The following is a 51,415-nucleotide window of genomic DNA, read 5'->3' on the forward strand; positions in this document are numbered from 1 at the left end:
CGCGCCGCCCTCGGGCGGGCCGCCGGCACCGGTCGCGTCGGCGCCCGGCGTCGGCACCTCGGGCACGTCACCGCACGGCAGGTCGCCGGCCTGCGCCTGCGCGACCGCCTCGCTGAGCGTCTCCGGCCCGCCGCCGCCCGCGAGCGCCCGGCCCGCGAAGAACGCGATCGCCGCGACCACGATCGCCACCACCGCGACGATCGCGATCCAGCTGATGCCGCCTTCCTGCACTTCCTCTTCCATCTCGTGTCCTTTCATCGACCCGCATTGCTCGCCGTCGCGACGACCGAGGTCGCGACGACCGTCCCGCTGCTCGCGGTGCGACCCGTGACGACGACCGTGTCGCCCGGGTGGATCTCCTCGGCGTCGGCCACCGCGTTGCGCGAGACCTTCGCCTTCTCGTCCGCGCGCACGCGGATCGTGTTGCCGCTCGCGTCCTGCACGTAGAACGTCGTCCCGTCCACGCTCGCGACCTCGCCGGTCGTCGCGTCGGACTGGGTCTGGCCGCCCTGGCCGCCGCCGGCCGCGCCGCCGAAGCCGCCGGCACCGGGGAACGCGCCCATCCGGCCCGCGCCCGGCGCCGCCGAGTCGCCCTGGGCCTTCTGCACGTGCACCCCGCCCAGGAAGCCCAGCGCGCCGATCGCCACGGCGGCACAGGCGGCGCCCGCGCCGGTCACGAGCCGCCCGCGCGTGCGCACCGGCAGCGGCTCTGAGAGCAAGTCTTCGTCGGTCATGTCACTCCTTACTCGAACCGCAGTGCTTCGATCGGGCGCATGCGAGCCGCGCGCCCTGCGGGATAGGTGCCGAAGAACAGGCCGGAGAGCACGGACGCGCCGAACGCGAGCGCGACGCTGTACGCGGCGATCGCCGGCTCTACGCCCGCGATCTCGAACTGGCTGCCGACGATGCCGACGACCACGCCCGTGACGCCGCCGAACGCGCTGATCACGACCGCCTCGGTGAGGAACTGGGCGAGGATGTCCGCGCGCCGCGCGCCGATCGCCTTGCGGATGCCGATCTCGCGCGTGCGCTCGGTGACCGAGACGAGCATGATGTTCATCACGCCGATCCCGCCGACGAGCATCGAGATCGCGGCGACGGCACCGAGGAGCGTCGTGAAGACGTCGGTGGACGCGGTGGCGACCTCGCGGATCGAGCTCTGGTTGATGACCTGGAAGCTGTCCGCGCTCTGCTTGCGCGTCGTCAGGATCGAGGTCACCTCGGCCTGGGCGGCGTCGAGCACGTCGCCGGACCGCGCCTCGACCGTGATCGAGCTCAAGCCGGACGCGTAGCCGGTGATCGCGTCCTGGACGGCGGTCACCGGCGCGAGCGCGACGTCGTCCTGGTCCTGCGTTCCGTTCGAGCCCTTGGACGCCGTCACTCCCACGACCTGGAAGCTCGTGCCGTTGATGCGCACGCTCTCCCCCACCGGGTCGGCGCCGGAGAACAGGCTCTGCACGACCGTCGGCCCGAGGACGACCACGCGCCGGTGGCGGGACACGTCCTCGGCGGTGAACATCGCGCCGCTCTGCAGCTCGTACGAGCGCGTCTGCGCGTAGGCCGGGACGGTGCCGACGACCGAGCTCGGCTCGTAGCTCTCCTGGCCCGCGAGGAACGTGGTGCCGGTGGCGTTGACGACCGGCGAGACGCGCTTGACGTCCGGCGCGTTGAACTCGTCGGCGAGCGCGTCGGCGTCGCGCTGGGTGAAGGTGACGTCGCCGCCGAACGCGCGCTGCACGAGCAGGACGTTCGAGCCGAGCGAGTTGATCGACGCCTGGACCTCGTTGCGCGAGCCGTTGCCGACCGCGACGAGGATGATCACGGCGCTGACGCCGATCGTCATGCCGAGGATCGTCAGGCCGGAGCGCAGCTTGTTCGCCGCGACGCCGCCGAGCGCGATCCGGAAGATCTCGCGCGCGCTCACGCCGCGAACGCCTGCTGTGCGGTGTCGGAGAGGACGAGCCCGTCGGCGAGCCGGATCGTGCGCTGCGCCCGCGCGGCGACGTCCTCCTCGTGCGTGATCAGCACGATCGTCCGGCCGGCGTTGTGCAGGCGCTCGAACACGTCGAGGACCTCGGCCGTCGAGTGCGAGTCGAGGTTGCCGGTCGGCTCGTCGGCGAGGATCAGCGGCGGGTTGGTGACGAGCGCGCGCGCCACCGCGACGCGCTGCTGCTGGCCGCCGGAGAGCTCGGACGGCTGATGGTGCAGTCGCTCGCCCATGCCGACGGTGCGCAGTGCGGCCGCGGCTCGCGCACGACGGGTCGCGCGCGGCACGCCCGCGTAGGTCAGCGGCAGCTCGACGTTGGCCAGCGCGGTCGTGCGCGGCACGAGGTTGAAGGCCTGGAAGACGAAGCCGATCTTGCGGTTGCGCAGGTCGGCGAGGTCGTCCTCGGGGATGTCGCGCACGTCGACGCCGTCCAGCTCGTACCGGCCCGCGGTGGGCGAGTCCAGGCAGCCGAGGATGTGCATGAGCGTCGACTTGCCGGAGCCCGAGCTGCCCATCACGGCCACGTAGTCGCCCTGGTCGATCCGCAGCGAGACGCCGCGCAGCGCGTGGACGACGACCTCCTCCGTCACCCGGTACTCGCGCGTGACGTCGCGCAGATGGATGACCGGACGCTCGCTCACGGCCCGCCCCGCGCGCCGCCGAACCCGCCGGCCGGAGGTGTGAAGCCACCGCCGCCGCCTGCGCCACCGAAGCCGCCTCGCGCACCACCCGCGCCGCCGCCGAGGCCGCCCGCGCCCCCGAGACCCTGACGCTGCTGCCCGGTGCCCTGCGCGTTGGTCACGGCGCCCTGGATCGCGCTCGTGGAGGTGATCACGACCTTCTCGCCGGCCTCGAGGCCGCTCACGACCTCGGTCATGCTCTCCCCCACGACGCCCGTCTGGACGCGGCGCGTCTCGCGCCGGCCATTGCTGTCGACGGTGACGGAGGAGCCGCGCAGCGCCTGGCTCGGCACCGCGATGCCGGTCGCGCGGTCGACGACGATGTCCGCCGTCGCGCTCATCCCGGCGCGGATGCCGTCCGCGGACTGGTCGAGCGTGACCACGACCGGGTAGCTCACCGAGCCGCTGTCGCTCGAGCTCGAGAGCACGCCGACGCTCGTGACCTTGCCCGCGACCTGCTCGTCGGACGCCGCGTTGACGGCGACCGTGACGGACTGGCCGACCTCGACCTTGCCGATGTCGGCCTCGCTGAGTCCGACCTCCATCTTCAGGCGCGAGAGCGCGGCGAGGGTGATGAAGCTCGTCGCGGTGGAGCTGGTGTCGCTGCCGCCGCCCGCAGCGGCGCCGGTGCTGCCGGAGCCCGCGGTGTCGCCGACCGCGCCGGTGAGCGAGGCCACGGTGCCGGCCATCGGCGCGCGCAGGCGCGTGGCCTCCAGCCCGTCCTCGGCCTCGTCGAGCGCGAGCTCCGCGCTGGCGACCGCGGCCTGGGCGGACTCGACGCTCTGGGCGGAGCCCCCGCCCTGGGTGGAGCCCCCGCCCTGGGTGGCACCGCCCGAGCCGCCACCGCCGGTCTGGGGGGTAGCGGTGGCGGCCGGGGTGCGCGTGGCCTCCGGGGTGCCGGTGGCCGACGGGGTGGCGCTCGCGGACGGCGCGGGCGCGGCGGACGGAGCCGGCGCCGCGGAGGGCGCGGGCGTGGCCTGGGCGACGACCGCGATCGCCGTACCGTCGTCCTCGACGGAGGTAGTCGACGCGGTCGTGGTCGTGGACTCGGCTTCGAGCGCGTCGCTGAGCGCGTCCTGCGCGTCGACGAGGTCGGCCTGCGCCTTCGCGAGCGCGACCCGCGCGCTGCGGTCGTCGACGCGGGCGAGCAGCTCGCCCTTGCTGACGTGCGCCCCCTCGGAGGTATAGATCTTCGTGATCCGGCCGCTCGTGGCGAAGTCGAGCTCGGCCTGGCGGGCCGGCTCGAGGTTGCCGCTGCCGGACACCACGGTCTCGATCACGCCGCGCGCGACCGTGACGGTCCGCTCGGACACCTGCACGCCGGCGCTCTCGCTGCCGATACTCAGCACCGCCGCGACCACCGCCGCCGCGGCCAGCACGGCCAAAATCCCGGTGAGCGCGCCTGGCCGGCGCTTGCCGGAACGACGCCGACGGCGACGCGGCAGCGCCACCTTCGGCCCACGGACCTTCATCGCCGCTCGCGGGCGTTGCTTCGACCTCGTCGCCATGACCGCGAAAACGGTCGCGGGGCAAGCGAAGAGGAGATGAAGAGTTCCCTACGAGTTCACGCTCGACATCTGTTCGGTTGAGCTTCTCTGAGCGGTGGCTTCAATACGCCGCACATGACAGGACGGACCCTGACGCTCACGGTGCTCGCCTTCGCGGCGCTCGCCTCCCCCGCCTCGGCGAACTTCAACCAGTGGTCGCTCGCCGGGCGGATGCCCTCCACGACGACGCAACCCGCGATCGCCGTGCTGCCCGACGGGCAAGCGCTCGTGGCGGGCGGTCAGGCCCCCGGGGCGCTGATGACGGCGGCGCTGTTCGACCCGCGAGCGAACGCCTGGTCACCGGCGGCGCCGATGCGCTCCGCCCGTTCTGCGCCGACCGCGACCACGCTGCCCGGCGGCGGCGTCCTGGTCGCCGGCGGCACGACCGCCGACCTCTACGCGGGCGGCGTGTGGACCGCGGCGGGAACGCTGAACGTGATCCGCTCCCGGCACGCCGCGGTCGCGCTCGCCGACGGCCGTGTGCTCGTCGTCGGCGGTGACGGGACCAGTGCACCGGACAAGGGCGCCGAGGTCTGGACGGGCGCCGCGTGGGCGCTCACCGCGCCGGTCAACGCCGTCCGCGTCCGTCCCGCGATCGCCCGCCTGCGCGACGGCACGGTGCTCGTCGCGGGCGGCACGAGCGGCGGCGCGGCGGTCGCGAGCGCCGAGCTCTACGACCCGGCCGCGAACGCGTGGACGCCGGTGGCCGCGATGGCCGAGGCGCGCGCCGGAGCCGGCGCCGCGCTGCTGCCGGACGGGCGCGTGCTCGTCACCGGCGGCACGACCCGCACGACCGAGATCTTCGACCCGGCGACGCGCGCGTGGACGCGCGGCGCCGACCTCACCAAGGCGCGCTCGAGCTCCGTCCTCGCCGCGCTCAGCGACGGACGCGTGGCGATCGTGGGTGACCTCACCGCCGAGGTCTTCGACCCGGCGCGCGGCACGTGGGCGCTCACCGGCGAGCTCGCGCTCCCGCGCTCCGGCCACGCCGCCATCGGGCTGAGCGACAACACGCTGCTCGTCGCGGGCGGCAACAGCACGTGGGCCTGGGCCGAGCGGTTCATCCCGGCGCCGCTCACGCCGCCGGTCGACACGCCGATCCCGAACTCCCCCGGCACCGTCGACCCCCAGCCTGACCCCCGCGCGGGCAAGCCGACCGGCGCCCGCGGCACGCTGAAGTTCCTGGGCCCGCTGCCCAAGCGCGCGAGCGGCGGTCAGCTCACCGTCAAGCTGCGCTGCGCCGGCGGTCCGTGCGGCGACACGCTCGTCCTGCGCCGGTCCGGCAAGCGCCTGGCGAGCAAGGCCTTCTCGGTCCGCGAAGGCGGCACGGTGATCGTGCGGCTCAAGCTGAAGGCCAAGCTCCCCAAGCGCGCGACGGGCGTCCAGTACGCGCTCACCCGCCAGAAGCTGACGGTCGCGGGGAAGCTCAAGCGGTAGCGGTTCTGTGCGAGGCTTCGGCGAGCATGCTCCAGCACGTCACGCTTGAAGTCGCCCCCGACAAGGTCCGAGACTGCGTCGCCTTCTGGGCGCTGCTCGGCTTCGACGAGATGGACCCGCCGCCGCTGCTGCGCGACCGCTTCACGTGGGTCCAGCGCGAGGGCACGCAGATCCACTTCGTCCCGACCGACGACCCGACGCAGCCCGCCCGCGAGGGCCACGTCGCGATCGTCGCGCCCGACTACCAGGACGTGCTGCGCGCGATGGCCGAGCGCGACGTGCCGATGCGCGAGGGCACGAACGCGTGGAACGCGCCGCGGACGTTCGTGCGCGACCCCGCCGGGCACCAGGTGGAGATCATGTCCGCGCCGCCGCACCCGCCCTGGCCGGGCGAGTGACGGCGGCGCGAACACCGACTACGGGTTGGTCGTGCTGAGCGTGAACGTCAGCGTCTTGCTGTAGCTGCCGGTCCGCAGCGCGTCGGTGCGCTTGATCAGCTGCTTGAACGTGACGTCCACGTTCTCGTTGCTGGTCGGGCCGGACCACGTCGCCTTCGAGAACGCCACCTGCAGCGGCTCGGGCAGGCTGAACGCGCCGTTGGTCAGGAAGCCGGGCTCGGAGACGCTGAGCGTCGCGTCACCCGCGGTGGAGATCACGCTGGCCTTGGTGGTCGCCGTGTACTCCCGGTCGACGCCGGGCGTGAACGCGCCGAACGTCGCCGGGCCGCTCAGGCCGAGCGCGAGCGTCGCGGGCACGGTGCCGCCGATCGTGCCGGGCGTGTCCTTGGCGACCGTCAGGCGCGGCGCGGTGTCCGGCGCGAGGTGGCCCTTGCCGCCGAGCTGCTGCTCGAGCGCGTAGCCGAAGCCGAGCATCTTCGCGTCCTCGAACGCGCGGCCGACGAACTGGATCGAGATCGGGTCGCCGTGCGGGTTGGCGCCGATCGGGAGCACCAGGGTCGGCAGGCCGACGTTGGACGTGAGCACGCCGCTGTTGCGGTCGCTCGACAGCGTCTGCGCGCCGTCGTTGTCGTAGACGTCCGAGCGGAAGCCCGGGTAGACGACGGCGTCGACGTTGTTCGTGTCCATCCAGGTCTTGATCCGCGCCTTGTACTCGTCGCGGTTGAGCATGATCGCCTGGTTGTCGGCGGCCGTCAGGCGGGCGCGCGCGGCGACCGTCTGGCGGTTGTACGGGAGCACCTTCGGCGAGCTCAGGATCTCGCTCGCGGTCTTGTACGGCGGGTTCTCGTGCAGGTCGAAGTACTGCTGCCAGCCCTCCTCCGCGCGGTTGCCGGACAGGGTCGGGCCGCTCGGGCCGCTCGGCGGGTTCGTGGTCAGCTCGACCATCGTCGCGCCCGCGGCCGTGATGTCGGCGAACTTGGCCATGACCGCCTCGACCGTGCCGTCGGCCTGGCCGTAGCTGCCGGCGCTGGTGAACGAGCTCGGGATGTAGCCGATCCGCTTGCCCTTGAGCGCGTCCTTGTCGAGCGCGACCTTCCAGTCGGCGGGGCGCTTGGCGTCCGCGTCGGCGTGGACGGTGGCGATGTCGTCCGGGTCGGTGCCCGTCGTGACGTTCAGGATCCGGGCGATGTCGCTCGTGGTGCGCGCGATCGGGCCCGCGAAGTCCTGCAGCCACGTGAGCGGCATGACGCCGGCGCCGGAGGCGATGCCGTCCGTGCCGCGCAGGGTCACCAGCGAGGCGCCGGTGGACGGCGCGTACAGGGACACGCCGGTCTGCGAACCCATGCCGAAGCCGGCGAGGGACGTCGCGACGGCGACGGCGCTACCACCGCTCGACCCCAGGGAGGTCTTGGACGGCTTGAACGCGTTCCAGACCATGCCGTAGCCGGACTCGCTGTAGGAGCCGGAGTTGGCGAACTCGGACAGGTTGCCCTTGCCGAGGATGATCGCGCCCGCGTCACGCAGGCGCTTGACCTGACCGGCGTCGCGCTTGGGCTGCCAGCCCTCGAACGCGAGGCTGCCGTCCGTGGTCGGCATGTCCTTGGTGTCGTAGAGGTCCTTGATGATCACCGGCACGCCGAGCAGGTCGCTCTTGACGCCCTGCGCGCGGGCGACGTCGGCCGCCTGCGCCTGCGCCAGCGCGTCCTTGGCGACGGTGATGAAGGCGTGGAAGCCGAACTGGCCCTGGTCGTAGGCCGCGATCCGGTCCAGGTACGCGCGCGTGATCTCGACCGAGGTCGTCAGACCGCTCGCCATGTCGTTCGCGAGCTGCGTGATCGACTTGTCGACCACGTCGTAGCCGGACGCCGTCGTCTTGAGCTTCGCGTCGGGCAGCGCGGGGACGGCCGGCAGCGGCGTCGTCGCGCAGTCCTGGGCGAGCGTGAAGTTGGTGACCGTGCACAGCGCGCTCGCGCTGAGGCCGGTGAGGTCGGGCGTGCCCGACAGGGTCGCCGCCGCGGCGCCCACCGCCGACGTCTGCGCGCCGATCGTCGCGGTCGTCTCCGTGCGGCCCGCGACCACGTAGCGCAGGAGCGACTTGGTCTGGCCCGGAGCGAGCGTGATCGTGTTGCGGTAGCCGTAGAAGTTCGACTCCAGGCCGGCCGCGGGCAGCGCCGCGCCGAACGGGTCGCGCTGGAAGTTGCCCGTGCCCTGCTGGGTGCCGGTGACGACCGCGCTCGGGCCGCGCGAGCTGACGCCCGCCGCGTTCGGCGAGTTGATCGAGACCCACGTGTCCGCGTTGTCGATCGCCGCGTCACCCGAGGAGGTCGAAGCGACCTTGCTCTGGTTGTTCGTGGTGTTCAGGCCGGCGGTGCCGCCGAAGCTGACGTCGACCGTGATCGTGCGGCCCGTCGTGTTCGCGAACGTGTCCAGCCAGCGCGTCCAGTTGCCCGGCTTGGAGACCTTGATCGTGCGGCTGATGGCCACGCCGCCGAGGCCGACGGGCGTCGTCGTCGCGAACGAGTCCTCCCCGTCGAACGCGAGCCCGAAGCCGCGCATCAGCTCGCCGTTGAGCCGCCCGGTCGGATCGGTCGCGGGGACGTCGGCGACCTTGACGCGGATGCCGCCGAACCCGTAGAAGGCGTTGTCGCTGATCGCGCGGATGCTGCCGGTGTCCAGGATCGGCGGCGCCGCGTCGTGGATCTGCCAGTTCGCGCCGTTGGCCGTCGTGACCGTGTTGACCGCGCCCGCGGGCGAGGCGGCGACGAGCGCTGCCGCAGCCGCCAGCGGAAGCGCGCTGATAGAGCGTTTCAAAGAGTTCCCTCTCTTCAGTTGGACCCGCCGTCGATCCTGTACGGCGGAGGCGGTCGTCTGTATGGACCGCCGGTCGGAATCAGCCGCGTCTCATCTGGGCAGGCGGGCGGACCGCGCGCGACCCTTGCGGGCCTGGAAGAGCTTGGCTTTGACGACGTAGCGCCGGCCGGCGCGGACGGTGATCGTGCGGCGGCTTCCCTTGTCGTACACGCGCACGGAGCCACGCTTGACCTGGGTCGTGGTGCTGCCGCAGCGGTCGATCGTGCGCCACTGCGCGTTGCGGCCGACGCCGTAGCTGCCGCCGCCGGACACGCGCACGAGGCCCGTGACCGTGGCCGTGAGGCTGCGCACGACGCCCTTCGCCGGCGGGAGGCGGCGGCAGCCGACGTCGGCCGCGGGTGGTGTGACCAGCACCAGCTGGGTCGTGATGGCGCGTGCCCGGAGCGAGGCGCGGCGCAAGCGCGCCTGGCGGATCTGGAAGATCGCGGCCGACAGGCGCGACTGGCTGAGCCGGTGTAGGCGGTCGGTCGCCGCCCGGCCGTCCGCGGCGGTCTCGAGGGCGAGCGTGCCGCGGCGCGCGTCGACGATCGTCCCGATTGGCAGCGCCGCCACGCCCTTCAGCGGCACGAACCCGGAGAGCGGGCCGGCCTGCCGCAGGCCCGGCAGCTTGACGTAGACCGTGCCGGAGACGAGCCGCGCGAGGGCGCGCTCGCCGGCGATCGGCGGCACGTTGCCGAGCGGCAGGGTCTCCTGCGCGTCGGGGATCTGGTCGCCGTCGAGGTCGGGGAGCGCGCTCGGCAGGATCCCGGCGTCGACGACCGGCTTGCCCCCGGGGGTCGACGGGTCCGACGCCGGCTCGCTGACCGTCCACAGATACTCGGCGGGCGACGCGTCGATCGCCCCGTAGAGGTCGACCGCCGCCACGCGGAAGCGGTGCGGCCCTGGGGCGAGGCCGGTGTAGATGACCGGGGGCGTGCAGGGCGAGAACGCGGCGCCGTCGAGGGCACAGCGCCACTCCCTGACGTCGGGGCGGTTGGCGGCGAACGAGAACCGCGCCTCCGTCGCGTCGCTCCGGAGCCCGGGAACGAGCAGGTTCGTGTCCGGCTGCGGACGTGTGGACAGCGCGAGATCGTCGACCCCCACGTTCGCGCCCTCCGCGCGCACGTCGACGTAGGCGATCGACGCGGCACCGTCCGGCGTCGCGAGGCTCACCGGCTTCCAGCTCGACGGATCGCTCACCGTCACGGCCCCCAGCGGCAGGCCCGCCGCCGAGTAGGCCTTCGCGACGAGCTGGCTCGCGGGCAGCACGAGCGCTCGCACCATGACCTGGACCGACGCCTGCGCGGACGGGAACGACAGCCGCAGCGTCGGCCGGCAGGGCGCGAACAGGAACGTCGGCGCGCTGACGGGGACGCTGTCGTCGAACACCGGCTGCCCCGGACAGCCCGGCCCGTGGTCAGCGAGCGTCGCGCTGTACACCCCGGGCGGATCGCCGGCGTCGAACCGCACGACCGTGGGCGCCGGGGACTGCGCGGAGGCCGGCGCGGCGACCACAAGCGCGACCACCAACAGGGCCAGGGTCCACCTCATGTTTGCTAGCTGAACACACAAGGCCATCCGAGCGCAAGCGATCCCGTGCGGCGGTCAGATCCTGAACGATCAGCGCCTCCGGCGATCGAGCCCGTCGAGCAGCACATCGATGGCGCCCAGCAGCCGCCGGCGGTCGCTGCCCGCGGTGATGTCCCGGTGGGCGTCGGGGCGCAGCGGCGCGAGCAGCACGTGCGCGAGCACGTCGGCGTCGAGCGGCGGGTCGAGCTCGGCGAGGAGCATCCGCACGTGCGCGTGCCAGGCGGTGTAGACGCCCCACGTGAAGCGCTCCCCCGCCGGCACCGAGCGCTCCGCCTCCGCGATCAGCTCGCCGTACTCGCGTATGTGGTCGCTGAGCGCCGCGAAGAACGCCGACAGGCGCTCCCGCGGCGGCGCGCCGGGCCCCAGTGGCGGCGCGCCACGCACGAACGCCTCCTGGAAGGCCGACTGGTCGGCGTTCAAGAGCGCGACCGCGAGGTTCGCCCGGTCGCCGAAGCGACGGTAGAGCGTGCCCTTGCCGACGTTCGCCGCGGCCGCGATCTCGTCCATCGTCACGTGCTCGACGCCGCGCTCCGCGAACAGCCGGCCCGCGACCTGGAGGATCCTCTCGTGGTTTCTCGCTGCGTCGGCCCGCACGGGAGGGCCAGCCTAGATCAGTCCTGCTTGACCAGCTGGAGCTGCACCTCGAGCGCGACGTTCCAGCCGACCGCGTCGGCGCCGTTGGGCAGCTTCTGCTGCCAGTCGATCCCGAACTCGCGCCGGTCGATCTGCGCCTTCAGGTCGAAGGCGACGCGTTCACCGCCGCTCGGGTCCTGGCCCGTGGCGAGCTCACCGCGCGCCGTGACGGGACGCGTCTCCCCGTGCATGGTCAGCTCGCCGTCGAGCTCCAGGCCGCCGGCCTCGTCCACGCGCAGCGCGCTGGAGGTGAAGGTGACGCTCGGGTGGCTGGCGGCGTCGAAGAACTGCGACGACAGGAGCGTGGCCTTCAGGTGCGGCTCGCGGATCTGCAGCGAGTCGAGCTCGCCGCTCCCGCTCAGCACGCCGTCCTCGAGCCGGGCGTCGAACGCGCCGAACGCGCTGCGGAAGCCGGCGAGCCCGGCGGCCTTGATCGCGAAGCCCACGTTCGAGTGCACGGGGTCGCTCAGGTAGGCGCCTTCCAGATAAACGGACTGAAGTTCCATTTGATGGAAGCTAGCAGATACGGACTATGAGTCCGTTTACGTAGGCTCACAGGCTCACGATCAGGTCGCGGACGGCGGCCGGCTGGGAGAGGAACGGGTGGTGGCCGGTGTCGAGCTCGACGACGCGGCCCGCGCGGCGCGCGAACTCGCGCTGGCGGTCCGCGGGCGTGCCGCGGTCCTCGGCGCACACGAGGTACGTCGTGTCGATGTGGTGCCAGGCCGCCGTCTCCACCGGCTGCTGGAGCACCGCGACGCTCTGCCGGGCGATCTTCTCGAGCGCCTCGCGCTGCAGCTCCGGGCCGCAGTCCTGCAGGAACGTCCCGACCAGGTCGTCGGCGCGGACGGTGAACGTGCCGCCCTCGGGATCCACCTCGAGGAACGGGGCCGGCGCCTCGCCGCCGAACGTGGACAGGCTCTCCCCGACCTCGGGCAGGTAGCTGGAGATGAGCAGCAGGTGGCGCACGCTGTCGACGCCGGCCGCGGCCTCGGCGGCGATGATGCCGCCGTAGCTGTGGGCGACCACGACGGTCGGCTCGTCGCTCGCCATCAGCACCGCCCGGACCGCGGCGACGTCCGCGCTCAGCCCCGGTCCTTCCGCGCCGACCGGCTCGCCGGACTCGCCGCAGCTCGGCAGGAGCGGAGCCACGCTGGCCACATCCTGCTCGGCGAGCAGCTCCGCGGTCGGGTGCCACCACCACGACCCGTCCTTGACACACGCGCCATGCACGAAGACGACTCTCATGACAAGCGACGGTAGACGAACCGATCGTTACGTGAAAAAGTGGCGCCGTGGGGAGGCATCCGCAACCGGAGATCAAGCAGCGCCTCCTCGACGCCTGCACGGACTACGCGCTCGCGCACGGGCTGCCCGACCGGCTCGGCCCGCTGGCGACCGCCACCGGCGCCTCGAGCCGGATGCTGATCTACCACTTCGACACGCGCGACAACCTGCTCCGCGAGATCCTCGGACAGGCACGGCAGCGCCAGCTCGACGCGTTCACGGACCTGCTGCGCGTGCGCGCCGACGAGCCGTACACGGCGACGTTGAGCCGGGCGTGGTCCGGGATGGCCGGCCCGCTCGGGCGCCCGTATCTGCGCATGTTCGGCCGCCTCCACGACACCGCCGGCGAGCCGCTGTGGCCCGGGTTCCGCAAGGGCGCGACCACCGACTGGCTCGCGCCGCTGGAGGAGGGTCTGCGCACGCTCGGCCGGCCGGAGCTGGCCACGGTCGTGCTCGCGGTCATCCGTGGCCTGCTGATGGACCTCGACGCGACCGGCGACGCCGACCGCACCGACCGCGCGTTCGCCGACTTCCTCACCACGATCACCTGAGCGCCGCGGCCGAACGCACGAGCGCGGCGACCGCCGGAACGCGGCTGCCCGCCGGCCACGCGAGGACGGTCGTGATCTCCGGCGCGTCGACGACGGGCACCGCGACGTGCTCGGGCCACTGCCACGCGCGGCTGGAGGCGGGGATGACGAGCAACGTCCGCCCGAGCGCCACCAGCTGGGCGATCTCCGACTGGGTGCGCACCTCCGGCCCGGGCCCGTCCGGGTAGGAGCCGTCGAGCCGCGGCCAGCGCGCGATCGGCAAGTCCGCGACGGCGCCCGCTTCCGCCAACGTGAGCCGTTCGCGCGCCGCGAGCGGGTGCTGCGCCGGCACGATCGCGACCTGGGGCTCCGTGAGCAGGTCCTCGGTGTCGAAGCCGGCCAGGTCGTCGACCGGCCGATGCATGACGGCCACGTCGGCGCGCCCGTCGCGCAGGAACCGCGCCTGCTCTCCGACTTCGCACAGCAGCACCTCGATCGGCGCCGTCGACGCGTCGAGCAGCCGCTGCAGCAGCGCGTGGGACGCCCCGGCCTTGGTCACGAGCACGAGCGGCCGCTCCGGGTCGGCCGCGCGCTGCGTCCGCCGCGCCGCGGCCGCGATCGCGTCGAGCGCCGGCCGGGCCTCACGCAGCAGCACGCGGCCGGCGTCGGTGAGCGCGACGCCGCGCCGGTCGCGCACGAAGAGCTGGACGCCGAGCCGCTGCTCGAGCTGGCGGATCGCGCGCGAGAGCGGCGGCTGCGCGATCCCGAGCGCGGTGGCGGCGCGCCCGAAGTGGAGCGCCTCGGCGACCGCGACGAAGTACCGCAGCTCACGGGTCTCGAGGTCGTGCACGGACCGAGCCTAGCGCCTGATACCCACCGGGTATCAGGGCGTACCGAGATGGTCTTGGAAACCCGCGCCCGACCCGCCCAGCATGACGTTCGTGAACGAGAAGAAGACCGCGCTGGTCACCGGCGCGAACAAGGGCATCGGCTTCGCCATCGCGCAGGGCCTCGGAGCGATCGGCTTCACGGTCGCGGTCGGCGCGCGCGACGACGCCCGCCGCGCGGCGGCCGTCGAGCGACTGCAGGCCGCGGGCGTCGACGCGTTCGGCGTCGCGCTCGACGTCACCGACGACGACAGCGTCAGCGCGGCTGCCGAGCAGTTGACCGGAGGCCTCGACGTGCTCGTCAACAACGCCGGGATCTCCGGCCGCTTCGACGACGGCGCGCAGGACCCGACGACGCTCGACCTCGACGTCCTCCGCACCGTGCTGGACACGAACGTGTTCGGCGTCGTCCGCGTGACGAACGCGATGCTCCCGCTGCTGCAGCGCGCGAACGCGCCGCGGATCGTCAACGTCTCCAGCAACATGGGCTCGCTGACGCTGCAGACCGGCCCGATCATGGCCGCCTATGCCCCGTCGAAGTCGATGCTCAACAGCCTCACGGCGCAGTACGCCCGCCGGCTCGCCGAGACCGCCGTGATCGTCAACGCCTGCTGCCCGGGCTACGTCGCGACCGACTTCACCGGCTTCAACGCCCCAAGGACCGCCGAGCAGGGCGCCGCGATCGCGATCCGGCTCGCCACGCTGCCGGACGACGGCCCGCGCGGCGGCTTCTTCGACGACGCGGGCGTCGTCCCCTGGTGATCGCGGGTATGAGCGGCCCATGACCCGCCGCCTCCTGCTCGCCGCCGCCGTGGCGCTCCTCGTGGTCGCGGCCCCCGCGGCGGGCCAGACGCCGACCCCCACCGCCCCGGCCGGCGCGTTCGTCGACCTGCACGACGTCGCGCCGACCATCGTCGTCGAGATGCGCTACCGGACGACGCACAACTTCCTCGGTCGCCGCGTGCCCGGCTACCGCGAGAACACCTGCATCCTCACCCGCCAGGCCGCTGAGGCGCTCGCGCGGGTGCAGGAGCGGGTCAGCAAGTCCCGCCTGACGCTGAAGGTCTACGACTGCTACCGCCCGCAGCGCTCCGTCGACGCGTTCGTCGCCTGGGCCAAGGACCTCGACGACACGCGCATGAAGGCCGAGTTCTACCCGCGCGTGCGCAAGAACCGGCTCTTCAAGGACGGCTACATCGCCGCGCAGTCCGGCCACAGCCGCGGCAGCACCGTCGACCTGACCCTCGTCCGCACGCCGCCGCGCAAGCAGGAGCAGTACACCCGCGGCGAGCGGCTGCGCGACTGCACCGCCAAGGCCGGCGTCCGGTTCGGCGACAACTCGCTGGACATGGGCACGGGCTACGACTGCTTCGATCCGCTCTCGCACACCTACAACGCGCGCGTCGGGGACGAGCAGCACCAGAACCGACTCCTGCTCCGCGAGCCGATGTACGACGCCGGCTTCAAGGGCCTCAAGGAGGAGTGGTGGCACTTCACGCTGCGTGACGAGCCGTTCCCGGAGACGTTCTTCGACTTCCCCGTGGAGCGGGCCGCGCTCAGCCGCTGACTTCGTCCAGGTGCTGCAGGAGGTCGTGCGCGGCGAGCTCGACCGCCTTGTGGCGCCACTCCGCGGCCCGGTACACGCAGGCGATCAGGCCGGAGCGGTGGATGCGCCGGAAGTCGCCGTAGACGAACGCGAAGCGGGCCTTGGTCTCGTCGTTCGCGCCTTCGGTGAGCCCGAGGTGCCAGGCCGCGTACTCGTCCCAGGAGTGGCGCTCGAGGTAGGCGTTCTGCGCCTCCGCGTTGGGCTGGACGTCGCCCCACTCGGAATCCAGCACGTACTGGCGGGCGTCGATCAGCTCGCGTGCTCGCGCCACGCCCGCCTCATTCAAGGCATAGGACGCCACGGCTCAGGCCGCCTTGCAGCCCCGCAGCTCGAGGCCCGAGCTCGGGTGGTGGACCGTGCACGTGTAGGTCTTGCCGAGCTCGAACTTGCCCTCGCGCGCCTGGTAGGTGAGCCCGCTCTTCGCGACCACCCAGCGCGTGGTGAGGGTCTCCGGGCGCTGCTCCTGCTCCGGCAGCGGGTGCGCGCCCGAGGAGTCGGTGTTGTACGTGTCGGTGACGGTGAGCGTCAGCGACTCGGGGCGCAGCAGCAGGAGGTACCCCGCCACGAGCAGAGCCGTCAGAACGGCGGCGACGGTGACGAGCTGCAGGCGGCGGGACACCTCCTTGACGCTACACGAGTGCGCGGAAGGCGTCGTCGACCGGGGCGCCGGAGACGTCGGCCGCGAAGTTGGCGAGCGTCGTGTAGGCGATCTGGGTGAGCACCTCGAGCGTCTCCTCGGCGTCGAACGCCGCGGCGACGTGGCCGCGCTCGGCCAGGACGTCCTCGGTGAACGCGCGCAGGCGCTCCAGGCGCTCGTCTTCCAGCGACGCGCCGTCGCGCACCGCGGCGAGCAGACCCTCCGACGCTCCCGCCGCCGCGGCGAACCGCGAGTGGGCGGCGAGCGAGTACGCGCAGTCGTTGACCCGGCTCACGGTGAGGCCGACGACCTCGCGCTCCAACGCCGTGAGCCGGCTGCCGCGCAGCGCGCTCTGCATCCCCACGAAGCCATTGAGTGCGACCGGGGAGCCGGCGATGACCCCGGCGAGGTTCGGGATGAAGCCGACGTTGCGCTCCAGGGCGGCGAGCGCGTCGCGGGAGCCGGCGGGGGCGGACGTGGCGGTGTGGACGGTGAACATGCCCGGCAGCGTCCGCCGCGCGCGGTCGCGGCTCAATTCCCCGCGAGGGAATCGAATCGCGCCCTCCGCCCGCGTACAGTCCGGGCCATGGCCAGCCCCGTCGGCACGCTGATGCGCCACTGGCGGCGCGAGCGCCGGATGAGCCAGCTCGTGCTCGCCACGGAGATGGGCACGACGCAGCGGCACGTGAGCTTCGTGGAGAGCGGTCGCGCGGAGCCGTCGCGCGAGCTGGTGCTGCGCGTCGCCCGCGCGCTCGACGTGCCGCTCCGCGAGCGCAACCAGCTGCTGCTCGCCGCCGGCTACGCGCCGCAGTACCGCGAGACCGGTCTGGACGCGCCCGCGCTGAGCCAGGTCCAGCGCGCGCTGGACCGGATGCTCGCCCAGCAGGAGCCGTACCCGGCGGTCGTCATGGACCACCACTGGGACATCCAGCAGGCGAACGCCGCGGCGACGGCGCTGTTCACCTGCCTGCTCGACGGCCCGCCACCGGAGCCGGCGAACGTGATCCGGCTCATGTTCGGGCCGCTCCGCCCGCACGTCGCGAACTTCGACGCGACCGGCGACGCGCTGCTCGCCCGCGTGTACCGGGAAGCCGTCGGCGGCGTTCCGGACCCCAGGACCCAGGCGCTGCTCGAGGAGATCCGGCCGGATGCCCCGCCCGACTTCGCCCGTCCCGCCTCGCCCGTCGTCCCCGTCCACTTCGTCAAGGACGACCTCGACGTGCGCTATTTCAGCCTCGTCACCACGGTCGGCACGCCGCAGGACGTCACGCTGCAGGAGATCCGCGTCGAGCTGTTCTTCCCGGCCGACAGAGTGTCCTGAATCAGAAGTTCGCGGGCGCCTACCGGACGTCTCGCCGCGCCTGGCGGCCGCCGGCGATCCCGCACGTACCACCAGTATGCGCTGGAATCACCGCCGGACCCAGCCACGACGATCGGGCCCGCTATGCGCACGCGAACTTCCGACTCAGGCCACTAGCGCGCGCCGGTCACGTCGTCGATGACCGAGACCACCAGGCGCTCGCCCTCGTCCAGCAGCGACGCCTTCACCAGCAGCCAGCGCTCACCCATCCGGCACAGCAGCGGCGGCGCGTCCAGCCCGACCAGCAGCCGCCGGTAGGGCAGCTCGTCGAGCGCGAGCGGCGTGCCGTCCGGGCGCACCATCACGACGCGCGAGAAGATGTCCTCGCCGCTGAGCGCGTTGAGCTCCGACGGGCGCTCGACGTCGAACAGCCGCGCCGCGGCCTCGTTCGCGTAGACCAGGCGGCTGTCGGCGTCGCGCACGATCACGGCCTCGCCCAGCACGTCCAGCACGCGCTCGAAGCGGTGGCGGGTGCGGCGCAGCTCCTCGATCAGCTGGGTGCGGGCCAGCGCGGCGGACGCGCGCACGCCGAGCTCGGCCAGGAACCCGACGACCGCCTCCGACGGCCGGGCTCGCGCGGGCAGCAGGCCGAAGTGCAGCAGGCCGAGCAGGCGCTGCCCCTCGCGCAGCGGGATCACGACCCACCAGCGGATGCCGGTCGCGGCCATCGTCGCCGCGTCCTCCGGGCTGGTCGTGAGCCGCTCGATCAGGTCCAGGGTGAGCTCGGAGACGTGCGGCTCGCCGTCCGCCAGAGCGGCGCGCGTGGCGGAGCGCGCGGCGTCGGACCGCGGGCGCAACGTCGCCAGCCAGCGTGAGTGCTCGTCCGAGCCGCCGACACGGCCGGCGAAGCGCTCGGGCGCGCCGTCCGCGGCGATCACGTCGACCGCGCACGCGTCGGCGACCGTGGGCACGAGCAGGTCCACGAGCCGCTCGACCCCCTCCCCCGGCCACGCGCCCTGCGCCATCCGGGTGACGGCGTCCAGCAGCTCGGTCTCGCGCCGCACGTCCGCGCCGCTCTCCGCCCGCTCGGGTCCCAGCACGCCCGGCGTCGCGAACGTCATCGACAGCTCGGTGCCGCCGCCCTGGGCCTCGCGCAGGTCCACGTGCGCCGCGAGCCGGCCGATCGTCGGCAGCCCGAGCCCGAGCCCGGGCGAGTCCGCCCGCGGCTGCATCCCACGCCCGTTGTCGGACACGACGACGGTCAGCTCGTCCGCGGCGGTGCTGACCGTCACGCGCACGACGCCCGGCTCGCGGTCGAGGAAGCCGTGGATGACCGAGTTGGTGACCGCCTCGGTCACGGCGAGCGTGAGATCGACGACGTCCTCCGCGGACGCGCCGTGCTCCTGCGCGAACGTCCGCACTCGCCCTCGGGACAGCGTGACGCTCTCCGGCTCTGCCGGCAGCTCCCAGTGCGCACGGGCCGCCACCGTTGGCATCGGCGCGGGATTCTAGGAACTCCTAGTCGAGCAATGCGCCGCTGCTCACGTTCACGGTCGCCCCCGTCATCGTGCGACCGCGGTCGGAAGCGACGAACGCGGCCACGTGCCCGACGTCCTCGAGCGTCGCCGCGCGACCCAGCAGCGTCGACGCGACCAGGCTCTCCGCGATCTCCGCCTTGCCGTCGAACGCGTCCGGGATCGACTCGGGAACGCCGCCGGAGCGCAGCGTGACGGTGCGGATGCCGTGCGCGCCCAGCTCCACCGCGAGCTGCCGGCGCATCGCCTCGACCGCCGCGAACCCAGTCTGCAGCGCCCCGAGCTGGAACCCGCGCGGCGGGTCGCCGTCACCACCGAAGAACAGGATCACGCCGCCGGTGTCCTGCGTGATCATCTGGCGCGCAGCCGCTCGCGCGGTGAGAAACGTCTGTCAACGACGACGACGGCGTGCCGCCGCGAAACTCATCGCGGCGGCGTGACCAGGAGGCAGCGCCCGGAGTAGCCGCAGATCGTGAGGCTGAACGAGTGCAGGTCGTCGACCGTGCCCAGCTCCTCGCCCGTGAACATGTCCGTCAGCAGCGCGCCGCCGGGCAGGTGCTCGGAGCGCACCGAGCCGGCGATCTCCTCGGCCGAGAAGTTCAGCGCCGTGATCTGCAGCTGCCCGCCGTCGAGCTCGTGGACCATCACCAGCTCGGCCTTGTTGGACACGTCGGGGATGTCGATCTGCTTGGCGGTCGCGATCCCGTGCTGGCCCCGCACGTCGAGGATCCGCCGCAGGCCGGAGGCGAACGACGCCGGGTCAGCGAGCTGCTCGGGCAGCGAGCCGTACAGGGAGCGGCCGGCCGGCATGTGGCCCTCGCTCGACGGGTCGGGGACGCCGCGCAGGTCGTGCCCGCCGCGGTTGAGCCAGCGCGTGTCGCCGTCGGCGATCAGGTCCGCGACCGCCGCCGCGTCGACCGTCAGCATCCCGGAGAGATCCCAGCCGCTGAGCGCGAACACGCCCGGCTGCATGGCGTTGAACATCACCAGCAGCAGGTGGACGTCCTTGATCCGGTCGCGCTCCTCGGGCGTGATCAGCGCGATGTCGCGGATGCCGAGCGTCGCGGCGATCACCGTCGCCGTCGTGCAGGCGATGCCGTTGGTGGTGAACGTGCGGTTGTAGGGCGCGCGCACGCCGGTGAGCCGCGCGTTGAGCGTCTGGCGCACCTCCTCGGCCAGGTCCTCGCCGCGCACCTGCTCCCCGTGCCACTCGAAGCACTGGTCGCGATGGACCGTCGAGAAGTGCACGAGCTCGTGCGTGAGCTCGTCGTGGTTCTGCAGCGCGTGGACTAGTGACGCGGGGTCGATGCCCATGTCCATCGCGAGCCGCAGCGTCAGCCGCAGGAACTCGGTGTCCTCGGTCACCAGCGCGTGGTGGTACGCGGGCCGGTTGACGAAGTCGTAGGACAGGTCGGCGCCCGACTCGCCCATGCTCTTGATGTCGTCCATCGACAGGTTGAGCTCCTGGAAGGAGAACCCGCCCATCTTGCGGATCATCGAGGCGATGAAGTGGTTCGCGGCCTCCGAGAGCGGATGGCCCTCCGACCACGCCGGCTCCTCCTCCGCGCTCTTCTCCGCACCGAGGAAGCCGTTCGCGTCCAGGCGCAGGCCGCCCGCGCCCAGGTCGGCGAGCGCGTGCAGCGCGTCCCCGATCACCAGTCGCATGCCGCTGAAGGACGGATCGAGCCAGTTGATCGAGGGCTGGCCCTCCTTGAAGTAGTGCAGGTAGACCCAGCGCCGCTCGACGCCGTCGACGCCCAGGACGGCCCGCGTGGCCGACCAGTTGGTCTCTTTGATGCCGGGCTCGAAGAAGATCACGCGCTGCAGGCGGCCGATGATGTAGCCGCGGCGCTCGAGCACCGCCTCGGTGTCGGCGTCCAGGTTGATGCTGTCGCGCCCCTCGGGCACCTCGGGCAGCAGGTCCCAGTCCTCGGGCGCGACCGAGACCATGTGGTAGATGCCCGGGTAGTCCTGGTGGCCCATCTCGGCCAGGCGGAAGTCGGCGCCCTTGCCGGTGTGGCCCGGGACGATGTCGTCGATCACCGTGCCCTCGTACTCGGCCGCGGTGGCGCACAGCATCCGGAACTCTTCCTCGGTGCCGAACTCCGGGTCCACGTTCATCGAGATGCGGTCGAAGTGGCCGTCGATCGAGGGCGTCAGGCGGCGCCCGTTCAGGCCGCCGGCGAGCTTGACCGGCCCGGTGTGCACGGCATCGATGCCGATCCGGCGGAACGCCTCCCACAGCCCGCGGTCGGCGAGCGCGGACAGGTACGACTCGCCCTGGCGCGTGACGAAGCTCAGCGGGTAGGCCGTGAACCACACCGACGCGCGCTCGACCGCCGCGCGCGGGTCCGGGTGCGCGAACGGGTTCTGCCACATGCTGCCCGTGCCGGACAGCTGCGTGGCGAGCCGGTTGGCGTCGTAGAGCATCGACTCCTCGACCAGCCACTCGACGTACTCACGGTTGTCGGCCAGCTCCTCACCGCCGCGACGGTCCGCGAGGCGGCGCCGCAACGAGCGGCGTGCCGACGGGCGGAAGCGCTTCGGACGGGCGGGATAGAACTGCTCGTCGTACGTGATGTCGGGAGCCTGGTGCTCCACCGCATCCGCGTTCTCGTCGGGCTCGTGCTGCAAGGCTGGGTGTTCACCGGTGGTCGACATGGCGTTTCCTCTTGGTTGCCCACCTCCGCCGCGCACCATGCGCGAACCTAAAGCAGCCGGGCCCTTAGTAGGTTGTCACCCCGAGGGGATGAGGCGGTATCGCCCGCCGGGCCAGCATCGTGCGACACGTGCGGCCACAGCGCGTCGAGATCGTGATCGGGGTCAAGACCCTCACGACCATCCTCGTCTTCGGCCTGCTGGTCGTCCTGGCGATCCTGTCGCTCGGCACGCTGCTGTCGATCTTCCTCGCGGCGGTGCTGGCGTTCGGACTCGACCCCGTGGTGACACGGCTCGTGCAGCGCGGCTGGGGGCGCGGAAAGGCCGCGCTGCTGGTGTTCGCGGGCCTGTTCGCGTCGGTGTTCACGCTCGTGCTGGTGACCGTCGGCCCCGTGTGGAACCAGATCGAGGAGTTCCTGCGCGCGCTGCCGGAGATGTGGGAGGACCTGCAGGCGACCGACTGGTTCGCGGACGTCTCGAGCACGGCGGGCTTCGACGACAAGGTGCGCGACTGGTTCGCGGACATCGCGAAGGAGCTCCCGGACGCGGCGACCGCGCTGCTCGGCGCCGCCGGCGGCGTCTTCGGCTCGGTGCTGAGCCTCGTGACGCTGACCTTCCTGTCGCTGTTCCTGCTGATGGAGCGCCCGCAGATCACGAGCTGGCTGTTCGGGTTCGCGCCGCCCGAGGCCGAGCAGCGCTGGAGCCCGGTGGTCGAGGAGTCGATCCGCGCGATCTCCTCCTCGCTGCTGGGCAACCTCGCGATCAGCCTCGTCGCGGGCACGATCGCCGGCGTCTCGGCCTGGCTGCTCGGCCTGCCGTTCCCGGTCGTGCTGGCCGTCATCACCGGCCTGCTGGACCTGATCCCGCAGGTCGGCGCGACGGTCGCGGCGGTGATCCTCGTCGCCGTCGCGCTCACCGTCGGCACCGGCGAGGCGGTGATCATGCTGGTGATCCAGCTGATCTACCAGCAGGTCGAGAACTACATCGTCTACCCGATCGTCTACCGGCGGGCGGTGGAGCTGACGGCGTTCACCACGATCGTGGCCGTGCTGATCGCCTCTTCGCTGCTGGGGATCGTCGGCGCGATCCTGGCCGTGCCGTTCGCGGCCGTGATCAAGATCCTGATCCGCGAGGCGAGCGCGCCACGCCGCAGACGGATGGACGCGCTACGTGACGGCCCCAGCGTCACGCAGAGCGGTGACGTCGTCGATGCCCCAGTCGGCAAGGACGGCGTCGGTGTCGGCGCCGGGCTCGCTCGGGGGACCTGAGACCGCCGCGGGCGTGCGCGAGAAGCGCGGCGCGGGCGCCGGCTGGACCTTCCCGTCGACCGTCACGAAGGCCTCGCGCGCGACGTTGTGCGGATGCTCGGCGGCCTCGGTCAGGCCGAGCACGGGCGTGACGCACGCCTCGGCGCCTTCGAGGAGCGCCGCCCACTCGTCGCGGGTCTTAGTGGCGAAGACCGTCGCGAAGCGCGCCTTGTACTCGGGCCAGCGCGGCTGGTCCCACTGCGGGAACGCGTCCGCGTCGAGCTCGAGCCGCCGCAGCAGCTCGGCGTAGAACTGCGGCTCGAGCGCGCCCACGGCCATCCACTTGCCGTCGCGCGTCGCGTAGACCTCGTAGAACGGCGCGCCCGAGTCGAGCAGGTTCGTGCCTGGCGTGTCGTTCCACAGCCCGGCGGCGCGCATGGCGTGGAACATCGTCGCCAGCAGCGCGCTACCCTCGACCATCGCGGCGTCCACGACCTGGCCCTGCCCGGACGTGCGCGCCTCAAGCACGGCGCTGACGACGCCGAGCGCGAGCAGCATCCCGCCGCCCCCGAAGTCCGCGACGAGGTTGAGCGGGATCGGCGGCTTCTCGCCGGTCCGGCCCATCGCGCCGAGCACGCCCGCGATCGAGAGGTAGTTCAGGTCGTGCCCGGCGACGGCGCTCAGCGGCCCGTCCTGGCCGTACCCGGTCATGCGGCCGTAGACGAGCTTCGGGTTGCGGGCGAGCACGTCGTCGGGGCCGAGGCCCAGCCGCTCCATCACGCCCGGCCGGAAGCCCTCGATCAGCGCGTCGGCGCGTTCGCTCAGCCGCAGGATCAGCTCGCGCCCGCCGCCGCTCTTGAGGTTCACCGCCGCCGACCGCCGCCCGCGGTGCATGAAGTTCCACGCGCCCTCGCCGAGCGGATTGCCCGCCCCGCCCGCGCGGTCGATGCGGATCACGTCCGCGCCCAGGTCGGCGAGCAGCATCGCCGCGAACGGGCCCGGCCCGATGCTCGCGATCTCGATCACCTTGACGCCGTGCAGAGGTCCACTCACGGGCGAACCATCCGGGCAGCCGCTGACGCGGCGCCATCGGGGGTCGCTTTGATCATCGCTTCGCGGATGCTCACGCCCGCATTCTCACCCACGCGAGGCGAAGAGGCGTACGCCCGCGGCCGCGCACCATCCGCGGATGCGCAAGGACGCCCTCGCGGGCGTGGCGACGGCGGCGGTCGTGATCCCGCAGTCGATGGCCTACGCGACGATCGCGGGGCTGCCGGTGGAGGTCGGCCTCTACACGGCGCTCGTGCCGCTGCTCGTCTACGCGCTGCTCGGCACCTCGCGGGCGCTGTCGGTCTCCACCACCTCCACCCTCGCCGCGCTCACCGGCGCCGCGGTCGCCACCGTCCCGCCCGATCAGGCGATGGCGGCGACCACGACCCTGGCCCTGCTCGCCGGCGGGCTGCTGCTCGCCGCGGGCGTCCTCAGGCTCGGCTTCCTCGCCGACTTCATCAGCCACCCCGTGCTCGCGGGCTTCAAGGCGGGCACGGGGCTGCTGATCGCGGCGGGCCAGCTCGGCAAGGTGCTCGGCGTTGAGCAGACGGGCGACAGCTTCTTCGCGAAGACGCGCTCCGCCCTCAGCCACCTCGGCGACATCAGCTGGCCGACCGCCGCGCTCGCCGCCGCCACGGTCGCGGGCCTGTTCGCGCTCAAGCGGACGAAGATCCCGGGCGCGCTGGTCGCGGTCGGCGCCGGCATCGTGGTCGGCGCGGCCGGGCTGCTGGACGTTGCGCTCACCGGCACCGTCCCCGGCGGCCTGCCCACGCCCGCCGCGCCCGACCTCGGGCTGATCGGCCCGCTGCTCCCCGCCGCCGCGGGCATCGCGCTGATGAGCTTCGTCGAGTCGATCGCCGCCGGACGCGCGATCGCGCACTCCGACGAGCCGGAGCCGAACGCCGACCGCGAGCTGATCGCGCTCGGCGCCGCCAACTTCGCCGGCGGCGTCTTCCGCAGCCTCCCGGCCGGCGGCGGGCTGTCGCAGACCGCGGTCAACGACACCGCCGAGACCAAGCGCGCCGGAGCGCTGACCGCGCTCGTCACGCTCGCCACGCTGCTGTTCCTCACGAGCGTGTTCGCCGACCTCCCGCAGGCGACGCTCGGCGCGCTCGTGCTCGTCTCCGCCGTCGGCCTGATCCAGCTCGAGCCGTTCCGTCAGATCGGCGAGATCCATCGCCGCGGCGTCGCCCTCGGGCTGCTGACGATGCTGGGCGTCCTCACGCTCGGCGTGCTCCAGGGCGTGCTCGTCGGCGTGCTGGCGAGCATGCTCAGCCTCGTCCACGCGCTCAACCACCCGCAGGTCACGCGGCTGGAGACCGGCGAGATCAAGGTCGTCGGCCCGCTCTACTTCGCGAACGTCCAGCGTGTGAAGCGACGCGTGCTGGAGCTCGACCCGGAGCCGGTGCTCGACATGTCCGCCGTGCATGGCATCGACGTCACCGCCGCGCTCGTGCTGGAGGAGCTCGCGCCGCGCATGCAGGGCCTGAACCCCCAGCCGCGCGAGCTCCTCCGCCGCGTTCAGTCGCGCGCCAACGCGGCCGCCAACTCGCGCTCGACGTCCAAGTAGACGTCGTCGCCGACGTTGACCTCGACCTCGAGGATGCGGCCACCGCTGAAGGCGAAGCCGGCCGGATACTCCTGGCTCACGGGGTCGCTGGAGTCGCGCCCGATCGTGAGCCCCTCACCGCACAGCGCGAAGTGCCCGGGCTGCGTCTTCCACTCGCTCTCGGCGACGACCTCCTCGTCGATGTAGAGCTTGGCCACGCCGAGCGTCTCGTGGTGGTCGCCATGGGACGCCTTCTCGAACTCCACGCCGACCACGTGCCGGCCGGCCGCGAGCTCCTGCCCGGAGACGAGCTGCTGCTCCGGCGGGATGCCGATGAAGTTGTACGCGTACCAGAGCTTGTGGTCCTTGATGAACAGCGAATGGCCGCCGAAGCGCGCGCCCTGGGCGAAGATCACGCCCTCCGCCCCGCCGTTGCCACCGATCTCGACCTCGGCGAGGATCTTGTACGAGCGCCCACGCGTGTTCGCGGCCACGAACTCCGGCACCTCGGTCGTGCCCGGGTAGTAGCGCCACACGCCGCCCGGCGGGATCATGGCCTCGGGCATCACGGCCACGAGCTCGGCGAGCGTGCGGTCGTCGAGCGGGAGCACGTCGTACTTGCCGGCCTCGACGAACCACAGGTCCACCAGCTGCTTGACCTTCTCGGGATGCTCGGCCGCGAGGTCGCGCGCCTCCGCGCGGTCGACGTCGGTGTTGAAGAGCTGCCAGGTCTCGTCGTCGAAACGGCCCGCGCCGAGGTTCGGGCCGCGCTCGGCCACGACCTTCCAGCCCTCGTGCCACAGGGCCCGGGTGCCGAACATCTCGTAGTACTGGATCCGCTTCATGGTCGCGGCGGCGGCGTCGTCGAACGAGTACCGCATCGACACGCCGGGCAACGCCGACTGCTCGTAGCCCTGGACCACGTCCGGGAACTCGACGCCGCAGCACTCGAGGATCGTCGGGACGATGTCCGTGCAGTGGTGGTACTGGTCGCGCACCTCGCCGCGGGCCTTGATCCCCGCCGGCCAGGAGATCACGAGCGGGTCGCTGACGCCGCCCTGGTACGTGTAGCGCTTGAACATCTTGAACGGCGTCGAGAACGCGACCGCCCAGCCGGTCGGGTAGTGGTTGTACGTCGACGGCGAGCCGAGCTCGTCGAGCTGCGTGAGGTTCTGCGCGATGTCGTCCGGATAGGCGTTGAAGACCTTGTTCTCGTTCACCGACCCGTCCGGTGACCCCTCGCCCGAGGCGCCGTTGTCGGCGGCGTAGACGATCAACGTGTTCTCGAGCTGGCCGGACGCCTCGAGGTAGTCGACGATCCGCCCGACCTGCGCGTCGGTGTACTCGCTGAAGCCCGCGTACACCTCGGCCATGCGGCTGAACAGCCGCTGCTCGTCGGCGGACAGCGTGTCCCACGGGCGCACCTGATCCGTCGCGATCATCTGCCCCTCGGGCAGCGGGTTGATCGGCGTCAGCTCCGTGCCCTCCGGCAGGATCCCGCGCTCGACCATCCGCGGCAGCACCCAGTCGCGGTAGGCCTCGTAGCCGTCGTCGAACTGCCCCTTGTACTTGTCGATGTACTCCTGCGGCGCGTGGTGCGGGGCGTGGTTGGCGCCGGGGCAGAACCACATGTACCAGGGCTTGTCGGGGTGCGACTGCTTGGAGTCGCGGATGAACCCGAGTGCCTTGTCCGCGAGGTCCTTGGAGAGGTGGTAGCCCTCTTCCGGGGTCGCCGGCTGCTCGACGTAGTGGTTGTCCTCGGCGAGCGTCGGATACCACTGGTTGGTCTCACCGCCGAGGAAGCCGTAGAAGCGATCGAACCCGCGCGCGAGCGGCCAGTGCTTCTTGGAGCCGCCCATCGCCCAGTCCTCGAGCGGCACGTTGTGGTTCTTGCCGACCCAGAACGTGTTCCAGCCGTTCTCCCGCAGCACCTCGGCCATCGTCGCGTTCTCCATCGGGATCATCCCGGTGTGCCCCGGGAAGCCCTGCGCGCCCTCGGCGATCTGCGCGAAGCCGTTCTGATGGTGGTTGCGCCCGGTCAGGAAGCACGAGCGCGTCGGCGAGCACAGCGCGGTCGTGTGCCACTGGCTGTAGGTGAGCCCGTTCGCGGCCAGGCGGTCGAGCGTGGGCATGTTGATGCGCCCGCCGTACGCCGACCAGGCCGCGAGCCCGGTGTCGTCATAGAGCACGACGAGCACGTTGGGCGCGCCGGCCGGCGCGGGCTCGTCCCGGAACGCGTCCCAATCCATGACGGAGTCGCGGACATCGAGGTTGATGACACCCTTGAACGGCCTGGCCACGATGCGTTTTCCCTTCGTCTCTTGATGTCCACTGCGGTCTATCGAGCGTCGAGGTGGGCGGGGGTCACCCGCGTGGAGTGACCCGTCATCCGGTGAAGCGCGGCGCGGTCGGGGCGGACACGATCACCGTCGCCTGGGCGAGGTTGTTCGCCAGGTCGGGGTCGTCGCTGGCGCTGGACACGGCGACCTGGTTGACGCGGCGCCCGGGATCGCCCGCGACGGCGTCGACGGTGATCACGGCCTGCCCGCCGGGCCGCAACGTCCCGAGCGAGCAGTTCGCCGGTCGCGTCCCGGTGCAGGTGCCACGCGTCGAGGACAGGCGCAGCTCAGCGGTGTTCGGCGGTTGCAGCTCGCTGACCACCACCTGCAACGCCGGGTCCGGGCCGCGGTTGACGACCGTGATCGTGTACTGGACGGCCTGCCCGGGGCGTGCCGACCGCGGTGCGGCGCGCTTGGTCACCGCCAGGTCCGCGTTCGGGCCGTCGGCGGGGAGCACCTGGCCCTGGTCCGGTGTCGGAATCGGCGGGACCGGCGCCGGCGATGGCGACGTCGTCGGGACCGGCGATGGTGGCGCCGGGGTCGGGGTCGGCGTCGGCGTGGGTTCCGGGGGCGTCGGTCCCACGGTGATGAAGCGGTTGATGAACGTGCAGTCCTTGCGCGGGTCCGCGCGGGTCAACCGCACCTGCGTGCGGCCCTGCGCGTTCGGCACCGGGCTCCCGTCGCACAGCACCGCTTCGAGGCGCCAGAAGCCCTCGTCCGTCACTTGGCGCCCCAGCTCGCGGATGTCGTAGACGCCGAGCGGCAGCGCGGTCGTGTCGTCGCCCGTCGCCGTGACGGGGACGACCTGGCGCTGCACCCGGGCGCGCTGACGGTGGGTCACCGTGTTGTCGCCCCGCGGCGAGATCTGGAAGAACGCCGTGCCGATGTTGCCGATCGCGACCTTGCGGATGCGCAGCGCCCCGGACGGGATGAACTCGTTGGTGAACTCGCACGCGACGCCTTCGCCCGCGCCCACCCTGAAGCGCACGGGCTCCAGCGGGTCGAACGCGCGGCCGTCGCACGACGCCTTCGCCGGCCGCCAGCGGCCCTCGGCGGTCCGTGCGGGTAGGCGTTCGGTCACCGTGTAGGCGCCGGGAGATCCCGCGAGCGGCGCGCCGGCCACCGGGACGCCGATCCGGGTCGTCGCGATCGTCTGGCTCCCGCTGTCAGGCCCGCTGATGTCGAAGCGGAAGCTGCCGACGCCGCCGAGCGTGCGCTTGACCAGCTGCAGCCCCGCGGCGGGCGGGGTCAGCCGATTCGTGTACGTGCACGTGACCGTGTCCAGCGCGCCCAACGTCACCCGCGCCTCACCCGAGGCCACCGACGTCACGGACGTGCTCGCGCCGGTCGCCGACACACACGCGAGGCCGCTCAGCGACCAGCCCACCGGGACCTCCTCGGTGAACGTCCACGGCTGGTTCGGATCAGCGGCCCGGTAGAACGTCTCTTCGGCGGGCCGGCCGTCGGAGGCCGACAGCGTGAAGTGATGGTCCTCCGTGTAGGAGATGTTGCCGGTGAAGCCGAAGTCCTGGGAAGCGGTGGCGTCGGGGTCGTCGACGACCTTGCGGACGATGATCGTCCCGCTCGTCGGCGGCGGCTCGACGTAGTACGCGTAGCAGAGGACGTGCCTGACGCCGTTGGGGTAGGCGATGAACTCGACGTTGTCGCCGTTGAGGTTGTCGACCGCGCACCGCAGCGCCGCGAAGCCGTACTGCTGCGGGTAGACCTTGTCGAGCACCGGGTCGTCGACCGCGCCGCCCTGCAGCCACAACGATTGGTACGCCTGTGAGCGCTGCGCCTGGTCCCCCGTCAACGCCACCGTGACGGCGCCCGGGAGATCGACCCCGACCGGCGCGCCGACGCGGTCGAGCAGCGGCGTCGAGGCCTGCGTGAGGATCGGCGTGGCGTACGGGTTGGTGACCTTCGAGAGCGACCCCCAGGTCCCGTTGACGGCCTGCGTCTGGTAGCCGGTGCCCAGCACGAAACGCCAGTTCACGAGCGGGCGGCACCGCGGCTGGCCCTCGATCTCCTTGGCGGCGGAGATCAGCTCGCCGTTCACGTAGAGCGTGTCCGCGCCGAGGTCCTTCAGGCTCTCCTGGATGTCGTTGCGCGCGAGGTTGGCGCGCACCGCGTCGTAGCTCGGGCACGCCCGCGCGGCGTAGGTCACCAGCCGCTGCTGCTGCGCGCCGGCGGCCGGCGTGAGCACCGCGGCGCCCACGATCGCGACGGCCAGGACTCTCAATGCACCCATATCGGCGTCCCCAGTGGGAGGCGACGCACCAGCGCGGCGACGTCGCGGTTGGCGAGGCGCACGCAGCCGTGCGATGGCCGCCCCGGGATCAGGTCCGGCCGGTCCGTGCCGTGGATCCCGACGACTCCACCGCCGGGCCAGTCCGAGAGCGCCGAGTACGCGCTCGTGCCGATCGCCCACGGTCCGTAGCGGGCGCCGTCACCGCGCAGCTTCTCGCGCACGTAGAAGCGTCCGGCCGGAGTCGGCGTGCCCTGCGCGCCGACGCCCACCCGCGCCGTCCAGACGACGCGGCCGTCCCGGCGCAGCCAAGCGCGCAGGCGCGTCCGGTCGATCTCGAGCGCCGTCCGCACGACCCGCAGGCGCGAGAGGTACGCGCGCGGAACCCAGCCTCTCGAGCCGTTCGGCCGGCGCGGCAGCCGCAGCTCGATCCACCGCCGGCCGTCGGCGCCGACCCGGTCGCGCAACGCGAGATACAGCTCGGGGCGACCGTCCTCGGTGAGCGCGCGCAGGCGCACGACCCGTCGCGCCGCCGTGCTGGGCGCGCTCCGCGCCCAGCCCAGCCGCTCGGGGTACGCCCAGCGGCTCAGCGTGTGCTCGTCCGACAGCCGCTCGGCCTGCGCAGGCTGAGTCCACGCCACCGTGGCCACGACCGCCAATGCCAGCGACGCCCTCCTCATCGCCCGGCGAAGTCTCCGTGGTGGCGGGGTGAGTGAAGATCACCCGCCGGGGGCGACGCCCGGTCCACTCCGACCCCGACACGATGCAAGCCGTGTCGATCGTGACCGGCTCGCGCATCACGCACTGGCTCGGCGGCGAGCTGCGCACCGCCGACGAGGTGCGCGACGCGGTCTATCTGGACGCGCCGCCGAAGCTCACGCGCTTCTGGCTGCTGCTCGTCCTGTCGGCGGTGATCGCGTCCGCCGGCGTGATCGGCAACTCGACCGCGACGGTGATCGGCGCCATGATCATCGCGCCGCTCGCGACCCCGATCCAGGGCATCGCCGTGGCCCTGGCCGGCGGGGAGCTCGCCGCGCTGCTGAAGTCGGCGAGCACGCTGGTGACCGCCGCTGTGGCCGTAGCGGCGCTGGGCGCCGTCGCGAGCTGGGTGCTCCCCGAGGTCGTCCCGGCGGCGTCCAACGGGCAGATCACGAGCCGTGTGTCACCGACCGTCATCGACCTCGTGGCCGCCGCCGCGACGGGCCTGGCGGGTTCGCTCGCGATCGCGCGCCGCGACATCGGCGACATCCTGCCGGGCGTCGCGATCGCGATCTCGCTCGTGCCGCCGCTGGCCGTCGTCGGCATCACCGCCGCCGACGGCGCCTGGCACGACACCGTCGGGGCACTGCTGCTGTTCACGACCAACGTGCTCGCGATCATCGTCGCCGGGACGCTGCTGTACTCGCTGCTCGAGCTGCTTCCGCAGGCGGCGGACGCGCCGAGCATGCGCCGCCGCCCGGTGTACCTCGTGGTCGCCGTCGCCGGCGCCGTGGTCGTCCTCGCGCTCAGCGTCGTGACCTACCGCACGGTGCAGCTCCATCAGCGCGAGGCGTCGGCGCGCGCGATCGCGACGAGCTGGGCCGAGCGCGGCGGCGAGGCGCTGATCGGGGTGCGCTACGAGGGCGAGGCGCTCGTGGTGCACGTCGAAGGCGACGCCCCGGGCGCAGGCGACGCGCAGCTCCTCTCCGCGCTGACGGGTGCCGTCCCGGCCGGGACGCCGGTGGAGCTCAACCGGGTTCCGGGGGAGCGCCGAGCGCTGGGGACCGTTCCGTGAGCCGTCGTGGTCGAGATCACCGGGATGTTCGGTTAGCGGTCGATTCCGGGCACAACCTCTTCTTGTGTCCGATGTCTGGTCGCCGGGGCTCTCGCTGCGCGAGTCAGCCGGCCGTTGTCACCTCACCCTCGCCGGGCTCACCTACGGCGTCGGGTTCTCCCTCCAAGAAGCCGCCGACGACCTGATCGCGCGGCTCGTCGGCATCGTGCTCGGCGCCCGCTCCTCCGGGTTCCAGCACACCGCCGAGCTCGGCCCGCCCGACCTGAACCTGGTCGAGTTCATCTCCGAGCTCGGCGACATCGCGGCGCGGGGCGAGGACATCCGCCCGCGCGTGTTCACTGGAGCGCCATCGCCAGGTTGACCCGGTCCTCGGGCCGGATCAGGTGGTTGTGGTCGTCGAGGCCGAGGTCGATCTCGACCCACTCGACCTCGCCGCTGAACTCGCGCTGGGAGTAGTCGGTGGTGACGGGCGAGCCGAACTCGTTGCCGACGTCGCACGTCTCGTCGGCGCTGAACAGGAACGCCTCGGTGCGCTCGATGTGGCCGGAGCCGACCGCGTTGCCGTCGATGTAGAGCGTCGCCTCACCGCCCTTGCCGACGCCGCCGCCGTCGTAGGTGAACTCCATCCGCACCTGGTGGTCGCCGGGCGGCACCGCCTCGCTCGCCGCGACCGAGTACTCGTCGAGCCCGAAGAAGTTGTACGTGTACTTGGGCTTGCCGTCCTTGAGGTAGAGCGACTGGCCGCCGGAGACGCCGCCCTGGGCGACGATCACGCCCTCCGCCCCGCCCTCGGGCACCTTGACCTGGGCCGTGAGCGAGAACGACGTGTTCTTCATCATCAGCACGCTGTTCTCGGTCAGGCGGCCCATGCCGCCGAACAGCAGCTGGCGCTTGCCGTGCACGAGCGTCGGCCGGCCCGCCGACTCGGGCAGGCCGCGCTCGACGAAGCGGTCGTCGAGCGGCACGACGTTGTACTTGACGGCCTCGATCAGCCACAGCCGCTGCAGGTCGTGCAGCTTGTCCGGGAACTCCGCCGCGACGTCGCGCGCCTGCGTCCAGTCGCTGCGCGTGTCGTAGAGCTCCCAGACGTCGTCGTCGAACGCCGGCAGCTCGTGGGCGCCGGTCTCCCACGGCGTCCGGTGCTTGGTGACCGCGGTCCAGCCCTTGTGGTAGATGCCGCGGTTGCCGAACATCTCGAAGTACTGCGTCTCGTGGCGCTCGGGCGCGCTCGCGTCGTCGAACGAGTAGTTCATCGCAACGCCCTCGATCGGCTTCTGCATCACGCCGTTGACGAAGGTCGGGTGCGGCAGCCCGGCGGCCTCCAGCACGGTCGGCGCGATGTCGATCACGTGATGGAACTGGTCGCGCGTCTCGCCGCTCGCGCTGAACCCGTGCGGCCAGTGCACGATCGTGCCGTTGCGGGTGCCGCCGAAGTGCGACGCGACCTGCTTGGTCCACTGGTACGGCGTGTCCATCGCGTGCGCCCAGCCGACCGCATAGTGGTTGTAGGCCTCGGGCCCGCCGAACTGGTCGATCTTCGCCGCCATCACGTCCGCGGTCTCCAGCGCCGCGAACCCGCCGAGCGTGATCATCTCGTTGAACGTGCCCTGCAGCGACCCTTCGGCGGACGCGCCGTTGTCGCCGATGATCGTGATGACCATCGTGTCCTCGAGGATGTGCAGGTCCTCGAGCGCGTCGAGCAGCTCGCCGATGTGGTGGTCGGTGTTCTCGAGGAAGCCCGCGTAGACCTCCATCTGGCGGGCGAGCACCGGCTTGAGCTCGTCCGCGATGTCGTCCCAGGCGGGGATGCCGGGGCTGCGCTCGGTCAGCTCGGCGTCGGCCGGGATCACGCCCAGCTCCTTCTGGCGCGCGAACGTGCGCTCGCGCAGCGCGTCCCAGCCGTCGTCGAACACGCCGTGGTACTTGTCCGCCCAGTCCTTGGGCACGTGGTGCGGCGCGTGGGTGGCGCCCGGCGCGTAGTAGGCGAAGAACGGCCGGTCGGGCATGAGCGCCTTCTGCTGGCGCATCCACTTGATCGCGTGCGCCGACAGGTCGTCGTTGAGGTAGTAGCCGTCCTCGGGCGTGCCCCACGGCTCGACCGGCGTCGTGCCCTCGTACAGCGCCGGATACCACTGGTTGGTCTCGCCGCCGAGGAAGCCGTAGAAGTAGTCGAAGCCCATCCCGGTCGGCCACTGGCGGTACGGCCCCATCGGGCTCGTCTCCCACACCGGCACCTCGTGGCACTTGCCGAACTGCGCGGTGCTGTACCCGTTGAGGTTGAGCGTCCGCGCGAGCGGGGCGCACGTGTTCGGCCAGATCGAGTTGTTGCCGGGCGCGCTGGTGGCCAGCTCGGTGATGTTGCCCATGCCGACGCTGTGGTGGTTGCGGCCCGTCAGCAGCGCGCTGCGGGTGGGTGAGCACAGCGCCGTGGTGTGGAAGCGCGTGTACTTGAGGCCCTGCTTGGCGAGGCGCTCGAAGTTCGGGGTCTGGCACGGGCCGCCGAACGCGCTGCTCGCGCCGAAGCCGACGTCGTCGATCAGGACGAGCAGGACGTTGGGAGCGCCCTGGGGCGGCAGCAGCGGGGTGATCGGCGGATAGCGCGTATCCGGATCCTTGGCGTCGTAGGTGGTCAGCCCCGGTGCCGGGATGTCCGGGATCGGCAGCACGTCGCGCGAATGCATGCCGACAGGCTCCCGCCGGACCGGGCGACTGCTCATCACCCCGTGCGGGCGAAGCGGGTAGCGTGCGCTCCATGTTGGAAGCGCTGCTCTGGGGCGCGGTGGCGGCTGGTTCACTCGTGATCGGCGGGCTGCTCGGCGTGGCTCGGGAGTGGCCGGACAAGCTCATCGGCGCCGTGTTGGCCTTCGGGGCGGGCGCGCTGATCAGCGCCGTCAGCTTCGACCTGTTCGAGGAGGGCGTGCAGCAGGGCGGCGGCCTGCCGGTGGCGATCGGGCTGACGGCCGGAGCGCTGACGTACTTCACGCTCGACCGGATCGTCGAGAAGCGGGTGCCCGGAGCCGGCACCGCGCTGGCGCTCGGCGCGCTGCTGGACGGCATCCCGGAGCAGGCGGTGCTCGGGATCGGGCTCGCGAGCGGCCAGGGCGTATCGATCAGCCTGCTGGCCGCGATCTTCGTGTCCAACCTGCCGGAGGCGATCGGCGCGTCCACCGACCTGCGCGACGCGGGCCGCTCACGCCCGTCGATCCTGCGCCTGTGGGGCGTCGTCGCCGTGGTCTGCACGCTCGCCACGGTCGGCGGGTTCGGGCTCGCGGACGCGACCTCCGGAGACTTCAAGGCGGGTATCAACGGCTTTGCGGCCGGTGCGCTGCTGGTGATGCTCGTCGACTCGATGATCCCGGACGCGACGAAGAAGGCGGGGCGGATCGCCGGCCTGGTCACCGTGCTGGGATTCGCCGTCGCGGCCGGACTATCGTAAGGTTTCCCTCAGTGCTCGATCTTCCCCTTATTGAGAGCAAGATCGCGCGCCCCCTCCTGCGGACGGACGTGCTCGAGCGACCGCGCGTGACCGCCGCGCTCGAACGGGCGGCCAAGGCGGGCGTCGTGCTCGTCTCGGCGCCGACCGGTTACGGCAAGACGGTGGCCGTGAGCGCGTGGCTGCGCAACCGGCCCGCGGCCTGGGTCTCCGTCGACGAGGACGACAACGACCCGCTGCGGCTCTGGCGCTACGCCGCGGCCGCGCTCGGCGCGGACCTGGCGTCGGGCCCGCTCGAGGCGAACATCGACGCGCTGGCCGAGCTCGACGTGCCGCTCGTGCTCGAAGACGTCCACGTCCTCACGGACCGGCGCTGTCTGGCGACGCTGGCTCACGCCACGCGGGTGATGCCGCGGCTCGTGCTGATCTCCCGCCGCGATCCACCGATCCGCATCGCCCGGCTACGCGTGCAGGGCGGGCTCGGGGAGGTGCGCGCGGAGACGCTGGCGTTCAGCACCGAGGAAGCGGCCTACGTGCTCGGCGGCGGGGACGCGACGGCGATCACCGAGCGCACCGAGGGCTGGCCGGCCGCGATCTACCTCGTGGCGCTCTGGCTGCGCAACGGCGGCAACCCGAACACGCTGCCGCGCCACCACCTCTCCGAGCTCGTCACCACCGAGGTGCTCGCCGGCCTGGAGGCCGATCTGCACGACTTCCTCGTGCGCACGTCGGTGCTGCCGCGCCTGTCGGCGCCGCTGTGCGACCACGTCCTCGAGATCGACGATGCCGCGCAGTGCCTGCAGCGCCTGCTGGACGCCAACCTGTTCCTGGTCGCGCTCGACGACGACGCCGGCTGGTTCCGCTACCACCCGCTGTTCCGCGAGCTCGTGCGGCGCGAGCTGCCCGACCCGGCGCCGCTGCACCGGCGCGCCGCGGCCTGGTACGACGCGCACGGCCATCCGGAGGAGGCCGTCGAGCACGCCCGCGCGGGCGGCGACCACGCGCTCGCCGCCGACCTCGTCGACCGCCATCACATCGCGCTGACGCGTACCGGCCGCACGGCGACGCTGCTGCGCTGGGTGCGTGAGCTGCCCGAGTCCGAGCTGGCCGACCGGCCCGTGACGCTCCTGGCCGCCGCGGCCGCGGCGGGCGCGACCGGCCGCCCGCCGTTCGAGGTCGAGCGACTGCTGGCCGCTTCCCAGCGCGCTCGCGAGGCGCGTCCGGACGCGTGGACGCCGTTCCACGAGACGATGGCCGCGATCACGGCGGCGCTGGCGCGCGACGAGAACGTGCCCGCCGCGCTCGCCGCCGCCGAGTCCGCGGTCGAGCACGCCGACGACGACCTGGCCGTCGGGGCGCTGGCGACGCTCGCGGCGATGCAGCTCGACACCGGCGACGAGCCGCTCGCGCGCCGCACCTGCGCTCGCGCGCTCATGCACCCCACGGCCGAGCGGCGCCCGCACGGCTTCGCGAGCGCGCTGTCCACGCTGGCGATCACCGAGGTGGCGGCGGGCCGGCTGCCGGCGGCCCGCGAGCACGCCGACCAGGCGCTCGCGGTCGTGCGCTCGATGGGGAACATCGACAGCCGGATCGACGCGCGCGCCCACGCGGCGGACGCGATCGTGGCCCGCGCCGAGGGCCGGCTCGGCCGCGCGGTCCGCGCCGCCGAGGCCGCGCTCAAGCTGCACCCGCGCGGCGCGTTCCGCGCCCGCATCCTGCTCGAGCTGGCGCAGATCCGGGCGGCCCGCGGCGAGCTGGGCCGCGCGGAGACGACGCTGGACGAAGCGCGCACGCTGATCGCCGACTGCGAGGACGCGGGCGGCATGCCGGCGCTGGCCGAGCGGGTGGCCGGCAGTCTCGGCGCCGGGACGCTCGGCGCCCCCGCCGAGCCGCTCTCCCCCGCCGAGGAGCTGATCCTGCTGCAGCTTCCGACCTCTCGCAGCAACACCGAGATCGCCGCCGACCTGTTCCTCTCCCCGAACACCGTCAAGACGCACCTGAAGGCGATCTACCGCAAGCTGGGCGCCCACTCCCGGACCGAGGCCGTGCACCGCGCGACAGCCCTCGGCCTGCTAAAGAATTCGTAAAGGGGTCAGACCCCTTTAGGTTGCTTTAGGTTCCGTTGGGCGTTGTCGACGGCCGCGACGACGCGGGCCGGCTCGGCGATGCCGACGAAGCGGAACTCGGAGTCGTCGCTGCCGGCGGTGTCGAAGTCGACCGTGCCGACGCGCAGCAGCCGGTCGCGGAAGCGCTGCTCGGTGTTGACGTTCTGGACGCGGTCGATCTGGGTCTGCTGGACCTTCTTGGCGAGGATGCCGCGGCGGATGTAGAGGCGTTGGGTGGAGACCATGTAGTCGGTCGCCGTGCGCTTGACCATGCCGGCGAGCACGACGCCCGCGACCAGCAGCGCGAAAGCGAGGATGGCCAGGCCGAAACCGGCCGCGAGCCACACGATCACCGAGAGCACGAGCGCGCCGGCGACGCCGCCGATGTAGAAGCTCAGGACCGCGCGCCAGGACGGGTGGCCCTCGAAGACGATCTGCTCGTCGGGATGCAGCTCCATGGCGCGACAGGCTCGCGCGCGGCGGGATGAGCCCGGATCACCCACCGCGGGCGATGCCGGGCGCTCCGGGTGCGATCTAGCTTCGGCCGATGAGCATGGTCGAACCCACGCGCTTCCGGGCTGAGCAGCGCCCACCGGACGGCGTCTTCCTCGGCGCGGACAGCTCGCCCGGCTGGGTGATGTTCAGCGCCTCCATGATCGGCCTGCTGGCCGTCATGAACTTCATCTACGGCATCGCGGCCGTCTCGGAGTCGACGTTCTTCGTCGGCCAGGCCGAGTTCGTGCTGGGCGGGCTGAACTCGTGGGGCTGGGTGCTGATCTGCGTGTCCGTGCTGCAGCTGCTGACGTCGTTCGGCATCGCCGCGAACGTCGGCGTCGCGCGCTGGGTCGGCGTGGCCATCGTCTCGGTCAACGCCGTCATCCAGCTCCTGGTCCTGCCCGCGTACCCGTTCTGGGCCGGGATGCTGTTCACGCTCGACATCCTCGTCATCTACGGCCTGATCGCCCACGGCGCCCGGGAGGACTGACATGCACGTCGACCCCTCGACCTACGACGTCGACCCGGGCAAGCCCTGGCTCATCTTCGCCGGCGTGCTGCTCGCGATCCTCGGCGTGCTCAACCTGATCTACGGGATCGCGATGATCGACGAGTCCTCGTTCTTCGTCGCCGACACCAAGTTCGTGCTCGCCAACCTGAACTTCTGGGGCTGGGTGCTGGCCGTCCTCGGCGCCGGGCAGCTGGCCGCGGCCGCCGGGATCTACGCCCAGAAGGAGTGGGCGCGCTGGCTCGGCATCGCCTTCGCGTCCGTGAACATGCTCGCCAACTTCCTCTCGATCGCGAGCTACCCCGTGCTGACGATGCTGCTGTTCTTCGTCGACGTGATCGTGATCTGGGGCCTGTTCACGTACGGCGGACGAGATCGCTACAACCTCGCCGGCTGAGCATCGCGGCCGCGCGTGGGTGGACGTTGATCAGCTCTACGTCGAGGTCGGCGAGCATGTCGACGGTCTCGACGTCGAGGTCGAAGGAGTGCTGGAGGTCGAGCGTGACCGGTGCGGGCTGGGAACGCACGACCTCCCGCACGACGTGCGCGTTGGCGTAGAACAGCGGCGAGTGCGGCGTGACGACGCCGTCGGCGACCGTCACCCGCGGCCGGCTGATGCGCTTGACGACGATCGCGAGCGAGAGCGCCGCGGTCACGATCAGGCCCTCGAGCACGCCGAGCCCGACCACGGACACGCCGGCGATCACGGCCAGCACGATCGCGGTGCGGCGCAGCCGCGCGATCCGGCGCAGCTCCCGCACGTTGAGGAAGCTGGACACGGCGACGATCACGATCGCGGCCAGCGCCGTCTGCGGCAGGTCCGTGAACAGCGGGCCGAGGAACGCGCCGGTGAGCAGGATCAGCGCGGCGGCGATCAGCGCGGTGAGCTGCGTCCGACCGCCCGCGTTCTCGGCCGCGGCGGTCTGGCTCGCGCCGCCCGACTGCACGAAGCCCGACGACAGGCCGGCGAGCAGGTTCGACGCGCCCATCGCCGCCAGGTCGCGGCTCGTGTCCACCTCGTAGTGGTGCTGCGCCGCCAGCGCGCGTGAGACGCCGACGGCCTCCGTGGAGAGGATCAGCACGCCGAAGGCCATCGGCAGCAGCGCGACCAGGTCGTCGCCGTGGACGTCGGGCCAGGTCGGATCGGGCAGCGCGCGCGGGACCTCGCCCACGACCGCCACGCCGTGGTCGGACAGGCCGAGCGCCCAGGAGACGAGGATCGCGCCCGCCACCACGAGCGACATCGCCGGCCACCCGGGTCGCAGGAACTTGAACGCCAGCAGGACGGCGATGCAGACGAGCCCGAAGACGACGGTCGTCGCGTTGTCGCCGGTCAGCGCGTCCAGCTGCGCCTCCATCACGACCAGCCCGAGCCCGAACAGGAAGCCGGTCATCACGGGCTTGCTGACGAAGTCGGAGATCGCGCCGAGGCCGAGCAGGCCGCCGGCGACGAGGATCACGCCCGCGAGCAGCGCGAGCGCGGCCGACAGCGCGGCGTAGCGGACCGGGTCACCGTCGGCGAGCGGACCCACGGCGGCGGCGCTGAGCGCGGACGTCGCCGTGGTGGCGCTCACGATCAGCGTCCGCGAGGTGCCCAGCAGCGCGTACCCGACCAGCGCGCCGGGCGCCGCCATCAATCCCGCTTCGGGCGGCAACCCGGCGATCTGGCCGTACGCCACGGCCTGCGGCACGACCACGCTCCAGACGACGACGCCCGCAACGATGTCGCGCCGCAGCCACTCCCGCCGGTAGCCGGCGAGGAAGACGGGTGTGAAGCGGCTCAGACGGTGGCCGCGGCTTCGCGGGTCTCGAGCGCGTGCCGCAGCCGCTCCTCGGCCTCGTTGTCGAGCGACGTCTGGATGACCTCGCCGCCGAAGTGCGCGATCTCCGGCAGGACCTTGTCGGCCGTGGCGCTGCGGACGAGCAGGATCAGCGCCACGCCGCCGGACTCGAGCTTGGTGCCGAGGTCCTTGAGGAAGTTGTCGTCGACGCCGACGTCGGTCAGCGCACCGGTCGCGGCGCCCGTGGCCGCGCCCACGGCCATGCCGAGCAACGGCACGAAGAAGATCAGGCCGATCAGGCCGCCCCACAGCGCACCGCCGACGGCGCCGCCGGCGACGAGCTTGTTCGTCTGGTGCAGCTTGACCTTGCCCTTGTCGTCGCGGGTGACGATGACGGCGTCCTCGAGCGAGATCAGGTGCTCGGTCTGCAGGCGGCTCAGCGTGGCCACCACGTCATCCGCGGTGGACTTATCGGGATAGGCGATCGCGACGAGTGTGCTCATGGCCCCGATCCTCCGTCCGGGGTGGGTGGCCCGGCCTCACCCACCGTGGGCGATGCCGCCCCATTCCGGCGGCGCGGACGATCCGCGCTCCGCGATGGACGTCTTCCTCACGCAGTTCATCTCCGCCGCCGTGATCGGCGCCCTCTCGCCCGCGGCAGTGCTCGCGACGATCGCCGTGCTTGCCGCCGACCGCCACGCGCTGCGCAACGCGGTCTGCCTGCTGCTCGGCTGGACGTTCGTGCTCGTCGCGCTCGCGGCGTTCATGCGGCTCGTGCTCGGCGCGGGCGGCGGCGGGCTCGCCGACTCGACCAAGGCGATCCTGAACCTGATCCTCGGGCAGGTGCTGATCTCGTTCGGCCTGCGGCGGATCGTCGGGCACCGCGTCGGCGCGCAGGTGGTGGCGCACACGCCGGGCTGGATGCAGGCGCTGGACGACCTCACCGCGCTGAAGGCGCTCGGGATGGGCGCGCTGCTGCTGCTCATCTCCCCCGCCGACCTCGCGGTCTACCTGTCCGCGCTCCAGGGCATCCAGGGCGCCGACCTCAGCGACCCGATCCTCGCCAACCTGGCGCTCGTCGTCGCGATCGACCTGTGCATCCTGATGCCGCTCTCGATCTACGTGCTGATGCCGCGGCGCGCGAGCCACATCCTCGGGGCCGGGCGCACGTGGCTGATCGCGCACATGCACGCGGTCGCGGCCGGGTCGATGCTCGTGTTCGGCGCGCTGCTCACGCTCAGCGGGGCACTGCACCTACTGACTTGATCGCCGCGCGCACGCTCGGATAGACGTCGTGCAGCGCCGCGTCCTCGGCCACGCGGTCGAGCATGTCGCGCACGAGGCCGACGTCCCGCGCGATCACGAGCTTCACGCCGCGTCGGCGCAGGTCGGCGGCGACGCGGTCGAGCATCTCGGCGGCGGTGACGTCGACGAACGGGATCGTCTCGGCGTCGAGGATCACCGCGCGCACGCCGTCGCCCGCGGCATCCAGCAGGTGCGTGCGGACGGCCTCGGCGTTGGCGAAGTACAGGCCGCCCTCGACCCGCACGAGCGCGATGCCGTCGATCGGCTGCGCGTCGGTGCTGCGCGCGAGGTCCACGTACGCGCCGCCCAGCTCGCCGAGCGTCGCGACGTAGGGCTTGGACGCGCGGTAGAGGAGCAGCAGCAGCGACAGCGCGATGCCGATGAACAGGCCCGGCAGCGTGTCGAACACGAGCACGCCGAGCAGCGCGGCGAGCGCGGCGATGAAGTCCGGGCGCGCGGCGACGCCGTACGCCCGCCGCAGCCCGCTCGACGTGTCGCGGTACAGCCGCCGCAGCGCCGGGAAGTCGACGAGCTCGATCACCGCCGCGATCACGACCGCCGCCAAAGTGGCTTCCGGCAACGACTCGAACAACCCGGTGAGCAGCAGCAGCGTCACGACCGTGAGCACGGCGACGACGAGGCCGGAGAGCTGGGTGCGCGCGCCCGCGGCGCCGTTGACGGCGGTCTTCGACAGCGAGCCGTTGACCACCATGCCCTGCGAGAGGCCGGCGGCGAGGTTCGCGCCGCCGAGCCCGAGCAACTCGCGATTGACGTCGATCTCGTAGTGCTGGCGCGCGGCGTAGGTCTTCGCGGCGCCGAGCCCTTCCGCGAAGCCGACGAGCATGACCGCGACGCCGCCCGCCGCGAGCGCGCCGTAGTCCGCGTCGGGCACGCCGAACGACGGCAGGCCGCCGTCGATGTGGCCGACGATGGCGATGTCGAGGTCCAGGACCTGCACCACGCCGATCCCCAGCAGCACCGCGACGAGCGACCCCGGCACGCCCGGCACGAACCGGCGCAACCCGAGCACGACCGCCAGCGACGCGACGCCCACCACCAGCGTGAGCGCGTCCGTGTCGCCGAGCTTGCTGATCAGGTCCCACGCCTTCTCGAAGAAGTCGCCGTCGCCCTTCTCGACGCCGAAGAGCTTCGGCAGCTGGCCGATGATGATCGTCAGCGCGAGCCCGACGATGAAGCCCTTGATCACCGGCTCGGAGATGAAGTTCGCGAGGAAGCCCAGGCGGAGCAGGCCCGCCAGCAGGGCCGCGAGCCCGGTCGCGATCGCGAGCGCGGCGGTGAACGCGGCGAAGCGGTTGTCCCCGACCGGGATCACGTCCGCGACCGTCGCCGCCGACAGCGCGGCGGTCGCGCTCATCGGCCCGCACACGAGGTGGCGGGAGCTGCCGAGCGCGGCGTACAGCAGCAGCGCGCCCGGCGCTGCGTACAGGCCGACGACCGGCGAGACGCCGGCGATGCTCGCGTACGCGAGCGACTCGGGGATCAGCACCGCCCAGACCGTCAGGCCGGCGATCAGATCGCCGCGCAGCCCACTCCGGTCGTAGCCCCGCAGCGACGAGAACAGCAGGGCGGCTCAGCCCCCGGCGAGCACCCGTTGCTTGGCGGTCTCGAACTCCGGTTGCGAGAGCACGCCGGCGTCCAGCAGGCCCTTGAGCTTGGTGAGCTCGGCGACGAGGTCCGAGCCGCCACCGGGCGCGGGAGCGGGCGCGGCCGGCGCCGGGGCCTGGGTGGACTCGAGCGCGGACAGCCGCGCCTCCTGCTCGGCCTCGGAGGCCTGGTCGGCGTAGGCACGCTCCTGCGCGCGGGCACCCGCCTTGCCGGCCATGTACGCGGTGCCGCCGAGCATCGCGCCACGCAGCAGCGGGCGTCGGGGACGGAAGAGAAGGGGCATGGCGCGCATCCTCGGCACGGCACGGATGAGGGCGCTTCATCTCGCATGGGTGAAGCGATCCCACCCGTGCGCCGCGCACGATGCCGCGTCATGACTGAAGCGATCGGCCAGCTGCTCCCCTTCGCCGTCGGCACGGCGCTCAGCCCATTCCCGATCATCGCCGTGGTGCTGATCCTCGCGACGCCCCGGGCCCGCGTGAACGGGTTCGCGTTCCTGCTCGGATGGATCGTCGGCCTGACGCTCGTGGGCGGGCTGATCCTGCTCGTGGCCGGCGGCGCCGACGCCTCCGACGCGGGCGAGCCCGCCACGTGGGTGAGCCTGGTCAAGCTCGCGCTCGGCGCGCTGCTGCTCGTGTTCGCCGTCAACCAGTGGCGCGGCCGCGACGTCGAGAAGCCCGCGCCGAAGTGGATGCAGGCGATGGACACGCTCAAGCCCGGCAAGGCGATCGGGATCGCGATCCTGCTCGCCGCCGTCAACCCGAAGAACCTGGTCCTGACCGCGGGCGCCGCCGCCGCGATCGCCGGCACCGGCATCCCCGCCGGCGAGCAGGCGATCGCGTTCGCCGTGTTCGTCGCCATCGGCTCGCTCGGCACGGGCGTGCCGCTGGCGATCTACCTCGCGCTCGGCGAGCGGTCCAAGCCGCTGCTCGACCGCGTCAGGTCATGGATGTCCGCCAACAACACGGTGATCATGGCCGTCCTGTTCCTGGTCATCGGCGCGAAGCTGGTCGGTGACGGGATCTCGGGCCTCTAGCCCGAGGGCGGCGATCAACCCGCAGACGACGCCGACCGCGAGCAGCGTGACCAGCACCACGCCGCCCGTGAGCGGGCTCCAGGCGAACAGCACCAGCAGGCCGAGCCCGCCCGTGATCAGCATCAGCGTGCGCTGGTAGCGCGCGACCCAGCGGCGTTGCGAGGAGCCCCACACGCGTCGCGCGTAGCGGCCGAGCGGCATCCCGGCGAGGTAGGTCACGAGCGCCACCAGCAGCGCGACGACGACCACGACCCGCACGCCGTCGCGCAGGAGGGCGACGAGCGTGTCGAAGATGCCGGACGCCGCGTCCCGCGGCAGCGCGCCTTGGCCGAGCGCGTCCAGGTACAGGGAGCGCGCTACGGCGAGCACCGCGATCAGCCCGAGCATCGCCAGCGCGACCCCGATCCCGGCGCGCAGCAGCCCGCGCCGCCAGCGGCTCGCGAAGTACACCGAGCCGGCGAGGCACAGCAGCGCGAGCGCCGGCAGGAAGACCGCCATCGCCTTCAGCCAGCGCACGCCGGCGCGGGCGTCCGCGAACGCCGACGACTGCACGAGCTCGACCTGGCCGTCCACGGTCGGCGGGATCGCGGCCGCGATCCGGCTCAGCCCGCGTTCGCTCAGCGCCGTCTTCACGCGGTCCACGACCGGCGAGAGGTCCAGGTAGAGCGTCTCGTCGTCGAGCACGAGCCGGTTCGAGCGCCCGGTGGTCAGGAGCGCCACCAGCCGCGTGTGCGCGCGCCGGTTGGCCTCCACCCACAGGGTCTGGAACTGCTCGGAGCGGGTGAAGGACGCAATCCGCTGGCTGATCACGGTCTTGGCGCCGGTCTCGATCGCGGGCGCGAGCACGTCGGCCCGGTCGGGCAGCACCTGGCGGGCGAGCGAGGTGAAGTCGACGCGGCTGTAGATCGCGGTCTCGAGCTGCTTGGCGACGGCGTCCTGGACGGCGGGCTGCGCGGCGATCGGCGCGACCGTGCTCACGTAGCGGTCGGTGTCGAGGAGCGTGACGCGCAGCCAGATCGCCACGAGCGAGAGCACGGCGAGCCCGCAGCCGAGCACGAGGAGGAGCCCCGAGACGGTGCTGCGCCAGCGGACCCGCCGCGCGACGCGGCGCTCGAGCTCGGCGTTGCGCGCACGCAGCCGCTCGACCTCGTCGTTGATCGCCACGTCGGTCACGCCGTCCACCCTCCCGGCCACACGGGTGACGCGTGGTCATCCCGGCGGAATGATCCGCGCTCACCCGCGCGCGGCGGAGGGTGGCGGTATGAGCGCGCAACCCTCATCCAGCCGGGGCCAGGACTGGGCCGCGTTCGTGGTCTGCCTCTTCTTCGTGCTCGGCTGCTTCAACCTGATCGACGGGCTCGCGGCGCTCGTGCAGGACGACTACTTCCGCGCCGACGAGCTGCTGTTCGGCGACCTCGCGATGTGGGGCGCGCTGTACCTCGTCGTCGGCGCGCTGCAGCTCCTGGCGGCGTGGTTGATCTACCGGGCGAACGACTTCGGTCCGGCGCTCGGCGCGATCCTCGCGTTGCTGAACGCGGTGGTCGCCCTGATGTCGCTCGGCGCGTACCCCATCTGGTCGGTCATGATCCTGGTGCTTGACGGCCTCGTCATCTACGCCCTCATCGTCCACGGGACCGGACGCGCCACCGCCTGAGGCGTTCGGCGATCGCGTCGAGCACGCGATCGAGGCGCACACCGCGGTCGAGACCGAGGCGGCGCCGCCGCGCCGCCTGGGCCGCACGATCTTCTGGCTCGCGATCACCGGCGTGTCGGTCTACCTCGTGTTCCCGAGCATCGTCGAGGTGTTCGGGACGTGGCGGCAGATCACGCGCTTCTCGTGGCTGTCGCTGCTGGCGATGGCGGGGCTGCAGGCGGCGGCGCTCGCGTGCCTGTGGGCGCTGCAGTGGGTGGCGATGCGCGGCGTGCGCTGGCGCGCCGTGATCAGCTCGCAGCTCGCGGGCAACGCGCTCGCGAAGGTCGCGCCGGGCGGCGGGGCGATGGGCTCCGCGCTGCAGTACAAGCTGCTCGTCCGGGCGGGCGCCTCGCCGGCCGCGACGGTGACCGCGTTGACCGCGGTCAACGTGCTCGTCTTCGCGATGGTGCTGGCGATGCCGGTGCTCGCGATCCCGGCGCTGCTGCGCGGCGGCGTGAACGACACGCTCGAGCACACGGCGTTCGCCGGCCTGGGCGTGTTCGTCGCCGCGAGTGCGCTGGGGGCGGTGCTGCTGACCAAGGACGGCGCGCTCGCGTGGGTCGGGCGTGTCGCACAGGGAGCGCGCAACCGCGTCCGGCGCGGCTCGGAGCCGCTGCGCACGCTGCCGGACCGGCTGCTGCGCGAGCGTGACCGCCTCCTCACCACGCTCGGCCCGCGCTGGAAGCGTGCGCTGCTGGCGACCGTCGGGCGCTGGACGTTCGACTACCTGACCCTCCTCGCCGCGCTGGCCGCGATCGGCTCGCACCCGCGGCCCGGGCTGGTGCTGCTCGCGTTCTGCGGCGCGCAGGTGCTCGCGCAGATCCCGGTCACGCCGGGCGGCCTGGGGTTCGTCGAGGCCGGCCTCACCGCCATGCTCGCGCTGGCGGGCGTCTCGGCCGGCGACGCGGTGCTGGCCACCTTCGCCTACCGGCTCTTCTCCTACTGGCTGCCCCTGCCGCTCGGGTTGGTGGGGTACGCGTGGGCACCCCGATGAAGAATTCCGGCGCACCCGCTGCGGCACATCCGCGGCGCCTCGCGCCACCCGCGAAGCTCAACGGGCTACCGCCCGCCTGCGCCCGCGTGCGACCCGAGGCATCCACGGCTGCACCACATCGGGCACACCGTCGATTCTCCACCGAGGCGCTAGCGCCGGGAGGAAAGGAGCCGTAGGTCGCGGGCGCGCTCGACGGCCTCGCGCCGGCGGGCGACGTCGAGCTTGCGGTAGATGCTGCGCAGGTGCGTCTTGACCGTGTTGGTCGTGACGAACAGCTCGGCCGCGATCTCGCGGTTGGAGAGCGCGGTCGGCAGGTAGCGCAGGATCGCCTGCTCGCGCTCGGACAGCGGCTCGAGCAACGGCGCGACGTGACGGGTCGCGGGCGCGCGGTCGGCGAACGCGTCCAGCAGCTCGCCGACGATCGCGCGGTGCGCGGTGCCGGCGCGGATCTGGTGGCGCAGGAGCTCCTCCATCGGCCGGCCGAGCTCCAGGAACGGCCAGCGGTGGCGGTTGGCCTCGGCCAGCGTGAGGGCCTGCTCGAGCATCCGCGTGGCCTTCAGCGGCTCGCCGTTCTCGGCGAGCGCGATCGCGAGCAGCGCGCGGGTCTCCACCGGCGTGACCGCGTGCACCGCGGGATGGCTCAGCGTCGCCTCCAGCAGCTCGACGGCGTCCGCGGGCTCACCAACCGCCAGCGCCAGGCGCGCGGCCGCGGAGCCCACCGCCATCCACGGCTCGTCCTCGACGAGCTTGAGTGTCGCGGCGGCTTCCTCCAGCTCGCCCGCCTGGATCAGCAGCCGCGCGCGCATCGCGGCGACCGAGGCCAGCTCGTGCTCGAGCCGCGGACCGCGATGGCGGTTCAGCGCCTCGTAGTCCTCGAGCGCGCGCAACCCGTCGCGGGGCGCGCCAGCCGCGCCGTGCATGCGTGCGTCCAGGTGCGAGATCACGAAGTCCAGGTGCCGGCGCCGCAGCTGCCGCGCGACGACCTTCGCGAGCTCCAGGTGCTCGGCGGCCTGCTGGGGCTGCAGGTCGTAGAAGGCGTGCAGCGCGAGCGCGGTGTGCGCGCACGCCGTCTGCGGCAGCTGCGACCAGCCGCGGCGCTCCGCCAGCTCGATCGCCTGGCGCCCGTGCCCGTGCTCGTCGGCCGGGCCGTACATCATCACGTCGTGCAGGGCGAGGTAGCTGAGCGCCGACACCGCCACATAGTCGAGCCGGTGGGCGCGAGCGGAGGCGACCGCGCGGCGCAGCTCCTCCCCCGCGCGCGGCAGGTCGTGCGCCCACAGCGCGGTCTCGCCGAGCATCGCGTGCACGAGCGCCTCACGGGCGCCGTCATCGTCGCCCGTGTGGGTGGCGGCCTCGGCGAGGAGGTCGTCGGCGGCGCGCAGCGCGGCGTCGAAGTCGCCCTCCAGGCGGGCGGTCCCGAGCCCGGCGAGCGCCATCGCCTCCAGGTAGCGGCGCCGGCGCGGCTCGGGGAGGTCGGCGTGCTCGGCGTGCGCGATGTGCAGCTCGGCCGAGTCCGTGTCGCCCACGTCGAGCGCCGCGCACGCGAGCGCGGCGGACAGCTCGGCGTCGCGCTCCAGGCGCTCGGGCGGGAGCTTGGCGAGCAGCCTGCGGACCGCGGCCGCGTCGCCGTGGACGTAGAGGTCGAACCAATGGCCGGCGACGACCTCCACCGCGAGGTCGTGATCCCCGGCCAGCACCGCGTGCTCGAGCGCGTCGACACAGCCGCCGCGCTCGGCGTACCAGCGCGCAGCGCGGGCGTGCAGCTTCGGCAGCTCGGCGTGCAGCTCACGCTGGGCGCGCGTGCGCAGCAGCTTCGCGAACAGCCGGTGGTAGCGGAACCACTCGCGGTGACCGTCGACGCCCAGGACGAACCCGTTGGTGCGCTCCAGCGTGGCGAGCGTGTCCGCGCCGTGACCGTCGTTGGTGAGCGCGTCCGCGAGGCTGCCGCAGATGCGGTCCACGAGGCTCGTGCGCAGCAGGAACGCGCGCAGCTTCGGCGGCTGGCGGTCCAGTACCTCGGCCAGCAGGTAGTCGCCGACGACGCGGTCGTCGCCCGCGAAATCCGCCACGAACGTCTCCGGGTCCTCGCGCCCCTGCAGGCTCAGCGCCGCGAGCCGCAGGCCCGCGCCCCAGCCCTCGGTGCGCCCGTGCAGCGCGGTGATCAGCTCCTCGTGCAGCTCGAGGCCGTGCGCCTGCAGCAGCTCCCGCGACTCGTCGAGCGTGAACGCCAGGTCGGTCGCGCGGATCTCCGCCAGCCGGCCGCGCACGCGCAGCACGTGCAGCGGCAACGGCGGGTCGCTGCGCGCGGTCATCACCAGCCGCACCGTGTCGGGCGTGTGCAGCAGCAGGAACGACAGCTGCGTCAGGCACTCGCGGCTGCGCAGCACGTGCACGTCGTCGAGCACGAGCACCACGGGCTCCGGGAGCGTCGCGAGCGCGTTGACCAGCAGCGGCATGAACGCGTCCCGGCTCTCGCGCACGGGCGCGGCCAGGCCCGCCAGCGCGGAGTCGCTCGGCACGGCGCCGGCCAGCTCCAGCGCGGTCAGGACCGCGTCCCACAGGCGGCCGGGCTCGTCGTCGGTCGGCTCGAGCGTCACCCACGCCGCGCGCTCCACGCTCGCCGCGACGAGCGCCGTCTTCCCGCTCCCGGCGGGGGCGCACACGAGGGTCACGGGCTCGCTGAGCCCACTGCGTAGACGCTCGGTCAGCCGCGGGCGATCCACCATGCCGAACGGCAGCGGCGGGACCGCGAACTGCGTGACCAGAGCCGGTGCCCTCCTGACGGCCGGTGAGCTCAAACGTCACTCCTTCTACACGCGGACTTGCCCCCATGCGGCGAGTCCTTGCCAAGGACCCTATGTGAGCGTGCAAGGTTTGTCGAGTTTTGTGAAACCCACCAGATACCGGTGCGCGTGCACCGGGAAACGGGCCGTTGGCGCCCGGGCCTCAGCCGCCGCCCTTGCGCGGCAATTGGCGGACCTCGACGAGCTCCAGGCCCAGCTCCTGCAGGTGCTCGAGGATCCCGTGCAGGCCCTCCTGATCCGTCACCGGCCCGCGCAGGACCGTCTCCACCGGCTCGGTCTCGGCTTCCAGCCCGAGAGCGTCGGCGAGGTGCTCGCCCACGCGGCCACGTACGCGGATCTCGTAGTTGAGGCTCATACCGCGAAGGCAGCATGTTGGGCCTCAGGTGGGTGAAGGTTCGTCGCTCCGCCGGGATGACTGCCGTCGCGCGAGGCCGGCGATGCGCGCGGGGGCGGTGACGGCCTCGGCGTCGAGCGCGACGCCGTCCGTCGCCTTGGCGAGCGCCGCCCGCGCGGTGCCGATGACCACGAGCGGGCAGGGCAGCGCGCGCAGCTCGGCGCCGTCGCGGCGGGTCAGCGCGCCGCGCTCGGCAGCGAGCACGACCGCGGCGGTGTCCTGACGGCGGACGGCCTCGGCGAGCGCGTCGACCGGCGTCGCGGCGCCCAGGTAGGCGATCCGGCAGTGGCGGTCGGCGAGCGCGATGCCGATCGCGATCAGCTCGAGCACGTCGTCGTCGCTGGGGGCGCAGGCGAGCACGACGAGCGGCCCGTGGACGCGCTCCCAGCCCTGGGCCTGGGCGAGCAGGCGCAGCTCGAGCAGGGAGCGGGCGAAGCGCAGCTCGGCGGCGTCGTCGAGCCGCATGAGCAGGGGCCGGCCGACGTCGCGCACGAACGCCTCGGGCGGCACGGACGCGAACGCCTCGTCGAGCAGGTTGTGCGCCGATTGCAACCGGAAGCGATGGACCGCGCGCTCGAGGCGCACGACCAGAGGCTCACTTTCCAAGATCCCTGCCGATCCGTTGTGGATTCCAGCAACTTTGCTGGAACTCGGGTGACCGAGCCTCACCCGGTCCGGGTGAAGGAGCGTCATCCTCCGCGCCCGTAGGTTCGGCGCCGATGCGGTCCACCGTGCTCGTGGCGTGCAGCGGCGACCCGGCTCCCGCGAGTTTCGCCCGTGTCATCGCGGGCGTGCTCGGAGCGCGGGTCATGACGGTCGCCGTGAACGGCGCGGACGAGCCCGACGACGTACCCCGCATCCCCGCCGGCGCGCGCGTCGAGCGGGCCGGCTCGGCCGCGGCCGGGCTGCAACGGCTGATCGCCGCCGAGGAGCCGGTTCTGACCGTGCTCGGCTCCTCCGCGGCGGCCGGCCACGGCCGCGTCGCCCTCGGAGGCACCGCGGAGCGCGTACTGCACGGCTCGGCGCGCGCGGTCGCGGTGGTCCCACGGGGCCACGGCGAGCGCGCGCTCGGGACGATCGGCGTCGGCCTCCTCCCGACGCCGGAGTCCCTGCGCGCGCTCCACGCCGCCGCGTCCCTCGCGCGCGCGGCCGGCGCGACGCTCCTCGTCCTCACCGTGCTGCGGCGGTCGCCTGAAGTCGCGGACGCCACCGAGCTCGCCGCACGTCTCGCGCCCGCCACCCCCGCCACGACGCGCGGTTCGGCGGCGAGCATCCTGCGCGCCGCGATCACCGCCGCGGCACGGGAGGACGAGGACGCGCGCGGCGACGACGAGCGCACGGGTGGCGAGTTCGCGCGCGGCGACGACGGCCGGGCGGCCCGCGAGTTCGTGCCCGGCGACGACGGCCGGGCGGCCCGCGAGCTCGCGTACGGCGAGGACGCGCGCGGCGGCGTCTGCGCGAAGTCGGAGGCC

The 51,415-nt window shown here is 72.6% G+C and carries 48 protein-coding genes and 2 pseudogenes; 19 read left to right on the forward strand and 31 right to left on the reverse strand.

Annotated elements, in window-relative coordinates:
• The 5 genes and pseudogenes from OJ997_RS23985 to OJ997_RS24005 all read right to left on the reverse strand — a co-directional run.
• Positions 1-243: pseudogene (locus tag OJ997_RS23985) on the reverse strand (hypothetical protein); the annotation flags it as partial.
• An 11-nt stretch (positions 244-254) separates the two neighbouring features.
• Positions 255-734, reverse strand: a complete 480-nt coding sequence (locus OJ997_RS23990) for a DUF5666 domain-containing protein (RefSeq protein ID WP_270027788.1) — start codon at positions 732-734, stop codon at positions 255-257.
• Between the two features lie 8 nt (positions 735-742).
• Positions 743-1,924, reverse strand: coding sequence for an ABC transporter permease (locus OJ997_RS23995; protein WP_270027789.1), 1,182 nt, complete (start codon positions 1,922-1,924; stop codon positions 743-745).
• Complete coding sequence (locus OJ997_RS24000) at positions 1,921-2,628, reverse strand: ABC transporter ATP-binding protein (protein WP_270027790.1); 708 nt, start codon at positions 2,626-2,628, stop codon at positions 1,921-1,923. The genes OJ997_RS23995 and OJ997_RS24000 overlap by 4 nt, the downstream gene beginning before the upstream one ends.
• Complete coding sequence (locus tag OJ997_RS24005) at positions 2,625-4,175, reverse strand: efflux RND transporter periplasmic adaptor subunit (RefSeq protein ID WP_270027791.1); 1,551 nt, start codon at positions 4,173-4,175, stop codon at positions 2,625-2,627. The genes OJ997_RS24000 and OJ997_RS24005 overlap by 4 nt, the downstream gene beginning before the upstream one ends.
• 114 nt (positions 4,176-4,289) lie before the next feature.
• Between OJ997_RS24005 and OJ997_RS24010 the strand changes: the two genes are divergently transcribed.
• Together OJ997_RS24010 and OJ997_RS24015 are read left to right on the forward strand one after the other, a co-directional pair.
• Complete coding sequence (locus tag OJ997_RS24010; RefSeq protein ID WP_270027792.1) at positions 4,290-5,651, forward strand: Kelch repeat-containing protein; 1,362 nt, start codon at positions 4,290-4,292, stop codon at positions 5,649-5,651.
• A gap of 26 nt (positions 5,652-5,677) precedes the next feature.
• Positions 5,678-6,049 (forward strand): VOC family protein, encoded by a 372-nt coding sequence (locus OJ997_RS24015; RefSeq protein WP_270027793.1) that lies wholly within the window; start codon positions 5,678-5,680, stop codon positions 6,047-6,049.
• Positions 6,050-6,067: 18 nt separating this feature from the next.
• On the opposite strand, the gene OJ997_RS24020 is transcribed toward OJ997_RS24015, so the two are convergent.
• The 5 genes from OJ997_RS24020 to OJ997_RS24040 form a co-directional block, all read right to left on the reverse strand.
• Positions 6,068-8,860: an amidase gene (locus OJ997_RS24020; RefSeq protein ID WP_270027794.1), complete on the reverse strand. Its 2,793-nt coding sequence runs from the start codon at positions 8,858-8,860 to the stop codon at positions 6,068-6,070.
• A gap of 90 nt (positions 8,861-8,950) precedes the next feature.
• A complete protein-coding gene (locus OJ997_RS24025; protein WP_270027795.1) occupies positions 8,951-10,450 on the reverse strand; it encodes a hypothetical protein in 1,500 nt (499 codons plus the stop codon).
• A 69-nt stretch (positions 10,451-10,519) separates the two neighbouring features.
• On the reverse strand, positions 10,520-11,083 hold the full coding sequence (locus OJ997_RS24030) for a TetR/AcrR family transcriptional regulator (RefSeq protein WP_270027796.1): 564 nt from the start codon (positions 11,081-11,083) through the stop codon (positions 10,520-10,522).
• 17 nt (positions 11,084-11,100) lie between these two features.
• Positions 11,101-11,628: a YceI family protein gene (locus OJ997_RS24035; RefSeq protein ID WP_270027797.1), complete on the reverse strand. Its 528-nt coding sequence runs from the start codon at positions 11,626-11,628 to the stop codon at positions 11,101-11,103.
• A 46-nt stretch (positions 11,629-11,674) separates the two neighbouring features.
• Positions 11,675-12,370 (reverse strand): alpha/beta fold hydrolase, encoded by a 696-nt coding sequence (locus tag OJ997_RS24040; RefSeq protein ID WP_270027798.1) that lies wholly within the window; start codon positions 12,368-12,370, stop codon positions 11,675-11,677.
• Positions 12,371-12,417: 47 nt separating this feature from the next.
• Here OJ997_RS24040 and OJ997_RS24045 point away from each other — a divergent pair, with 47 nt between their 5' ends.
• Entirely contained in the window at positions 12,418-12,960 is a 543-nt protein-coding gene (locus OJ997_RS24045; RefSeq protein ID WP_270027799.1) for a hypothetical protein, read from the forward strand.
• Here the strand turns inward: OJ997_RS24045 and OJ997_RS24050 are convergent.
• The gene (locus OJ997_RS24050) at positions 12,953-13,789 is read right to left on the reverse strand and encodes a LysR family transcriptional regulator (protein ID WP_270027800.1); all 837 of its coding nucleotides are present in this window, start codon (positions 13,787-13,789) and stop codon (positions 12,953-12,955) included. The genes OJ997_RS24045 and OJ997_RS24050 overlap by 8 nt on opposite strands.
• An 82-nt stretch (positions 13,790-13,871) precedes the next feature.
• Between OJ997_RS24050 and OJ997_RS24055 the strand changes: the two genes are divergently transcribed.
• Both OJ997_RS24055 and OJ997_RS24060 read left to right on the forward strand, forming a co-directional pair.
• Complete coding sequence (locus OJ997_RS24055) at positions 13,872-14,588, forward strand: SDR family oxidoreductase (RefSeq protein WP_270027801.1); 717 nt, start codon at positions 13,872-13,874, stop codon at positions 14,586-14,588.
• Positions 14,589-14,607: 19 nt separating this feature from the next.
• Entirely contained in the window at positions 14,608-15,393 is a 786-nt protein-coding gene (locus tag OJ997_RS24060) for a M15 family metallopeptidase (protein ID WP_270027802.1), read from the forward strand.
• Here the strand turns inward: OJ997_RS24060 and OJ997_RS24065 are convergent.
• The 3 genes from OJ997_RS24065 to OJ997_RS24075 are packed head-to-tail and all read right to left on the reverse strand — an operon-like array spanning position 15,383 to position 16,604.
• The gene (locus tag OJ997_RS24065) at positions 15,383-15,733 is read right to left on the reverse strand and encodes a hypothetical protein (protein ID WP_372517928.1); all 351 of its coding nucleotides are present in this window, start codon (positions 15,731-15,733) and stop codon (positions 15,383-15,385) included. The two genes, OJ997_RS24060 and OJ997_RS24065, sit on opposite strands and share 11 nt — an antisense overlap.
• Before the next feature lie 3 nt (positions 15,734-15,736).
• A complete protein-coding gene (locus tag OJ997_RS24070) occupies positions 15,737-16,051 on the reverse strand; it encodes a hypothetical protein (protein WP_270027804.1) in 315 nt (104 codons plus the stop codon).
• Positions 16,052-16,061: 10 nt separating this feature from the next.
• The gene (locus OJ997_RS24075) at positions 16,062-16,604 is read right to left on the reverse strand and encodes a carboxymuconolactone decarboxylase family protein (protein WP_270027805.1); all 543 of its coding nucleotides are present in this window, start codon (positions 16,602-16,604) and stop codon (positions 16,062-16,064) included.
• A 51-nt stretch (positions 16,605-16,655) separates the two neighbouring features.
• On the opposite strand from OJ997_RS24075, the gene OJ997_RS24080 reads away from it, so the two are divergent.
• Entirely contained in the window at positions 16,656-17,390 is a 735-nt protein-coding gene (locus OJ997_RS24080) for an MmyB family transcriptional regulator (RefSeq protein WP_270027806.1), read from the forward strand.
• Positions 17,391-17,542: 152 nt separating this feature from the next.
• Here the strand turns inward: OJ997_RS24080 and OJ997_RS24085 are convergent, their stop codons facing one another.
• The 3 genes and pseudogenes from OJ997_RS24085 to treS all read right to left on the reverse strand — a co-directional run bounded on the left by OJ997_RS24085 (position 17,543) and on the right by treS (position 21,565).
• A complete protein-coding gene (locus tag OJ997_RS24085) occupies positions 17,543-18,865 on the reverse strand; it encodes an ATP-binding protein (RefSeq protein ID WP_270027807.1) in 1,323 nt (440 codons plus the stop codon).
• A gap of 22 nt (positions 18,866-18,887) precedes the next feature.
• Positions 18,888-19,277: pseudogene (locus OJ997_RS24090) on the reverse strand (SDR family oxidoreductase); the annotation flags it as partial.
• Positions 19,278-19,327: 50 nt separating this feature from the next.
• Positions 19,328-21,565, reverse strand: coding sequence for a maltose alpha-D-glucosyltransferase (gene treS / locus OJ997_RS24095; RefSeq protein ID WP_372517929.1), 2,238 nt, complete (start codon positions 21,563-21,565; stop codon positions 19,328-19,330).
• Between the two features lie 128 nt (positions 21,566-21,693).
• On the opposite strand from treS, the gene OJ997_RS24100 reads away from it, so the two are divergent.
• Positions 21,694-22,830: an AI-2E family transporter gene (locus OJ997_RS24100; protein ID WP_270027809.1), complete on the forward strand. Its 1,137-nt coding sequence runs from the start codon at positions 21,694-21,696 to the stop codon at positions 22,828-22,830.
• Here OJ997_RS24100 and OJ997_RS24105 read toward each other — a convergent pair.
• A complete protein-coding gene (locus OJ997_RS24105) occupies positions 22,729-23,862 on the reverse strand; it encodes a CaiB/BaiF CoA transferase family protein (RefSeq protein ID WP_270027810.1) in 1,134 nt (377 codons plus the stop codon). The two genes, OJ997_RS24100 and OJ997_RS24105, sit on opposite strands and share 102 nt — an antisense overlap.
• Positions 23,863-23,998: 136 nt before the next feature.
• Here OJ997_RS24105 and OJ997_RS24110 point away from each other — a divergent pair, with 136 nt between their 5' ends.
• Positions 23,999-25,429 carry a SulP family inorganic anion transporter gene (locus OJ997_RS24110; RefSeq protein WP_270027811.1) on the forward strand — a complete coding sequence of 477 codons (1,431 nt, stop codon included), beginning with the start codon at positions 23,999-24,001 and terminating at the stop codon, positions 25,427-25,429.
• Here the strand turns inward: OJ997_RS24110 and OJ997_RS24115 are convergent.
• The 3 genes from OJ997_RS24115 to OJ997_RS24125 all read right to left on the reverse strand — a co-directional run bounded on the left by OJ997_RS24115 (position 25,381) and on the right by OJ997_RS24125 (position 30,675).
• Positions 25,381-27,708: an arylsulfatase gene (locus tag OJ997_RS24115; protein ID WP_270027812.1), complete on the reverse strand. Its 2,328-nt coding sequence runs from the start codon at positions 27,706-27,708 to the stop codon at positions 25,381-25,383. The genes OJ997_RS24110 and OJ997_RS24115 overlap by 49 nt on opposite strands.
• Positions 27,709-27,793: 85 nt before the next feature.
• Positions 27,794-29,998, reverse strand: coding sequence for a DUF11 domain-containing protein (locus OJ997_RS24120; RefSeq protein ID WP_270027813.1), 2,205 nt, complete (start codon positions 29,996-29,998; stop codon positions 27,794-27,796).
• Complete coding sequence (locus tag OJ997_RS24125) at positions 29,986-30,675, reverse strand: L,D-transpeptidase (protein WP_270027814.1); 690 nt, start codon at positions 30,673-30,675, stop codon at positions 29,986-29,988. The genes OJ997_RS24120 and OJ997_RS24125 overlap by 13 nt, the downstream gene beginning before the upstream one ends.
• Positions 30,676-30,767: 92 nt before the next feature.
• Here OJ997_RS24125 and OJ997_RS24130 point away from each other — a divergent pair, with 92 nt between their 5' ends.
• Both OJ997_RS24130 and OJ997_RS24135 read left to right on the forward strand, forming a co-directional pair.
• The gene (locus OJ997_RS24130; RefSeq protein ID WP_270027815.1) at positions 30,768-31,769 is read left to right on the forward strand and encodes a DUF389 domain-containing protein; all 1,002 of its coding nucleotides are present in this window, start codon (positions 30,768-30,770) and stop codon (positions 31,767-31,769) included.
• A gap of 64 nt (positions 31,770-31,833) precedes the next feature.
• On the forward strand, positions 31,834-32,130 hold the full coding sequence (locus OJ997_RS24135) for a hypothetical protein (RefSeq protein ID WP_270027816.1): 297 nt from the start codon (positions 31,834-31,836) through the stop codon (positions 32,128-32,130).
• Here the strand turns inward: OJ997_RS24135 and OJ997_RS24140 are convergent.
• Positions 32,105-34,450 (reverse strand): sulfatase-like hydrolase/transferase, encoded by a 2,346-nt coding sequence (locus tag OJ997_RS24140; protein ID WP_270027817.1) that lies wholly within the window; start codon positions 34,448-34,450, stop codon positions 32,105-32,107. The genes OJ997_RS24135 and OJ997_RS24140 overlap by 26 nt on opposite strands.
• A gap of 71 nt (positions 34,451-34,521) precedes the next feature.
• On the opposite strand from OJ997_RS24140, the gene OJ997_RS24145 reads away from it, so the two are divergent.
• Complete coding sequence (locus OJ997_RS24145; protein ID WP_270027818.1) at positions 34,522-35,205, forward strand: ZIP family metal transporter; 684 nt, start codon at positions 34,522-34,524, stop codon at positions 35,203-35,205.
• A gap of 11 nt (positions 35,206-35,216) precedes the next feature.
• Entirely contained in the window at positions 35,217-37,289 is a 2,073-nt protein-coding gene (locus tag OJ997_RS37805; protein ID WP_270027819.1) for a winged helix-turn-helix domain-containing protein, read from the forward strand.
• A 5-nt stretch (positions 37,290-37,294) separates the two neighbouring features.
• On the opposite strand, the gene OJ997_RS24155 is transcribed toward OJ997_RS37805, so the two are convergent.
• Positions 37,295-37,765: a PH domain-containing protein gene (locus OJ997_RS24155; protein WP_270027820.1), complete on the reverse strand. Its 471-nt coding sequence runs from the start codon at positions 37,763-37,765 to the stop codon at positions 37,295-37,297.
• An 89-nt stretch (positions 37,766-37,854) separates the two neighbouring features.
• On the opposite strand from OJ997_RS24155, the gene OJ997_RS24160 reads away from it, so the two are divergent.
• Both OJ997_RS24160 and OJ997_RS24165 read left to right on the forward strand, forming a co-directional pair.
• Positions 37,855-38,292, forward strand: a complete 438-nt coding sequence (locus OJ997_RS24160; protein ID WP_270027821.1) for a DUF7144 family membrane protein — start codon at positions 37,855-37,857, stop codon at positions 38,290-38,292.
• A 1-nt stretch (position 38,293) separates the two neighbouring features.
• Positions 38,294-38,707: a DUF7144 family membrane protein gene (locus OJ997_RS24165; RefSeq protein ID WP_270027822.1), complete on the forward strand. Its 414-nt coding sequence runs from the start codon at positions 38,294-38,296 to the stop codon at positions 38,705-38,707.
• Here the strand turns inward: OJ997_RS24165 and OJ997_RS24170 are convergent.
• Together OJ997_RS24170 and OJ997_RS24175 are read right to left on the reverse strand one after the other, a co-directional pair.
• Entirely contained in the window at positions 38,667-40,094 is a 1,428-nt protein-coding gene (locus OJ997_RS24170) for a SulP family inorganic anion transporter (protein WP_270027834.1), read from the reverse strand. The genes OJ997_RS24165 and OJ997_RS24170 overlap by 41 nt on opposite strands.
• On the reverse strand, positions 40,091-40,594 hold the full coding sequence (locus OJ997_RS24175) for a DUF1269 domain-containing protein (RefSeq protein WP_270027823.1): 504 nt from the start codon (positions 40,592-40,594) through the stop codon (positions 40,091-40,093). The genes OJ997_RS24170 and OJ997_RS24175 overlap by 4 nt, the downstream gene beginning before the upstream one ends.
• Before the next feature lie 52 nt (positions 40,595-40,646).
• On the opposite strand from OJ997_RS24175, the gene OJ997_RS24180 reads away from it, so the two are divergent.
• On the forward strand, positions 40,647-41,357 hold the full coding sequence (locus tag OJ997_RS24180) for a GAP family protein (RefSeq protein ID WP_270027824.1): 711 nt from the start codon (positions 40,647-40,649) through the stop codon (positions 41,355-41,357).
• Here the strand turns inward: OJ997_RS24180 and OJ997_RS24185 are convergent.
• Entirely contained in the window at positions 41,329-42,978 is a 1,650-nt protein-coding gene (locus OJ997_RS24185; protein ID WP_270027835.1) for a SulP family inorganic anion transporter, read from the reverse strand. The genes OJ997_RS24180 and OJ997_RS24185 overlap by 29 nt on opposite strands.
• Positions 42,979-42,987: 9 nt before the next feature.
• Entirely contained in the window at positions 42,988-43,305 is a 318-nt protein-coding gene (locus OJ997_RS24190; RefSeq protein WP_270027825.1) for an SHOCT domain-containing protein, read from the reverse strand.
• Positions 43,306-43,395: 90 nt separating this feature from the next.
• On the opposite strand from OJ997_RS24190, the gene OJ997_RS24195 reads away from it, so the two are divergent.
• On the forward strand, positions 43,396-44,058 hold the full coding sequence (locus tag OJ997_RS24195; protein WP_270027826.1) for a GAP family protein: 663 nt from the start codon (positions 43,396-43,398) through the stop codon (positions 44,056-44,058).
• On the opposite strand, the gene OJ997_RS24200 is transcribed toward OJ997_RS24195, so the two are convergent.
• Positions 43,966-45,231, reverse strand: coding sequence for a hypothetical protein (locus OJ997_RS24200; RefSeq protein ID WP_270027827.1), 1,266 nt, complete (start codon positions 45,229-45,231; stop codon positions 43,966-43,968). The genes OJ997_RS24195 and OJ997_RS24200 overlap by 93 nt on opposite strands.
• A gap of 88 nt (positions 45,232-45,319) precedes the next feature.
• Between OJ997_RS24200 and OJ997_RS24205 the strand changes: the two genes are divergently transcribed.
• Both OJ997_RS24205 and OJ997_RS24210 read left to right on the forward strand, forming a co-directional pair.
• Complete coding sequence (locus OJ997_RS24205) at positions 45,320-45,712, forward strand: DUF7144 family membrane protein (RefSeq protein WP_270027828.1); 393 nt, start codon at positions 45,320-45,322, stop codon at positions 45,710-45,712.
• Entirely contained in the window at positions 45,654-46,745 is a 1,092-nt protein-coding gene (locus OJ997_RS24210; RefSeq protein WP_270027829.1) for a lysylphosphatidylglycerol synthase transmembrane domain-containing protein, read from the forward strand. The genes OJ997_RS24205 and OJ997_RS24210 overlap by 59 nt, the downstream gene beginning before the upstream one ends.
• A 149-nt stretch (positions 46,746-46,894) precedes the next feature.
• On the opposite strand, the gene OJ997_RS24215 is transcribed toward OJ997_RS24210, so the two are convergent.
• From OJ997_RS24215 to OJ997_RS24225, 3 genes are all read right to left on the reverse strand, one after another.
• Complete coding sequence (locus OJ997_RS24215; protein WP_270027830.1) at positions 46,895-49,543, reverse strand: winged helix-turn-helix domain-containing protein; 2,649 nt, start codon at positions 49,541-49,543, stop codon at positions 46,895-46,897.
• A gap of 148 nt (positions 49,544-49,691) precedes the next feature.
• A complete protein-coding gene (locus OJ997_RS24220; protein ID WP_270027831.1) occupies positions 49,692-49,904 on the reverse strand; it encodes a DUF8691 family protein in 213 nt (70 codons plus the stop codon).
• A gap of 24 nt (positions 49,905-49,928) precedes the next feature.
• Complete coding sequence (locus OJ997_RS24225; RefSeq protein WP_270027832.1) at positions 49,929-50,528, reverse strand: hypothetical protein; 600 nt, start codon at positions 50,526-50,528, stop codon at positions 49,929-49,931.
• A 134-nt stretch (positions 50,529-50,662) separates the two neighbouring features.
• Between OJ997_RS24225 and OJ997_RS24230 the strand changes: the two genes are divergently transcribed.
• Positions 50,663-51,415, forward strand: a 753-nt coding sequence (locus OJ997_RS24230; protein WP_270027833.1) for a universal stress protein, incomplete at its 3' end; no start/stop codon positions are given.

Source organism: Solirubrobacter phytolaccae (genome assembly GCF_027587195.1).
GTDB lineage: Bacteria > Actinomycetota > Thermoleophilia > Solirubrobacterales > Solirubrobacteraceae > Solirubrobacter > Solirubrobacter phytolaccae.

Coding starts and splice junctions, on each gene's coding strand:
- OJ997_RS24205 (WP_270027828.1), top strand. CDS start 45,320: ATGAGCGCGCAACCCTCATCCAGCCGGGGCCAGGACTGGGCCGCGTTC.
- OJ997_RS24195 (WP_270027826.1), top strand. CDS start 43,396: ATGACTGAAGCGATCGGCCAGCTGCTCCCCTTCGCCGTCGGCACGGCG.
- OJ997_RS24005 (WP_270027791.1), bottom strand. CDS start 4,175: ATGGCGACGAGGTCGAAGCAACGCCCGCGAGCGGCGATGAAGGTCCGT.
- OJ997_RS24060 (WP_270027802.1), top strand. CDS start 14,608: ATGACCCGCCGCCTCCTGCTCGCCGCCGCCGTGGCGCTCCTCGTGGTC.
- OJ997_RS24165 (WP_270027822.1), top strand. CDS start 38,294: ATGCACGTCGACCCCTCGACCTACGACGTCGACCCGGGCAAGCCCTGG.
- OJ997_RS24055 (WP_270027801.1), top strand. CDS start 13,872: ATGACGTTCGTGAACGAGAAGAAGACCGCGCTGGTCACCGGCGCGAAC.
- OJ997_RS24140 (WP_270027817.1), bottom strand. CDS start 34,450: ATGCATTCGCGCGACGTGCTGCCGATCCCGGACATCCCGGCACCGGGG.
- OJ997_RS24015 (WP_270027793.1), top strand. CDS start 5,678: ATGCTCCAGCACGTCACGCTTGAAGTCGCCCCCGACAAGGTCCGAGAC.
- OJ997_RS24025 (WP_270027795.1), bottom strand. CDS start 10,450: ATGAGGTGGACCCTGGCCCTGTTGGTGGTCGCGCTTGTGGTCGCCGCG.
- OJ997_RS24125 (WP_270027814.1), bottom strand. CDS start 30,675: ATGAGGAGGGCGTCGCTGGCATTGGCGGTCGTGGCCACGGTGGCGTGG.
- OJ997_RS24155 (WP_270027820.1), bottom strand. CDS start 37,765: ATGGAGCTGCATCCCGACGAGCAGATCGTCTTCGAGGGCCACCCGTCC.
- OJ997_RS24180 (WP_270027824.1), top strand. CDS start 40,647: ATGCCGCCCCATTCCGGCGGCGCGGACGATCCGCGCTCCGCGATGGAC.
- treS (WP_372517929.1), bottom strand. CDS start 21,565: ATGTCGACCACCGGTGAACACCCAGCCTTGCAGCACGAGCCCGACGAG.
- OJ997_RS24110 (WP_270027811.1), top strand. CDS start 23,999: ATGCGCAAGGACGCCCTCGCGGGCGTGGCGACGGCGGCGGTCGTGATC.
- OJ997_RS24010 (WP_270027792.1), top strand. CDS start 4,290: ATGACAGGACGGACCCTGACGCTCACGGTGCTCGCCTTCGCGGCGCTC.
- OJ997_RS24080 (WP_270027806.1), top strand. CDS start 16,656: ATGGCCAGCCCCGTCGGCACGCTGATGCGCCACTGGCGGCGCGAGCGC.
- OJ997_RS24085 (WP_270027807.1), bottom strand. CDS start 18,865: ATGCCAACGGTGGCGGCCCGTGCGCACTGGGAGCTGCCGGCAGAGCCG.
- OJ997_RS24035 (WP_270027797.1), bottom strand. CDS start 11,628: ATGGAACTTCAGTCCGTTTATCTGGAAGGCGCCTACCTGAGCGACCCC.
- OJ997_RS24145 (WP_270027818.1), top strand. CDS start 34,522: ATGTTGGAAGCGCTGCTCTGGGGCGCGGTGGCGGCTGGTTCACTCGTG.
- OJ997_RS24175 (WP_270027823.1), bottom strand. CDS start 40,594: ATGAGCACACTCGTCGCGATCGCCTATCCCGATAAGTCCACCGCGGAT.
- OJ997_RS23990 (WP_270027788.1), bottom strand. CDS start 734: ATGACCGACGAAGACTTGCTCTCAGAGCCGCTGCCGGTGCGCACGCGC.
- OJ997_RS24190 (WP_270027825.1), bottom strand. CDS start 43,305: ATGCCCCTTCTCTTCCGTCCCCGACGCCCGCTGCTGCGTGGCGCGATG.
- OJ997_RS24220 (WP_270027831.1), bottom strand. CDS start 49,904: ATGAGCCTCAACTACGAGATCCGCGTACGTGGCCGCGTGGGCGAGCAC.
- OJ997_RS24040 (WP_270027798.1), bottom strand. CDS start 12,370: ATGAGAGTCGTCTTCGTGCATGGCGCGTGTGTCAAGGACGGGTCGTGG.
- OJ997_RS24160 (WP_270027821.1), top strand. CDS start 37,855: ATGAGCATGGTCGAACCCACGCGCTTCCGGGCTGAGCAGCGCCCACCG.
- OJ997_RS24120 (WP_270027813.1), bottom strand. CDS start 29,998: ATGGGTGCATTGAGAGTCCTGGCCGTCGCGATCGTGGGCGCCGCGGTG.